Raw genomic sequence first — 57,671 nt, 5'->3', positions numbered from 1 at the left:
TCTCGCCCTTTTTGTTTCGGTCGTAACCGAAGTTGATCACGAATTCCTTGTCGCGTTTGACCTGGGGCGGTTGTGCCAACTGGTCTTGCGGAAGCTTGACGCGTTCGTCGGCTTGCGTTTGTTCGAAGTTCGAGATCACCATGAAAAAGGCAATCAATTGGAACACGATGTCGATCATCGGAGTCATGTCGACTTCGGGAACGGTTGAAGCGGACTTCTTGAATTTCATGGCAAACTCACGTAGGTCGATGAAAACTCGCCCATGTCATTATGAGCGAGAATCAATGAGTCGGATTCAGCAAATTTATTCTTGGGGTGCAGCAGGTGCGGCGGCGGGTGCTGCTCCTGCAGCGGGCTTCTTGTTGACGGTCGAGAACCGGCTCATCAACCCTTCGCTGACCATGCCGACTTCCAGCACCAACCGTTGCACACGGTTCCGCAAGAGGCTGTAGAAAATCATCGCGGGAATTGCGACCGCGAGACCTTCGATCGTTGTGAACAACGCGGTCGAAATACCGCCGGCCAATTCGCTTGGTTTCGGAGACGTTTTGCTGCGTTCGATCGTTTGGAACGACGTGATCATCCCGTAAACGGTTCCCATCAGACCGAGCATCGGAGCGATTGTACCGATCAAAGCGAGATAGCTGAGACGGTGTTCGAGAGCCATGTTCTCTTCTTCACCGACTTCCTGCATCCCTTCGGCGGCTTCTTCGTAACCCCGGTTGAGTTTGCTGAGTCCGGCGGCCAACACGCGGGCGATGAACGAGTCATCGGCTTTAGCGGTTTCGTAGGCGCCTTGGTAGTCTTTTTGGGTCAATCGTTGTTCGAAGTCGTCGATGAAACCTGCGGGCATGAGGTTGTCGCGACGCACTTGCAAGGTGTTCATCATGATGAGAGCCACCATGATGAACGAGAGAATCAGCAGCAGCAAACCAAAGAAACCCGACGCCCGAATCGCGTAGCTGAGGAAGCTTTCCTTCGGAGCAGCGTCTGTATCGGCAGTTTCTTCGCCGCCTTCGTCAGCTGGTTCTTCAGTGGCTTCTTCGTCTTGAGCATAGACGGCAGTCGGCGTCATCACAGTCGCTGTGAACGCACCGCATGCCAATGCTCCGCAAAGCAGCATCGACCAACTCACGCTGAGAGCCGCTCCCGCGTTTGAAATTTTAGACAACAGACCTCGCAACATGGATTTCACTCCGCAACGCAAATTATCGGTAACTTCCAGGTGTTTTCTGGGTGATGCACACGGCCTGCACTCTTGCAGGGCTTTTGATATGTTGAGTTTCCCGATTCTAAACAGCCATGATGGCTCAACGCCAGCACTGAAGTTCGGGATTTCAATCTTTGATTCATTCGCTTTCGGGGTGACAGATTAGCTGTCGGCGTTAGTTGCCGCCAGCGAGTTTCTTGGCCCATTCCGAATTGGCATACAGTGACCCCAACTGAGCCCGTGAGTCGGCAGCACGTTCGGGTTTGCCAACTTCGTTCCACAGACTGGCCAACCGGTATAACGCTTCGGCGTGCAGGTCTTTTTCGGAATTAAAGAGCACGTCGACATGCAGATACGCGATAAGAGCCTCTTTCTTCTTGCCACTTGCTAGAAGTGTATCACCTTTGCGAAGAAATGCTTCGGCTAATGTTTTTGTGTCGTCGGTAGCTGCTTGATCGATGACTTCGGTCAACATTTTGGCTGCTGCATCGGCTTGGTTTTGCCGTTGCAGTGTGGTGGCCAACCCGAGCATCGCTTCGAAGCGTCGGGCCTTTTCGATTTCCGTGGCAGCGTTCGCATCCACGACGGCTTGGAATTGTGCCTGAGCCTGCGGAATTTGATTTTGTTTGAGCAACAATCGCCCTTGTGAGATTTTCGCCGACATTTTGTAGTCTTCCCACGGCGAATTGGCGAGCTTGCTCAGTGTGGCATCCGCTTTGACTCCGTCGCCCTTGGCGATGTACAGATCCGCCAGCCAAGACTGGGTCGGATAGTACCGAAAACTGTTCGGGTGAGCTGTCTGGAACGCTTCGAGCTTCGCGATGGCTTCGTCCAACTTCGACGGATCACCTTTGGCCAATTTCGCCAATGTGCGGGCGATCAGGAATTCGATATCTGTGCGGACGATTTCGTTTTCCGGCTTCACTTCGCCGAGCATTTCTTCGTAGCCGCTGAGTGCTTCGGTCAGTTTGCCCTGGCTTTCGTTTCCACGAATGATCTGCAACCGCAATGGTTCTTCTTCGAAATCCACGCTGGCGATTTCGTTGGCGGGAATCTTGAACTCTTTCTTGAGACTCCCGACACCACTGCTGACCACCAATTCCGTGGCAGACTGCCCAGTGATCGTGCCGGTTTTGCGTTCGTTGCCGCTGCCTTTCAGATAGACTGTATCGGCGGCTTGCACCGAGATCGACCCGACAAGAACGACAAGGCTAGCGAGCAAGGCGAACGTTTTCTGACGACAAAACAAGGACATCGGATGAATCCTGGTTGATTGAACGGAGTGAAAAAACCAATCGTCTGGCGAGTGCGAAAGTTACTCGGCGTCTCCGGTCGGAGGTTTCGGACGTGGTTTGGGTTTGGGTTTCGCTTGAGGCTTCGGTGCTGCACCGGCTTCCGGAGATCGGGTTGGAGCCGGGCGTTTTTTCCTGGGGGCCTGCCCTTCAGACGCTTTGCGAGGGGCTGCAGACTTCTGTGGCGATGCTGCAGTCTTTTGAGGCGTTGCACCGGGTTTTTTCGACGCTGCCGGTCGTTTGCGTGATTTCGTCGGTGCTGGGCCTGCGCTGCCGCCACCGAAGACTGGTTCGGAAGTTCCATACGATGGCCGACGAGCCGGTCGTTTCGACCCCTTCATCAAGAAGAACATCGTTCCGCCGGTTGCAGCCAATGCGACGAGCAGACCAAGAATGATCCAGACCGTGCCTGGACCTTCCGGCGGCGGTGCGACATCGCCGGCTTCTTTATCATCGCCTGCGTCCGCTTGAACGATCGTTTCCGGGACGATTGTGGGAGTTTCGATCCAGGTGGGGTCGGCTTTGGCCTCGGCCACTTTACTGATTGCTTGCGGTTGTGCGTTGGGATTGACGTCTTGTTGAACGTCGCGGTAGAGCGAATTGAACTTCGACATCCACTCGGCATCGACCTGTTCGACATTGACGAACAACGGAAGGTTGCCAAGTTCCGAGGCGGCAATCTCCAATTGGTTTTTCTTCGCATCCGATGAACTTTGTTGATCGGCATATGTCTGGCGACTGATCGCAATTTGGTACAACGCGTTGAGCATCTGCTCGCGAGGTTGCTCAGACTTGGTTTCGATCTGTGTCAGGCTCTGAAGCAATTCCGGTTTCCGACTGACGTCTGCGAGCGGCGAATTGATCGCATCCCGCAGGACTTGCACCTCTTGGACCGCGGCTTGAATCTCCGTCGGTGTGGCGACCTTCGTTAGTTGATCGAGTCGTTGTCGCCCTTTGTCGGTGATGATGTATGGGGTGCCCGGTTCGCTGGTGACCGGCTTGACGAGATCGTCGAATTCGAGTTGATCGATTGCCCCGTCAATGGCCCAAACCGCTCGACCGAGCTGCAAAGCCTTGGAAAGTTCTTCGATTGTGTGCTGTTGTTGTTGCAACTGTCGCAACGTAGCTTCCCCGACGAGTTTCTCCACTTCCGCTTTGCGTTTTTGGATGCGGCGGTATGTTGCGGAGCCTTCGGGGTCGGCGGTGACTAAGCCTTCGATCTTGCGATTGAGTTGTTCGATCTGCTTGGCCCGTTTCTGCTCCGCATCAGCACTGCCCGCGGGAGCGGATTGGAGGGCCTGCAACTCGTTCCCGAGTCCCTGCCACTTCTTGGTGACAGCGATCGCGTCGGTCACGGTTTTGAGTCGCTCCTCGGCCGCTTTGACTTCCTCGGGTGTGGCGTCCCCTGCTTTGATGGTGTCGTATTCGAGTTGCCGTTTCTCGAGGAGTTTGGTCGTGTTCTCGGCGGCATAGATCTTTTGCAATTCCGCATTGAAACCGGCTTTGGTTTCCTCGTTGCTGCGGAGTTGTTGGCCGATGCGTTGGGCAATACCCTGCCAGCCCCAAACTCCCGCTTGCTGATCTCCGCCGATTGCTTTCATCAGATATTGCAGCGTGTCAGGACGACTGCTCGATCCCCAATCCTGCAAGAGTTCAGCGGTCGCAATTTGCACCTCGATCGCGTTCGGCAACTCTTTGATGATCTCTGTGAGTTTTTCGTAGCCTTTTTCAAACTCACCGGCAGCTTGATAGACCTGACCCAACCGCAATTTGATGCCCGTAAGGCCTTGGGGAGGTTTCGAATCTTTCGACGCTTTGTCGAGAATCATTTGGTAGGTTTCGGCGGACCGCTTGAAGTACTCGGTGGCTTTTGCCCCTTCGGCGGTTTCCCCGAGAGCCAAGTAGGTTTCCGCGATCCATTGCAACGCTCCGTAAGAGGTGCCGGCATCGTTACGCTTTTGGTAGAGGGCGTCCAAGAATTGTGAGAATGAAGTCAGGATTTGCTCGAATTTCTCGGGCGGGCCGACTTTCTTCGTGCGGTCGAGTTCTTCTTGAATCTGCCGACCGAGTTGGACGTAAATCTGTGTGACCTCGCTGCCTCCGTCCTCACCGACGACGGCTTCGAGTTTCTTCATGGTGTCTTGAGCTTCGGCGATCTGTTGCGTGCCTACATACGCTCGCAGCAGAAGTTGGTACACAACACTCGCAAAAGCTTTACTTTGAACGCCGACTTTCGGACGGGTTTTGTCTTCAGAAATCTGAATAGCTTTCACCGGCGCGTGTGGATCGCTGGTGACCAGTTGAATCGCTTCTTGGAACTTCTGCTGATTGACGAAGATTTGTCCCCGTGTGACTTTGGCCGCGATCAGGTCAGCAAGTTTCTCCGGGGGTGCCCCTTCCGGTGTCGAAGCTTCAACCTTCTCGATCCCGGTTTTCAGAAAGGTCTGAGCCTTGTTCTGCCAGTCTTCAAGGGTTTTTTCATCGGGGCGTTCGGCTTCGGGTTTTCGGAGTGCTTTCAAATACGCATTCCAAAAGGCCTCACCCGCGCTGATTTGAGCCGTGGCATAATGTTTTGTCGACGAAACTGGCACTGCACCGAACCAGTTAGCGGCTTCGGCCGGCATGTCCCGACGCATGTAAATTCGTCCGACCGTCATGCGGGAGTCGTCTGCCAAACCGCTTTCGGGAAAACGGTCGATGATCGTTTGGCAAACCCGTAAAAGCTGGTCGAGTTCAAAACTGACATCCGGGTCGTTCCCGTCTTCGTCTTTGGGTTGGGAAGCGGCCTCGTTGTAGGCTTTGACATAGGCTGCCATCGCGATTTTGGCAGCGTCTCGGGCCATTTCCGGTTCGGAACGGGCGAAGCGGTTGGCGATGAACTCGGTCATCACACCTGCTTCGAGCGCACGGTCCATTTTGTAGTACACGAACGCCAAGAGATACCGGGCCAAGTTGATCTGCCGAGCGTCGACGGACGAATCCGCCAAGTTCAAACCGAGTTGTAGAAGGCTCGCCGTCTCGTCGAGATGCGCTTCGAGGAGATCTTCTCGTTGTCGAACTTCCGCTTCGGGCAGTTTCTTGGCCTTGGCTTGGTTGATGTCGTCTTCAAACTCGCCAATTTTCTTAATTCGCACTTTGGCCAGGCCGAAGGCTTCATCGAAGGACTTGGGATCGCTGGGGTTAATGTTCAGCGACGCCTTCAAGCGTTGAGCCATGAACTGCGCGACATCTTTATATTGCCCCGTCCAGCGGGTGAGTTCTTGAGCTTCCTTCAAAGCCAATCGCAGTTGCTGTTCGACGACTTTTTCTGGTTGTTCTTCTTGGCGTAGCTTGTTTGCCAGCGACTCGTGCGCGAGGGCTTTTTGATAACGAATTCCGAGCCCGGTCGGGGTTCGCGCCAGAATGCGATTGCTGGTGTCGTTCAGCCATTCGCCGGATTCATCCACGACGAGTTGGTAGTCGGCTCGACTCCGATGATTCAAACAGATCAAGCGGAAATGCCGCACTTGGTCTTGCAGGACTCTCAACGACCGGGAAACGGTGGCTTTGTCTTTGCCGTGCTCGAGTAGTTCGTTGTAAATCCCCAGGGCTTTGCCGATATCGTTTTGCTCTTCGAAGCATTTGCCTTGCCACATCCGTGCGTACAACCCACCGACTTGGCTACGATACGCCTGATGGATTTTCTCGAAGTCGTTCGCCGCTTCGGTCAGTTTTTTCTTGAACTCGTCGGAACCATCGGTGTACGTCTGAGCTTCCTCATAGGTACACATGGCGAGATCGATCTGCGCCTGCATGTAATCGATTTCCGCTTTCTTGCGGGCTTCACGCTGTTCTTTCTCATCGGTGGGGATGAACTTCGGGAAGGCTTCGTAAATCTCTTTGTATTTGTCGTGAGCCGACTGAAAAATCTTCCGCGCAGCCAACACGTCTTCCCGTGCTTCTTGCTGCATTTGGGGCTTTTTGTCTTCGTTGACCGGAGAATTCGCATCCCAAATTTTCACGCGAGCCTTACCGAGAAGAATGTTCCCTCGTTCGGCTTGGGCTTTCCCGACGAGTTCGTGGTCGGGGTTGTCACGGACGAACGTCTCCAATTGCCCGGCTGCTTGGTCGAGGGCAGCTTCTTGGGCTTCCGGGTTCCGCATCGTTTGCGCGTTTTTGAGAAGCGTGATGCCACGTTCGTATGGCAGCCGCTTTTTCATCTCCGCATTGAGGGTGGTGTTTTGTTCCAGCGTATCGAGGTAGTACAATGCTTCGTCAAAGTACCCACGAGCACGCAAGCCATCGAGGAACTCTTGCTGAAGTTCCGCTGCTTCCACTGAAGGTACAGACAAGCCATTCGTTACGCCAAACGGCATCAGAAGGGTGAGAAGTGCCCACAACGATACAGTTTGGCAGCGTCTGAAAGTGATCATGGTTCGATTCCGAAACGCTTCGGTCAATATTCGTCCGACTCAATTTTCGATTGAAGCGGGAATGGTGGGGATTGAGCTGAGGATGAGAGGCCCGGAAGACCTCTCCGATCCTCCCTTCTCAGCATAAGCCGCTCCGCCAGTGTACGCAACAAAGCGCATCGGGAATTGTGACGTTATTCGCCGATCGTGAACGTCCGTTGCACTACTGCGAGAATCGGTTGGCGTTTCGATTTTTGAGAGATGTCGACTTCGAACGGGCGGCCAAGACTGTTCCCTGCCCGGTCTTCGAGGATGGTTTCAACACGGAGTTGATACTCTCCGGCCATCCATGCGGTGTCTGGGGTCAAACGCCACTCCGTCTCCCCATTCAAGACCTGAATCCGCCCAGCGATCGGTCGGCCGTTCGGGGAGATCACTTCCAGAACGCGTGAAGCCAGAGCGTGGTCGAGCGGTTCATCGAATCGAACGGTCAGCGGCGTTTTGCTGTCGCGACGTGGTGTGTTGAGTTCCCAGTCGGCAATCTGCGGTTGTTCCGCATCGGCCTGGCTAACGCGAAAGGACTTTCGGAACGTTTCCTTCATCGGTTTGCCGTCGAGATTTTTCCAGGCGGCGTCGACAACCAACGTGTAATGTCGACCTGCTTCGAGCGCCGGTCCCGAATCTTCGCGTGGCTTCAAACCGCGTTTGATCCGGCCTGGGTCCAACAGCAATGTCAGACGGGTGCCGTCTGGGCTCCACATTTCTTGATCGATTTCCAAGAACGGTAGTTCGACTTCTTGGTGCTTGTCATTGATCAAATGAATGAAGCGATACGAATCGCCTTGGCGCATCGGCGTGGAAAAGTGGAGATAGAACTTCAGCAGGTTTTCGGGAAGTGTGTCGCCCGATGGATAGACGTGCGTCAGTTCCGGCGTTTGCGGTGGTTTCGTCGGCGTGATCTTGAAGTTCTCACGCACCGGTACCAGATCGCCCCGTATGAGCACAGCCCGATAAGTCACTCCGGGATCGAGTGGAAATCGTGGACGGAACAGCAATCGATTGTCTTCGACGGACTGACGCCCGAAGACCGCCAGCGAATCCTCCATGGCATCCGCCACAAAGATTTTCAGCTTCGCCGATTCCAATTGCCCCGTCGTGAGTCCGTCGACCGAAAACACGTTTGTCTTCGGTTCCAAGTTGATTTGGACCGTTTCCGGTTCGGATGCGAGTCCGAGGGCCATATTACCCAGGATTGCACAGACGAGAATAGATAGGGTTCGCATCGATTCAGTACTCCGTGCAACATCAAACTGGTGAGGCCGACAAATCGCGGACTCACCAGTCGTTAGTTTAGATTGTTACGGCAGTTCCATCGATTTGAGATGTTTTTTGCCGTCTTCGGTTTCTTGAATGACAACCGCATGGGATTCACCAAGACGATCGAGTTGCACGATGCCCTTCCAATCTTCGATGGTCTCGTATGACAACCCGGCTGTGCCGTTGATTCGCTCTTCGATGGCGTCAATGTCATCCACACCGGCGGTTTTGATCTTCATGACTCCACGAGCACTGTTGGCCATCAGCACGTAAGTTTCGCCACTTTGCTCGTAGACGAACATATCCAGCGGACGGTTACGGTTTCCCAGTTCCGCGACGGTTTCGCCACGCACTTTTTGACCGGCTTTCAAGTCGCTCAAGGGGAACTTCACAAGCGGCGTGCAGGTGTAAGCAGCGAGCAAGTGTGGTTTGCCATCGATGCTAAAAGGCACGAACGTCCGGACGGGAGAGCGGGTTTCGAATTTGCCGTGGGCTCCGTGGAAGATTTCCACACTGGTGCCCGAGTCCGCTTCGGCGAACGGGAAATACACAGCACGCAGGTTCGAAGCAAACTCTTCGTTCGACAGACCAGCGATGATCACCCGACCATCGAGGAAGGCAAGATCGGTGATCGATTCCTGACGAGGATTGCTACGACGTCGGCCTTCACCGACGACTTTGTCTTCCGGGGCATTCGGAATTTTCACCTGCGAAAATCGAACATCTTGCAAGGCGACGTCACTGATTCTCCCATCAGCACCCACTCGCAACACCGCTGGCATCGCTTGCGGTCCACGTCCGCGGGAGACCGACAGGAACACATTTCCGGTCGCCGGATTGACGGCCATGTCGTTGATCATCACGTTGTCGGCTTTGGTGCCGAGAGCGGCGGCGATTTTTTGATCGATGTTCTCGACATTGACCGGGGCAACTTCGCGACCGGGCGTTTTGGAGTCTTCGGTGTCAATCGCGAAGACCGTTGCCGACTTGGGATCGGCCACAAATAGCACGCCGTCAGGCCCAAATGCCAAGGCACCAGCGGACTTAATTTCCGGGGTCCCGGTTTTCAATCCATGATTAGCCGCGAAGGCTGGGGATAGCAACGCACCGAATAGTCCCAAACTTGCCAGCCAATGAATCTTTCGTCGCATCATGTCCAATACTCCCATGTCCATGAAATAGACTGCCTCGTAGAGTAACGATCTCCACGACATCACAGGTGTGATTATGCACATGAACGGTTCTCAAAAACAAGAATGCCACGATTTCGCCCATGACATGAGCCGAGGTTTTGAACCGCTTGACTGACTCGGAAGTACGCTGACTGATACCAAACAAAAAACCGCCGAGGTTAGTCGGCGGTTGACATGATCGAAATTGGCGGTCGTGTCTATCCGATGAATTCGAGATCCACCGGGTTCGGAATGACTTTCGCCTCGTGAGCTTGTCGAAGCAGTTCGGCGACGGCTTCACGACCGCGTTCGCCGAAATCGATTGTCCAATCGTTGACGTACATGCCGACGAACTTGTCTGCTTTGCTATTGTCCAAGTCGCGACCGTATTGCAACGCGTAATCGAGGGCTTCTTGTCGATTGTCGAGACCGTACTGAATGCTTTGCTTGAGCAGAGCCGTCACCTCTTCCATCGCTTCATGGCCGAGGTCTTTGCGAATCGCATTGGCTCCCAACGGCAGCGGCAACCCGGTGCGTTCGTACCACCATTGGCCCATGTCCACGACCAAATGCAGCCCCTGATCGCCATACGTCAACTGGCCTTCATGAATGATCAGACCCGCGTCGACTTTTTCCTGCTCGACGAGATTGAGAATCTCATCGAACGGATGAACTTCCGCTGTGAAATCGTCACCAAGCAAGAGTTTCAACGTCAGAAACGCAGTCGTCAGCGTTCCAGGGACGGCGATCGTTTTGCCGCGAAGTTGTTCGATCTCCATCGGCTCCCGAGTGACGACCATCGGGCCGTACTTGTCGCCCATACTCGCACCGCACGCACACAGGGCGTATTTGTCTGTCAGGTAGGCATAACCGTGCAAGCTGACCGCAGTGAGTTCCAACTCGGCGTTGAGTGCTCGTCGGTTCAGGGTTTCAATGTCTTGCAGCGTGTGCGTGAACTCGTACCGTCCGGTCTCGATTTTGTCATTCGCCAGCGCATGGAACATGAACGCATCGTCAGGATCCGGGCTGTGCCCTACATGGATTTGGATTTTGGCTTCGGTCGTCGTCATTTCTTCTCAGCCTGGCTCGGGAAAACGAATCTCAAACGGCAAAAGTATGAGGGCGTAAGGAGTGAGGGGGCAGGCGTGGATGCAACACACATCACGCCTGGCTCCTCACCCCTCACATCGGCCGCAGCGGCGGCTTGTCGGATTCTAGGCCAATCCGATACGATAGCCCACCGTTAGGGGCTGGAAACTTGGTTTTCGAACCGAATTGAACTTTGTCGGGTGCGTTGCGACGCACCTTTGTCGATTTGGAAACTCCGGGAATGAGGGGGCGTGGCCATGCACCTCACCCGATCGATTGGGATCGCAGGACGCGTCGATGATTTTGCTCACAGTGCGTGATTTGTCTCGGCAATTCGATCGCGATCCGGTCTTTTCCGGCGTGACGTTCGACGTGCGTCCCGGCGAACGCATCGGCCTGGTCGGTCCAAACGGCACCGGGAAATCAACCTTACTGAACGTACTGTGCGGCATCGATCATTCCGACACCGGCACGATCGAGAAACATCCTGCCGTCGAGATGGCCAGACTCGAACAGGAAGCCCATTTCGAACCGGGACGGACTTTGATCGAAGAAGCCCGCGCGGGTCTGGCTCACCTCTACGATTTGCAAGCCGAATCCATTGAGATCGCCGAGAAAATGGGGTCGGCATCTGGAGCCGAACTGGATCGACTGCACAAACGATACGATTTACTCCAGCACGAACTCGAAAAGCACGATGCCTACCACATCGAGCACCGTGTCGAGGAAGTGTTGACCGGGCTCGGGTTTTCGCCGGATGAGTACGACCGCCCCTTGGTGAGTTTCAGCGGTGGACAACAGAACCGGGCGTTGTTGGCGCGGCTGCTGTTGCGGGCACCGGAGTTGATGTTACTCGACGAACCGACGAACCACCTCGATATCGCCGCCACCGAATGGTTGGAAGGGTGGTTGGCCCGCACGACGGATCGCGGGTTGATTCTCGTCAGCCACGACCGTTTCTTCCTCGATCGCGTGACGAACCGGATTCTCGAACTGCACGGCGGAAAACTGAGTGACTACAAGGGGAACTTCTCCGCGTATTGGACGCAACGCGGCGAACGGCAGAAAGTCGCTCAGCGAACGGCCGAGAAACAGCAAGAATACGTCGCCCGTCAGGAAGACTTCATCCGCCGCAATCAATACGGTCAAAAACACGCCCAGGCCGCTGACCGGAAGAAGAAGTTGGAACGGTTGGAAGCCGTCGAGACGATCGACGATTTCTTCGAACTCCCCATGGGCTTCCCGAAACCAACACGAGCCGGCGATTGGGTGATCGACACGGAGGATGTTTCGCAGGGATTTGACGACAATCCGCCATTGTTCAAAGACTTCACGATTCGAATTCTCCGGGGCAATCGTGTCGGAATTCTCGGCCCGAACGGCAGCGGCAAAACGACCCTGCTGCGAACACTCATTGGCGAGTATCCCGCAAAAACCGGTACCGTCCGGTTTGGGGCGAACGTGCAGATCGCGTATTACGATCAGCAACTCAGCAGTGTCGACCCGAAGAAATCCGCCATCGAAGCGACCCGTCCCGCGAACAAACCGGAGATGACACCTGGCGAACTTCGCGGCATTCTCGCTAGGTTCGGTATCCGCGGTGAACAGGCTCGACAAGACGTTGGTAGCATGAGTGGAGGCGAAAAGAGTAAAGTCGCCCTCGCACGGATTGCCGCTCTCGATGCAAACTTGCTCATCCTCGACGAACCCACCAACCACCTCGATTTGTGGGCGCGTTCGTCACTCGAAGAAACCCTGAAGACCTACGAAGGCACGATCCTGTTCGTCAGTCACGACCGCTACTTCGTCAATCAGGTGGCCGAAAGCGTGATCGTGCTGGAACCCGAAGGCTGGCGGTATCACGAAGGCAACTACTCGGATTACGTCGCCTTCCGTGAAAACCGAGCGGCTGAAATCGCCCGAATCGAAGCGACCAAAGAACCCCCGCCCGAAGCAAAACCAAAAGCGGCCGAGTCGACACCGTCCGAGAAATCTTCGTCCAATAAGAAGCGAAAACGCAAATTCGCTTACCGGAAAGTCTCGGACCTGGAAACCGACATCGCTGAAACCGAAGAACTCATTGAACGTTTGCAAGCGGAACTCAGCGATCCCGAAACACACCGCGATGGCGACCGCGTGAAAGAAACGATGGAAGCCTACGAGGAAGCCACCCAACGGCTCGAAGAACTCTACGAACACTGGGAAGAAGCGGTGGAATTAAACTGATGGCTCCAACTTACGATGCGATCGTCCTGGGCGTGGGCGGGGTAGGAAGTGCGGCATTGTACCAACTCGCAAAACGCGGGTTGCGGGTGCTCGGCATTGACCGCTTCGGGATCGCCCACGACCAAGGCAGTTCTCATGGCGAGACGCGAGTCATCCGGCAGGCATATTTCGAACATCCGAATTACGTCCCATTGTTAAAACATGCTTACCGGTTGTGGGACCAATTGGAGAAAGAAGCCGAGGCAGAGTTGTTTCACCGCGTCGGTCTGATGCTCTGCGGACCGGGCGACGGTGAAGCCATTCCGGGGGCGAAGTTATCTGCGAAACGATACGGCGTGGGACTGGAATCACTTTCGCTCGAGGAAGCCCGCAAACGGTTTCGCGGGTTTCAATTTCCTGACGATTGCGAAGTCATCTTCGAACCCAATGCAGGATATCTGGAAGTCGAAAAGTGTGTGCGGACACACATCGAATTGGCTAAGCAACTTGGTGCGACCCTTCGCACGGGTGAGACCGTTGCCGATTGGCAAGCCGACTCGAACGGTGGTGTCAAAGTGACGGCAACATCGGGGGAATATCACGCCGGTTCGCTGATCATCACCGCTGGTGCCTGGGCGAGCGAATGGTTAAAAGCGGTTGATGTCCCCCTCAACGTGCTGCGAAAAGTCATGCTTTGGTTCGCGGTGCGGACGTCCGAATACGACGAAATGGCTGGGACACCCGTTTTCTACTTTGAACGCCCCGATGGTGCCTTTTTCGGTCCGCCGTGCTTCGATGGGCAAACGCTCCGGATGACGCAACACACCGGCGGAGAACCTGTCGCCGATCCCCTGTCGGTCGATCGCGAACTGCGACCGGCCGACGTGAAACCGATGGTCAAGTTCGTCCGTGAGACCCTGCCGGGGTTGGATGCACTCCCGACGCGTCACGCCGTCTGTCTCTATACGATGTCGCCAGACGGACAGTTTCTCGTCGATCGCCACCCGGACCACGAACGTGTGGTCTTCGCAGCTGGGTTGTCGGGACACGGTTTCAAGTTCACCAGCGTTCTCGGTGCCGCCCTCGCGGACATGGCGATCGACGGCAAAACCGAGTTGCCGATTGACTTCCTCAGCACGCAGCGATTCCACGCGTAATCTCATGCTTTTGCCAGCAGCGTTTCGATACCACCGGTGAGAATCGCGTCGATTTTGGGATCACACCACGCGACACTGACGGCATAGCCCCCCTGTGGATAGGCCTCGGCGGTGGGGATGTACCACGGTCCGCCGTCACCGTAGGCGGCACACGCGACGAAACGGTTAGGAGCGAACTTCTGGGCTCGCAACTGGTATTCGATGAAACTTTCCGAAGGCAAATGCAGCATCGAAATGTCATTGATGTGCAAACCGGAAAGCGTGATCGGAATCTGTTTTTGATACCGACGAATCCATGCGACCGTGTATGACGGACGATTCCGGCTAACAACTCGTTGTGACGAATCCTCGATCTGCTTCATGATCGCAGCTTCATCGAAACGCGGATCAGGGGGTGGCAGAATGTCTTCGGTGACCCACTCCAACGATTCGATCGGCTCTGGTTTCAACGCCGCTTCCGACGCCACCATACCGTCATAGATTCGCTGCGTGAGGACAGGTCGCATCTCCTTCGAACCGTCATTATATTTGCCCGCGCCGATGTTCCCGCCGCACCCGTTGAAATAGAGATGCGTGCAGTTCGGCTCGTCCTTTTGACGACGCTTGCGAGCCAAGCCGCAGAAGTCCGCACTCACGCGGCCGTCGCCGTAGTAACTCATGGGGTGACACGCATAATAGTGGCAAGCCGCGATTTTCTCGGCACCATCGTAAAACGCGACGGTCTTCAGATTGGGATCGATCAAACCTTCCGGCAGTTTCCAATGCTCGGGAACTTTCGACGCACTTCCACGTTGCGAGACGACCGTTCCATTCGGACCTAGAATGCGACGGTTCCCAGCGACCTTCTCGACTTTCGCTTCCCCATGGGCAATGTGCGTCACCTTGCGAGGCTTCTGAAGAGCCTCGGTGATTGCCTTCTGACCGGAGTCCAGGCAGCGACGGAAAAAGTCTAACTCCACAATGTGCGGCAAATCGCCTTGGGCCAGCACAATGCGTTCGGACTCCAGACATGCAAATGGAGCATTGTGCTGATGGACACAGTGTACCGTCACGCGGTCCGGCGTGGTTCCCGCAGCTTCCGCAAGTGCGGCTCGCCACGCGACATGAGCTTCGTTAAGCAGACCGGTCCAATCGACGATACACACCACGATCGGCTTGCCGGCCCCGAGCAGAACGAATCCGATCGCTTCCAGCGGGTCATCGACGGCAACCACCGGTTTGATCCAACCGCCGCACAGCGAGTGCCCCATTGGTGGCGTGACATCGAAACGAAATGGAGCCAAATGAAGGTTTGGCGATTTCACTGCCGACTCAGCGGCCAGATGAGTTTGCGACCCCAACCACCCGGCCGATAACGCCGCCGACGCTGTGCCCAGGAATGTGCGACGATCAAGACGATTCCGCATACGAAACTTCCACTGTTGTTCGCGAGACTCAGCCAACCCGGAGAACACAAGCTGGCGTAACCAAAAACGCATCAACAACATGTTATCCGATTGGGGCGTCACTGTGAAAGCCGCCTCCCGAATTCGGACAAATTTCGTGCGAATCCTCGTTCAAGATGTTCGACCAGTCACAAACGAAGCCCTCCGATCACGTGGGGTGATCGGAGGGCGACTCGTATGCGTCATTCGTCAGATGCCACCAAGTCGGTTTGCACCGGTTGTTGGATTCCAGAAGAACAAATCGTCGGCTCCGGCCTCACTGAAGACATCGTCGACCAGTCGAATCACACGTTCAAAATCGTTGTTGACTGCACGTGGGCGGTAGACGTTGTCGACAATGACTGGCGGGGCATCTTGTCGGATATCGGTCACGGCAGTTCGGTTCTCACCGGTTTCCGGATTCCAAAGGAAGATGTCGTCCAGTCCGTCGCCGTTCAAATCTGCAACAACAAGATTGTCATAGACGCCTCCGTTGAAGGCCGCCTGCGTACCCGGTGCATCGAAGAATCCGTCGAAAGTGGTGGCTTCACCCGGGGTGCCGACTGCAAAGGAAATACGGCGGTTCTTGCCAGTGGTCAGATTGACGAAGAAGATCTCATCCAACCCGCCTTCGACAAATTGACCGACATGCATCGACTCGAAATCGGAATTGATCAGCGTCGCATCGACCACGTTCGTTTCGATGGCGTTTAAGCCGGTGTCGCTTCCGACCGTTTCGGTCGCGAAGTGGGCCAACCGGTTTCGACCGGTGACGGGATTCCAGAAGAACACATCCGCCGGACCGCCGCCATCAAAGTCGCCGACTACGGCTGTGGTGAAGTCGTTCCCGTTGATCGCCGCTGGGGGGATGATATCCGTTTCGAAACCGGCTCCCAAACTGTTGGTGGCAACCGTGGTGTGTAACAGACGGTTTCGCCCAGTGGCCGGGTTCCAGAAGAACAGGTCGTGGCTGCCGTCTTCGTCGAAGTCACCGATCAAAACATCGGTGTAGTCGTTCCCGTTCAAAGCCGCCACCGGGAACGGATTGTCCTGCACGTTGCCGTTTCCGAAAATTAAGCGGTTCGCTCCGGTGGTCGGGTTCCAGAAGAACAGGTCGTCGGCGGAATCAAGGGATGCCGGAACACCGTCGAAGTTTCCGCTGAAGAATTCCGAGAAATCGTTGCCGTTGATCGACGTTGCCGGAATCGGACTCGAACGGAAGACCGCCAGGTTCGATCGCAAATCGTCGTTGAGAATCGTGCCTTCACCCTGGGCGTCGGAAATCGTGACATTACGTCCGCCGGCGTTGATTCCCAGAAGGTTCAATACGAAGGCTTCATCGATTTCGAATTTTTGGTCGCCGTTGATTTCGACAGTGATCGTCTGGGTTTCCCCGGCGACACCTGTGAACTCAAGGATGCCTGAATTGGCTTGGTAGTCACCGTCCAACACTTCGGCGAACTTGTCGCTGGTGGCGAAGTTCACTGTGAGAGGACTGTCGACGTCACCGTCCAGGGTGACCGTGAAAACGAGTTCTTGAACGCCGGCCGTTCGTTCGAAGATGGAGACATCGTTAATCGATACGCTTGCGGTGTCGTCATTGGCGATCGTACCGATGCCGCGGTTGTCGGCCAACACGAGCGACCGACCCGACGCCTGAGCATTGGAAAGTTGTACGAAGAATTGTTCGTCCAATTCGACAACGCCATCGTCAAGAATTTCAACCGCAATCGTCGCCGATGTCTCGCCGGCTGCGATCGTGACCGTTCCAGAAGTCGCGGTGAAATCGGCCTCGCTCGCTGAATCGGTTTGGGTTGCGAAATCGATCGTAATGTCTGCGTCGGCAATACGGTCGAGCGACACCGTAAATTCAAGCAGGCCGGAACCGCTCTCGCTCAGTACTGCGTCCCCGATTGTCAGGTTCGCAGTGTCGTCGTTGAGAATCGTGCCGATGCCCTGGGAGTCGGCAATCGTCACTGCGCGACCGTTGGACTGAGCATTGGACAAGTCGACAAAGAACTGCTCGTCCAATTCGACGAGTTGATCGGAAGTCATGTCGAGAGTCACCGTGGTCGACAATGTTCCTGCCGAGATGACTACGGTTCCACTTTGTGACGGCAAGTCGGTTGAGTCGGCAGTGTCGGTTGCCGTCGCAAAATCGACGGACACGTTCGCATCGGCTAGTTGGTCCAAAGAGACGGTGAATGTGATCGTGCCGTCATCTTCGTTTGCGGAAACATCGTCGATGGAAATCGTGGCGGCATCATCGTTGACGATCGTGCCCACACCGGTGCCATCACCGATAATCACGTCTCGGCCGGCGGCGTTCAAGTTGGAAAGTCGCACCTCGAAAGTTTGATCGAGTTCCACGATTGTGTCGGCAGTGATGTCAACGTCGAAAGTCGCGAACGTATCGCCCGCTGCAATCGTGACGCTGTCGTTGATGGTAGTGAAGTCGTTCGTATCGGCGGTGCCGAAGAATGTCGCATAACGAACTTCGACGTCTTGATCGACAGCACGATCGAGCGACACGGTGAACGTCATCGGTCCGTCGTCTTCGTTTTGCGTAACGTCATCGATCGTGAGACTTGCGGTGTCGTCGTTGAGGATGGTGCCCGTTTGCGTGCCATCGACAACGACAACACTGTTAGCCGGAATACCGCCGCTGAAACCGCTAATCATCCCGAGGGCAACTTCGAACATTTCGTCGGCTTCGACACCCAAGTCGCCGTTCACCTGCACGGTAATGGTTTGCACTTCACCGACGGTACCAGCGAACGTCAACTGACCGTCGTTGTCGATATAATCGCCGTCGGCTGTGGTGGCAGATCCATCGTCGGTGGTGTAATCGATCGTGAAACCACCGTTCACAGCTTGGTCGAGTGTCGCAGTGAATGTGAAGTCGGTCGTGCCGGAATCACCTTCGGTTTGTGTCGCGGAGACCGCTGCGAAAGTCAGCGTTGCGGAGTCGTCATTGATGATCGTGCCGTCCGCAACTCCACCATTCGCAAACTCAAAATCTGATGCATCGAGCCCATTCGTCAAATTGCTAACGGTCTGCAAGAGAACCTGAAAGACTTCGTCGGTTTCGACATTCGTATCGCCACGGACCAACACGCTGATCGTGCGAGCTTCGTTCGCAGTTCCGGTAAACGACAACGAACCACTGCGGGCGATGTAATCTTGATCGGCGACGGTGGCGGTGTCGTCTTGGGTGCTGTAGGAAACGTCGAATCCGCCTGCGATATCAGAATCCAATGTGACGGTGAACGAGAAACTTGTGATGCCGCCGTCTCGCTCGCCACGATTCGCATTGAGGGGAGCGATTGTCAGTGTGGCGGAGTCGTCGTTTTCGATCGTTCCAGTTGCGGTGCCCGTGACAATCGTCGAACCGGCCGACGGGTTAGACAAGATGACATCAAATGTCTCGTTGCCTTCGAGTGCGGTGTCACCTGTTACGAGAATGGTAATAGTCTGGGTGGTTTCGCCATTGCCGAATGTAACCGTGCCTGACGGAAGCACGCCGCCGTCGAAATCGTCCGCGTCGGCCACTCCCGATACGGAATAGTCGACGGTGCTGACTCCTGCGGTGAGATCGGACCTGGTGACGGTGAATGTGTAACTCGTGGTTCCGCTGTCGCCTTCGACAATGCTAGGGGCGTCAGCAGCGATCGAAAGCGATGCGAGTGTTTGCAGTTCGACGGCACCCGCATCGACGCTGGTACCGACCACGCGGCTAAATCCTGGCCCACGCCCATCGGTGGTCAAAACCGTTCCCGCAATAGTTCCATCGTCGGTCGCCAGCGTGGAGTCGCCGGAGTCAATGGCAGCACTGTTCAGAATAAGTAAGTGCGTGGGGATTGGGCCGCCATTGTCGGACAAGTTAATATCAATGACGTCGGCAGCGAGTTCACCGACTGTATTGGGATTCGTGTTGGTCCCGCTGATCCGCGTAGAGGCTGCGTCGCCGAAAACGTTGTTTGTGCTCGCGTCGGTCAGATTCTTGCCGCCCAATTCGCTGGGGACATCGTTGCCGACAGAACCAAAAAGATTCCCGACCACAATCGAGTTGATGAGAGTCGTATCGGTACCGCTGATACCGATCGTGAAAATGGCTCCGCCGACACTTCCACTGCTACTTCCGTCGCTGTCAGACCGGTTGCCAAAAAACGTGCTATTGACGATGACACTGTCACCGCTTTCGACCAGGATGGCGCCCGCGACACCCTCGGCACTGTTCTCTGAGAAAGTCGAGTTGATCACCGTCATGTCGTTGCGGATTCGAATAGCTCCGCCGTGATTGACGAGCGTGGAATTCTGGAAAAATGTACTGTTCAAAATCGTGAGAGGTCCACTACTCCAAATCGCACCACCACCAGCAGTGCCAGTCGAAGTATTGGTCGCCAAATAGAGACCGTCCAAGGTTAGATCACCATTGGTATTTAGGATCGACCCGCCCTCTTGATCGCGTCCCGAAATTAAGCTCATCCCGGAAATCGTGGCGGTTGCTCCTTCAATTCGGAAATGTCGCGATGCGTCTTGGCCGTCGATCGTCAATAAGTCGGCTCCGGGGCCGTTGATGACGACGTCTTGCGTGATAACCAACTCACGCGGCACACCGGTTTGCGCTTCCAGATTGATTTCGACCGCACCGCCGGCGGTCAGCCCCGGGTGGATGTTGATGGTATTGACGTCATCGAACGCGTTCGCCAATTCGATCGCTTCACGAAGCGACAGGTCGTCTAAGGAATAGTTTCCGTCGCGTTCATCGTCGAGAGTCGTAACGACAATCGGTTCGTTGATCGTGATGTTCGGAAATGCGGTCAGCGTGACGTCGTTGCCATCGCCGCCCACGTAACTAATCCGGAAGATCGTATCGTTGCCACCAACGAAAGCCCCCTCTGCCAAGCCGGCGAAGGTTCCAACGATCGGGTCGGCCAGGTCGTTGTTGATCAACGTGAACACGGCTTGGTCAGCAGGCTCGAAACTGGAAAGTTGATCGATCTCAAAAATCGAAGAACCCAAGTCGACCGAACCAGTGACCGAGATGCGGTCGTAGGTTTGGCCGGCAGTTCCACCACGGATATCGAATCGAAGCGTATCGCCAGCATCGAAGGCGAGATCTCCGGTCACCCGAAAATCGTTCGCGGGGTTCCCGACTGTGACGAGACCATTGATCTCGACATTCGTGCCGCTGAGATGAGGAAGTGCAGCAGCGATCATGTTTCGGGTTGTCAGTCCGTTCGTATTTGCGGTGACAGAGATATTGCCACCGGTCGAAATGGATGTTCCGTCGTTGAGTGTGATGTCACTGGTTCCGCTCGTGCCGACACCGGTGATTGTGATGTCGCCGGTATTCGCGGTGACCGTCGCGGAGTCGGCTAGCAAAATGCCGGTGTTTGCGACAAACGAAGTGGCTTGGCCGACCAGAATGATTTGACCAGTGCCCGCAGCGTCGATCATCGAATCCCGGCTCATGTCGATGCCCCGTCCGAGCACTCCACTGCCGCCGATACCGTTGATGTCGATGTTCCCGGTGCCGCTCGTTCTCAACACGGCCCCTTCCAACATATTGACGGCTGCTCCGCCACCACCGGAATTCGGTCCGCGAGCGTCGATATCGATATTCCCGCTGCCGGACGTGGAAATCGTCGAATTGATCACTCCCACCCCATCACCGAGACCGCCCGCTGCGCCGGTAATGTTCGCGACCAGTTGAATGTCGCCGTCTTCCGCTGTGAGACTGGCTCCGTTCAGGAATTCCATCTTCGTCGCGACTGTCAGCGAAATGACACCGGTGCCAGAGACCGTCACGTCAGAAGTGGCGTTGGCCAACGAGAGTGTGCCGGCGATGACCGTGAAGTCTTCATTGGTCGCCAACGTCACGGTGTCGTTGACGCGGACGGCATCATTTCCGCCTTCGCCGTCGATCGTGAAACTGGCACCGAAGCCGTTTTCCAAACCGTCGAGGTCGATGCTGTCGGTTCCGGTTCCGGCATTGATCGTAAATGTGCTCGTCGGGTTGGCGACGGTTAAGGTTTCCCCCGCAGTGGATGCGACCGTTGTGCTGCTCCCGCCGGCATCGGTCACGGTAATCGTTTCATCGGCGTCACTGTAATTCAGAGTGACGTTCGTCGCCGAGTTCGTCATTGTCACCGGTTCGAGTCCGGTGTAACTGATGTCAAAGGCGTCGAGTGAAAGTCCGCCGTCGCTGCTATTGTCGAAGTCGAAAACGGCGTTTGTGACGGCATCACCCGAGATATTGAGCGTATCTCCGGTCGCGGTTGCTTGGCCTTCGCCGTTGAAGTTGATCGTCAAACCTGCCATGCCGATGGCGTCGTAATCGACATTCACAACATCGTCGCCGTCACCACCGTTGATCGTCAGCTCGACGACATCGTTAAACGCTTCGCGGTAAATCTCGGTGGATGAACCGTCGGTGATCACTAGGTCGGTGTTCTCGACAAAGACATTGAACACATCGTCGCCGGCGGTTCCGTCCAAGGTCGTGACGATCGTGCCTGTCGCCAAACCGAAGGCGATGGTGTTAAGCGTGTCCTCGAAACCGGTAAGCCCTTCGGATTGTACGAAGTGTTCGCGAGTGAAATCGACATCTTCGTCGTCTGCAGTACCGAAGATGCGGTCGGCTCCGATGCCGATGGAGTTATCCAAGTTGCCGCCTTGGTCCATCAACCCCGCACCACTGTAAAACTGATCGGTGTGGAAATTGCCAAAATAATGCCCGGCTTCATGGGCAGCGATATTTCCGACTCCGACGCCGATCAATTCAATAATCGAACGTCCTGCATTGATCCCATATTGATTCAGCGAGTTCGGATTTGACGATGCGGCGCTGAGCAAATCGAGCAGGACCAGGGAATCTTCCGCGGTGTCGAAGTTTCCGATATCGAGCGATTGAGCGATACCGATTGTGCTAATGCCCGATTCTGCAATTGTCCCGCCGATCACGATTCGGCTGACGTTCGGTTGTCCGAAGACGTCCGCATGATCACGGCTATTGAGAATTTCGATCCCGAAATCACCGGGCGTGTTTGTCGTGTCAAAGTCGCCGTTATTGCCGAAGATGCCAATGTCGGTTTGGACGTTCTCGATGATGGTGTCCAAAATCGCGTCGATAACGGCATCTTCATCGCTGGAGTTCAAACCCCAATTCGGCAGGAAACTCGACAGTGGCGAAAGGCTTGCAGCGGGATTCGAACCGCCGAACACACGAGTGTCGACGACGGCGCCATCGAAATCGATGTAGAGAATTTGCTTGGTGCCCGTGAAATTGTTTTCGAGCACCGGGCGATAGACGTCGAGATCGAGAGCATAGGAACCAGAGCCATAGGTCAGCCCGATCGTGTATGTCCCGGTCGTTGGGGCGATAACTGCAGCGTTGGTGTTGGTCGAGAGTGGAGAGACCGTCGGGAACACGCTCGAGAGATTGAAGAACGAGCCAATCATCTCCGAACCGTCAGGAGCCCGGATGGAGGTATGAGCAAACCCGGACGCAAATCCGGCCTGAAGAATATCTCCGGCCTCGAGTTCCACGCTGAAGAAGTCTTGATCGCCGGCTGCCAACCCGACCAACAGGGAATAGTTCCCAGTTGACCCACTCCCCGGACCGGTGCCGCCGGTGTTGGCGTCATTAGGCAGGTCGAACGGTGTCGCACTGCCGAAAAAACCGCCAACAGCCAAGTAATAAGCACCGTCAGTGGGAGCAACAAACCGCAATGACGAGTCAATGCCGCTGCTAGCATTAACGAGGAACACGCTCCCATCGTCATTATGGTGCAGGAGATTACCGGAGGCATCGTAGATACCTAAGATCGAATCGAGACCTGCTCCTACGGAGTCGGTATCGACTTCCGCGATGATTTCTTGACCAGCAACCGCATCGACGCGGAAGAAGTCGAAATCACCTTGGGCAGCGAAAGTTCCGTCTCCGATCACCCCGCCGCTAAAGATGACGGCTTGTCCGTTGGTCACTCCGGTGTTAAAGGCGGTCGCGATGGTATCGCCGGGGTCGCTTGAAATCGATCCGGTAGAAAATCCGATGCCCCCTTGCGAACCGGTCAAGCGTGCCGATGGGTCGTCCCCTGGTCCCGTGCCGAAACCGGGAACCGGAGTTGCGGTAGCGGGAGAGTTGTTACTTTCCGCTTCACCGACCGTGACGAGCGACGTGAACGAAGAACCGCCGTCAATGGGATAAAGCACGTGGCTGAGGTCCAGCGGATCGCCATGTTCGATTTCCGAACCGCCACCGAAGATACTGAATTCCGCTTCCGGGCCGCCCATGATGGCGGCCAGCAAAATGCGGTCTTCGAAGACTTCTACCGTTTGAGGCATCCGTCCCAGGTTCGAGCGATCGCCAAACGAACGGCGTGAATTTTGACGAGGACGGTTCACGCGACGAAAGCGAGTTTGGGCGAGCTGCTCAAGCCAATGACGCAAATACACGAAGCCACCTGTGTGCAGAAGTAGAACCTGGTGTGAAGTTTTCTCAACTCATTGAGAAAATAGATAAGCTAGCGATAAAGAGAGAGCGTTCTACCATATACGGACGCGAATACTCTTTGCAAGCAGAATCCTTATGACTTGTGTTTTGAGATCAAACAGTGCAATCGTCACTGCGACAGGCGTCAACCGATGTCGTCTGGAGGGCGTTTTGACCAGGTTTTATCGTTGAAACACGACGTCGAGAAAGTCACGCTGGGAGTGTCTCAGCTTCGAAGTGCATTTTGTGAATTGTTGATTTTTTTCAACATCGCTGCAGCAAATTGATTCACAGATTCGGGAAGTATCGCAGGTTGTGGACAGGCTTGACGGACGAATCCGTTGAGACGGTTTGGGACGATTGGAGTCACGATGTCGACAACACGAGTCCTAGCGATTGGTCGGCTCACCGCAGTACTCTTTGGGACCGTTTGTCTGGGAGGGGCTGTCTGGCTGGCGATCGAGGCCGTTCGCGACAAACAGAAAGTCGAAGCCGCACATACCGCGCGTCCGATGGATGTGGAAATTGATCTTTCGCAGGCGTCCGAACAATCGGTGCCCTACCGGCATAGTTTCTCGCGTGCACACAATGAAATCTTGGTGCTCGATGTTCCTTCGCAGCAGTTGCCGGCCGACTCCGAAGAATTGGAACGAATGCTCAACGGACTCACGGGAATTCTGCAAATCACGAAGGCAAATGGTGACGAAGTCCAAACGGTCCCGCTCACGCCTCAAGATGCCAGCATGTTTGCCGGTCAAATCTGGTTAGCGGGTTTTTCACCAATGCCGCCAGGTGATTATCAGGCTAAGATCGAAATTCAGACCGGTGCCGCTGAACTGGCTGGTATCCCCCATTCGATTTACGCGAAATACTTCCTCTGCGGCATCGAGGAACTCCCCGTCTTTGTGATCGGGGGACTCTCGGCTGCCAGCGGATTGATTGGACTTGTCACGGTTGCGATCGTTGTTCCCCGACTTTGGAAGCAAGGCATCTGGAAGGAGCCAGCAGTCAAATCAGAGCCGAATGAACTCCCAAATTGACGATTAGGGTCATGCTTCAAACAGTTCCTTCACCGCGTGATGTTCTTCCACGCCGGTGAGTCGGAAGTCGAGACCACGACTCCGGAACGTGAGGTGTTCGTGGTTGAGACCGAGGAGATGGAGAATCGTCGCTTGCACATCGTGCACATGGACGGGACGATCGACGGGATGGAAACCCAAGTCATCGGTTTTGCCGATGGTGATTCCCGGTTTGACGCCGCCACCCGCGAACCACATGGTAAACGCTTGCGGATGATGGTCGCGTCCTTGTTTGCGTCCCAGAGCGGCGGACGCTTCCACCATGGGCGTTCGCCCGAACTCGCCGCCCCATACGACGAGCGTGTCTTCGAGTAAGCCACGTTGATCGAGATCTCGAATCAGAGCGGCCGTGGCTTGGTCGGTCTGCTTGGCTTGTCCGCGAACTCCACCTTCCACATTGCTGTGATGATCCCAACCCGCATGGTAAACCTGCACAAATCGCACGCCCCGTTCGACCAACCGCCGAGCCAATAAACAATTGTTAGCGTAGGCCGCTTTCCCATCGGACGGGTTCGCCCCGTAGTCCTTTAGAGTGGTCGACGTTTCGTTCGAGAAGTCCACGAGCCCCGGTGCTTCCGTCTGCATGCGGAAGGCCATTTCATAGGCATTGATGCGAGTGTTGATCTCCGGATCGCCCATGACATCAAACTGCCGGCGATTCAGTTTCCCCACGATATCGAGTGTCTCCCGCTGAGCTCTGCGGTCGTATCCGTTGGGGCTGGCGATGTGCAGAATCGGGTCTCCTTGGCTGCGGAATGGAACTCCCGCATGCACTCCCGGCAAAAATCCGTTGCCCCACAACGCCGCTCCACCACTGAGACTGCCGCCACTCTTGAGCACCACGAACGCAGGCAGGTTTTCGGTCTCGCTGCCAAGTCCATAACTGAGCCACGAACCCATCGCGGGTCGTCCCGGAATTCCGCTGCCGGTGTTAACGAAGAGTTGAGCCGGCGCGTGGTTGAAGAGGTCGGTGTGCACCGACTTCACGAACGCGATGCGATCCACCACCGTCGCCAAATGCGGAAGCGCCTCCGACAGTTCCGCTCCCGACTCTCCGTGTTTCGAGAACCGGAATCGTGGTCCCAACACTGCTGCGTCCGGTTGAATGAACGCGTAGCGTTGCCCTTCGATCACCGACGGCGGAATTGGTTTGCCTTCGAGTTTGGCGAGCTCCGGTTTGTGATCGAACAACTCGAGCTGACTTGGTGCCCCCGCCATGAACAGGAAGATCACACGTTTCGCTCGAGGAGTGAAGTGCGGGGGTTTTTGATCCGTTGGACCGGCGGAAGCGGCTTTCGCCAACAACGACGCCAGCGCGACTTTGCCGACACCCACGCCACAATTCTGGAAGAAATGTCGGCGGGCCAGGATGCGGTGATGTTCTTCGACAACTTTATTCATGACTTTGTAATGACCTCATCCAGATTCATCACCGCCCGCGCGACCATCATCCACGCAGCGGTTTCGGGAGATGCATTCGGGACACCAGCAATCTTGGCAGGATCGAGTTCGCCGCGTTGCAACCGGGTGAGTTGTTGGGCGTAGTAGTCGAGCAACAATTCTTGCTCGGCAACCGTCGGTGGCCGAGTGAGCAACTGTCGAAAGATAAATGTGACAGCATCCCGAGCGGACTGCGAATGCCTCGACGCGGCTTCACTGCCCAGTGCACGCGAGAGTTCGAGAAACATTTCATCGTTAAGCAGCGTGAGTGCCTGGAGCGGTGTGTTGCTGCGATCACGTCGGGCGAGACACGTTTCTCCAGACGGCGCATCGAACACCGAGTTCGCTGCGAACGGTGCCGTTCGCTTGAGGAATGTGTACAGCGAACGTCGATAACGGTCCTCTCCCTGCGACGTTTTCCAAGCGGTATTGCCATAGGCGAGTGCTGTCACGATGGCCGGTTGTGGCGGATACACGCTCGGTCCACCAATCTTCGAGGAGAGTTTTCCACTCGCTTGCAGCATGATGTCACGCACGGTTTCCGCACGCACACGGAACCGTGGCCCACGTGCCAGAAATCGATTTTGCGGGTCGCGTTCGCGGAGGTTCGGAGTGAGTACCGATGCTTGTCGATATGTTGCACTTGTAACTATCAGTCGATGCAACCGCTTGCGGGACCAACCTTCACTGACAAACTCACAAGCCAACCAATCGAGCAATTCCGGATGCGTGGGCGGTTCCGACTGGGTGCCGAAGTCACCGTTGGTTCGCATCAATCCGGCCCCAAAGAACTCTCGCCAATCGCGATTGACCATGACCCGCGCAACCAACGGGTTTTCATCACTGACCAACCAACTTGCAAACGCCAACCGATCGGTCGGTTGCTCGTGATCGTCCAACCCAAAGACCGCCGGAACACCAGGTGTGACCAATTCCCGGGGGGAAAGATATTCGCCGCGATGATGCCGATGGGTTTCGCGGGGATTGTCTGCGGGACGTTCCTGCATGACGAGGGTCGTGGGCAATTCGGGAAGTTGCTTTCGCAATGCATTGATGGGCTTGCGAGCTTCAGCCAAGAGTGGTGTCTCACGTAGAAACTGCTGTCGAAGTCGCGCACGATCCTCGTCAGACCAAGATTCCGAATCGCTCGCTAAGATGGTCTCAATTTCCACGGGCAGCGTTTTGGCTCGCAAGCCGTCTCGGTCCGTCGTGGCGGAAATTCGAAACCGTCCGAGACTCGCTGCGAAATGCCGCTCGAAGAGCATTTCGATATCGAGCGTTCCCTGCGGTTGCAGTGGGTTTTCGAGGACCAACACAAGCTGATGCGACTGCCCTTCCCCACCTGATGTGGACCACCCCGTCGAGCCTTCGCCGTCGATCACGTTCATGGCATCCGCCGAACCACTGCCAACGCTGATTTTGCCATAGCTGTGAGATGCGGAAGCAAACGAAATCTTCTGACCGTCTTTTCGTGCGGAGAGTTCGCTCAGGAAGAAATCTCCTTGTCGCCCTTCGTAATACGCACGCCCAGGCCCGCCAGCAGGAAGCCGATCGTCCGGCAGCACTTCCAACCGAATTGCGGTAATCGGCTGATCGAAGTTGTCGAGCGGGAACGTTAGTTGGAACACATCGCGTTTGGTTATGTCCCCCGTGGACAACACGGAACCGTCCTCGAGTTGCTCGAGTTTCGGCAAATTCGTCTTCAGGGAATCGGCTTCGAGCACAGTCCAATCAACCGCGGTTTGGCGTTGTTCTTCGATCCACTTCGACAGTTGCTGTTTTAGGTTTCGCACGCGACTTGCGGCTGGTTCCTCCTCACCTTCCGCAAGCGGAAACTGCTCGGGCAGCTTCGCTTCCAACGCTGCGATTTGTGCTTGGATTTGCCGTTGTTCTTCGACAATTTTCGGAATGGGCACACTGAGGTCGGGTTCGTCGGCATTATTCAGTAATGCCATGAAACGGTAGTAATCGGTGTGTGTGATCGGGTCGTACTTGTGAGTGTGACATTGAGCACAACCGATGGTGAGCCCCATCCAAACCGTACCCGTTGTCGCCACACGATCGACCATCGCATAGAACCGAAACTCCAACGGGTCGATACCGCCTTCTTCGTTAAGCATCGTCTGACGATGGAATCCGGTGGCGATTCGTTGGTCGTCTGTGGCATTGGGAAGCATATCGCCGGCGAGTTGTTCGATCGTAAATTGATCGAACGGCATGTCGTCATTCAGCGCCTTGATGACCCAGTCGCGATATGGCCAAACCGAACGCGGACGGTCTTTTTCGTAGCCGTTCGTGTCGGCGTAACGTGCCAAATCCAACCACGGACGCGCCCAGTGTTCGCCATAGTGCGGGGAGTCGAGCAACTGGTCGACGAGTCGCGTGTAAGCGTGAGGATCGTCGTCCTTCACGAAGGCATCTGCTTCTTCGGGCGTTGGTGGAAGACCAATCAAGTCAAGGTACACCCGCCGAACGATTGTGTAGCGATCCGCTTCGGCAGACGGTGAAAACCCGTTAGCCAACATACGATCGAGCACGAAACGATCGACGGAATTCCTCGGCCAGTGCTGCCAATCTGGTGCGGTAATCTCTGGAACTGCGGGACGGGATGGCGGAGAGAACGCCCAGTGTCGCTCGTATTTGGCTCCGGAGGCGACCCAATTCCGCAGGATTGTTCGCTCTTCAACGGTCAATGATTTCCCGGAATCGGCCGGGGGCATTCGCAGGAACTCATCGTCCGACTCGATGCGGGTGACAAGTTCACTCGAATCCGGTTCATGAGGAGCGATCGCACCGGACTCGATCGCTTGCTCACGAACGTCTAACCGCAAGTCGGCTTCCCGAGAATCCGCATCGGGACCGTGACACGCAAAGCATTTCGCCGCCAGTATCGGACGCACGTCCGTGTTGAACGATGGCGGACGCGCGGCATGGGCGGCAAATGTCGGGATTGCGAGAAACCAAATAACGGCAAAGTGAGCGCGGATGTCAGTCATGTCCTTATTATGGCATTAACAGCATCCGCGGCAAACCGAACGTCACTCCGCGAATTGTTCGTATTGCTTCGTCATCTCCGCCTGAGCTGGTGCTTCGCCCTTGGTCACGCGGAAGCGGAACCGCAGCGTTTTCGTTTCGCCATCTTTCAGTTGAAACTTCGGAAACGGCCCGAAACGACCATAGTCCCGGTACGCCGACCAAATGGCCCCTTTCGGATTCGACGGATGGTTCATGTGCTGAACGGTCCAAGGTTGATCGTCGATGCGGAAGGTGCAGGCGACCCAGGGCAGATCGTGGTCTTTCTTCGGATCGATTTCTTCTTCGTGAAACGTGTATTTCGCGGAACCGTTTTCGGCGACTTTCTGCGAGGGGCGAAACTGCACACCGGCGTGTTCCGGGTCGCCGTCGAGCAACGCATCACCATCGACAGCCGTCAGTTCGCTGACGAAATCGATCACTGCGTACGCGTCTGAAGTGCCGATGACGCGGTATGTCCGTTTTTCTTCGATGATTGGTTTGCCGGTGACACCGATCCAGTCGATCTTGCTCGTGATGGTGCCGCCGTTCTTGTCGCCTTCCGTGGTCAGGAACTCGCGATGTTTCAACTCCGTGTTACGAACGTGCCAAAGGTCATGTTGTTTTCCGCCGTGAGAAATGCGGTTCCAGCCAATGAAGATGCCTCGGTGATGCGGGAATTTTCCGCCAGGACCTTTGGTGAGAGTTTCTTTTCCACCAGGAGCCATCACATGGGCGAACACCTTCGCGGTGTCAAAGGTGAGTTCGGGAGTCGACTTGTCACGCTCGAACATATAACGCACGAGAGGACCGCTTGGACCGATGATGTCGGCGTGTTTTCCTTCGGTGACTTTGACTTCATAAACTTCCGCCGCCCATGTGCAGGTCGCCGCACATAAGATGGCCAATGAACTCACAAGGCATGAACGTAATGGGTCTCGCACTAGAAAACTCCGCGGAATATTGGAATCGCGTCGACACAGCTCCAATCGGTGAAGCCATGAGTGAACCGTTTTTATAAGCTAAAGTCGTTGACTTGGCTTCGTAACGGTTTCTGTCTCGTGAAGTTCGGAAAACAGAGATCGTTTTTTACTCTTCACAAAGACCAAAGACCGTAAAACGGACTAAAGACGGTAATCGGTCATGCGGAAATATTCCAGTCGATACCGCAGACGGCTCAACAGCGGTGAGAAAGACGTGAAGTTCAAAGGGCAAGTTATGTCGGGACCAATGAGTAGGTTTTCAACGACCCGTCGGCATGGGCAATGACGGCGGTTTGTTGGTTTTGTGTGAGGTCCATCCCTCGAGCGGCCGATTTGAGTTCGAGCGTGTGAAACGGTTGATCCGCACCTGGCTTCCAGTACCAAATCGCGCCTTTGCCAGTCCGGTTCGCACCAGCACCGATCACGAAACCAGCACGGTGGAAACGTCCGCTCCATGCGATTCCTTGGAAGTTCTTAGCGACCTTCATCGGTTCGAGCTCGTCTGTTTGCAGATTGAGACTGACGAGAATCGGGTCTTGTATCCCGGCGAACGCGTTTTTGACATTCGTAATACCGGTGCATAAGAGTTGTTCGCCGGCGGGGTCGAACTGTAAATCTCTCGGGCCACCCATGTCTGCCGCAAAGGTTTTGTCGTAGCCCGTCATGACTTTGATCGGGACGGTTTTCTTCTCTTTCTGTTGATCGATATCCCAAATTTTTACGTTGCCGAGCAAATCCTGCGAAGCCAATTCCTGGCGATCGGGGTGAAACACCACCGCATACGGATACCGTTCATGCCCGGCAAATTCCGCGATTGGTGTGCCGTCGGCCTGCCAGAGTTTGATCAGTAAATCATTTCCACAAGTCACAAAATGAGAGCCATCAGGACTGAACCGCACCCAGCGACACGCTCCACGATGAGCTTGCAGCGTTCGCGTCGGTTCTGTCGTGTTCTGGGAGGTGTTCCACCAACACAGCCGACCCCGCCAATCGGCCCCGACGACGGTTTTGCGATCGGGGGAGATATCGATGCACCGCACCCAACTCTGCGGCCCTTGCAGTTTCGTATGCTCGCCGGTTCGCAAGTTCCAACGGTGCACGAAAAAATCTTCCGCACCGGCGAACGCAAATCGTGCATCGGCATCGACTCGGCAAGTCGTCAACGGGCGATCGTGTTTGAACGACAACACTTCATGAGTTTGTTCCGGACGCACACTTCGTTCGGCAACAGCGGGTGGTGTTTGCGCGATGGCGGGGTTGCTCGTCATGATTCAACGATCCCAGATCGAGACAGAGTGAAACTTGCTTACGCCAACAGTTCTTTGATCGGTGCGGCAGCCGGATCTCCGATTGGAATGGACCGCCCTGGTACGTCGTGATCGGCGAAGGTGTCGATTCCAAGCGCGGAGAAATACGTGTGGAACAGATGCCCCGCGTCCACTTCCCGATCAGCAACCGCGGTGCCTTCGTCGTTGGTTTTTCCGATGACGGCACCAGGGACGATCCCGCACCCGCCAAGTGCCACCGACCACGCGGTGCCCCAGTGGTCTCGACCGTAACGCACGTTGATTTTCGGTGTCCGGCCAAATTCGGAATACACCATGACCAATGTATGCTCCAACATTCCACGGTCCGCCAAATCGGCCAGCAACGTTGCGAATGGACGGTCGAATTCGCCGAGTTGTTCGAGGTGGAAATTAAAGTTCTCGGCATGCGTATCGTACCCGTGATGGGAAACCTTCACGCAGGTAACACCTTCTTCGAGCAACGTGCGTGCAAGCACACAATTCCGTGCGAACTCATGCCGACCGTAGCGATCGAGGTCCTGTGGTGTCGGTTCGGCGACGAAGACATCGCGTCGTTTGACCATGCGTTGGGCTTGTTCGAACGAGGCGTTGTAAGTTTCGACATGGGCTTTCCGACGTCCGCTGGCGAAACGCTCGTTCATGGCCAACCGAAGTTGTTGTCGACGCTGTTCGGCGGAGGTGTCGATGCCTTTCGGCAGATTGAGATTGGCGGGTGCTTCGGCTCCGGACAGTTTGAGTTGTGTATATTTTGCTCCCAGAAACGCCGCTGCCGATTGGTCGTTCAAACCGCGAGTGGAAATCGTGATGAACTTCGGAAGTCGAGAATCATCCGGGCCGAGGTACTTCGCCGCGACGGAACCGACATACGGGTAGTCACCGGCTCGTCGTCCCTTTTCCATGAACATCCGACCTTGGCCGTGATCGTTGATTTTGATGTTCACGCTGCGAACGATCGACAGATGATGCATCTGTTGGGCGGTTTCCGGGAGCAATTCGGAAATGTGCACGCCGGGCACTGAGGTCGGAATCGCCCCGAACGGACCGCCGTGTCGCGTACCGGGTTTCGGGTCCCACGATTCCAACTGACTCACTCCCCCTTGCAAAAAGACTTGCAGAACTTGTTTGTGTCGCCTTTGGATTTGCTCACCCGCGATCGTCGGCACCGCATGTCCGACCCCGGCGACAGTCCCGGCTAATGCAGAACCGGCCAAGAAACTTCGACGAGAAAACGCGTGATCGAGCGGTTGGCATCCGGTGTCGCGTCGCATGGAAGGCTCCGGTAGGCAGGAGGATTGGGGTGGAAGGTCAGTGATTGAGGCGAAATTCGGCGGAGGTGATGGTGGCCCAAACTAGTTCTTGAATCGCCGCCAAACGATCGTCGTCACGATCTTCGAGCGTTTGAGCGACCCATTGACTTTCATCATCGGCGGGGTATCGCGAGTAGACACTGAGGAATAACTCGTCGGCTATCGCGGAAACATCCGAAGTTTTCATGAGGCGATCGACCAAGGTGCCAGTGCGTGGTGTGAGCCAATTCTGCGATGTAGCCGCATTCATCAGAAACAATGCCTGTTCGGCAGTGGCATCGAATCCCGCTGTAGCCGATTTCGGGGCGAAGGTCTGGACAACGACTCCCGCTTGAGACCCCAATATCTTCCGCAGTTCTGTCGCCGGATTCGACTTCTTCTTTTCGGCCTCTTGAACCGCTTTGGGTTTCTGTGTCGCGACTAAACCGACGGCTTCCAAAGTCGACCAAGCGAGTTGCTCAGGGGAAAGCGGTTCGAGTTCCGCGACCGCAAACGGTCCGATGCTGTCCATCGGCACGTTCTCCGGCAACCGACTGGAACGTTGATAGGTTTCCGATAGCGCGATCTCACGCAGCATGAATCGAATATTGTAGCCGCTGGCGTGCAAGTGATCTGAAAGTAAGTCGAGCAGTTCCGGATTCGTCGGCGGGTTTTCACTGTGAAACATATCGAGCGGTTCGACCAACCCGCGACCGATCATCATCGCCCACAGTCGGTTGGCAAAATTCTGCCGAAATGCCGTGTTCTCGGGTGCGGTGATTGCCTGCTTAAGTTGTAATCGCCGACTGAACTTCGGTACGCCGCCCGCAGTTTTACTGGGCTTTACTGTGTAGGGGTCTTTTTCGGGAGCCGGTTCGGTGATCGGCTCGAGATCGAGCACTCGGGGTCCCGTTTCGCCTTTTTCGTCGGTGAAGACCGAGGCAAACGTTGTGTTCCCTTCGGCTTTCTCGGCAATGATGTTCTGCTTCGCTTTCTTGTCATTGAAGACGTAAGAGCGATTCACGAATGCGGAGAGTCCGTAGTAATGGCGTTGCAAGTAATCGGGGACGATGGGATGGTCATGACATTGGGCACATTGCATGTCCCGTCCGAGCAGCAGTCGTCCCAGATCGCGTGTGACGAGATCGGTCTCCAACTTCCGCACCAGCAGAAATTTCGCAGCCGGTCGTGTGGCCTTTTTGGTACCATCGGCGGACAAGATCGTCCCGATAAGTTCATCGAGTGGCGTGTTCTTCGAGAATTGCTCGTGCAACCAATTTCGCCATTCCGCATCGGGAATATAACTGCCCTTACGACGCTCGATCAGCATGACGTCGAAAGTATCGACGAGATGCCAAGTGTGCCGCGGGTCGGCTAGCAAGCGGTCGACCAGATCACGTCGACGCGTCGGTGATGAACTTTCGAGGAACTCGCGTGCCTCGTCGACACTGGGAATCACACCGACGAAATCCAGATAGATTCGCCGCAAGAATTCCGCATCCGAGCACCGTTCTCCTGGGACTGGTGGATCTGGAGTCAGGCCGCTGACACGATCGATCTCGGTATGGAGAGGTCTTTGGGCAGTTGCGGGGGGCGCCGCATGCAACGCGGTCCCCATCCCCAAGAGCAAAACGGACAGCAACAACGGCTTGGAATTCATCCGGAAATCCCAGCGTGAGAGTCAGAGAGATGTCGATCACCGCTCACAATAACGGATCAACACTCTGTTATGTTACCAACTCACACATCCGAGTTTCTAGATTGATCCCCCCAAGAATCCGAAAACTTATCGTTTTTCTTCGATGGATTGAAGTTGCTCGCGAAGTCGTTGAATCTCTTGTCGAAGGTCTTGAATTTGTTCCATCGCTTCGCGAAGTTCTCCGTTTCCATGACTTCGACGTTGCCGTTCGAGGTCGCGTTCGATTTCTTCCGCATGTTCGGTTACGCGGTCGGCGATTTCGTTTAGCCCTGCATGACGAAGGTGTTCAACGGCGGCTCGCATATGGTCGAGACGTTCTTCCGGCGGTTTTTGTCGCTCGTGATCGATGGCAACATGCGAACGACGAAGATTGTTCCCCAATTCTTCACTAGTCCGTTTGATTTCCTGCTGAAGTTCTTCCGCGACCTCGTCGAAGCCCCGTTGAACCGCCTCACGATGCTCCGCCAGTAACCGCTCCAGTCTGATTCGTAGTTTCTGGATTTCGCGTCGTTGGGCTTCGGTGGAAGGGGCTCTGGCTTCTTCCGCGTCTTGACGAACCCGTTCGGCATGCTCGTGTTGACGGATCGCGATGGCATGGTGTCGTTCCATTCGCTCGCGTCTCTCTGCGGCATGGAGGACAAAAAAAAGCCCGGCCATAATGGTGATCATCCCGCAAACCAGTATTCTACGTGACATCGATTTGCTCCTTGGTTCTCAGGTAACTTGCGGAACCGCAAGTGTTCAGATCACTTCACCGGTCGGAAGAAGTCCGCGATGACCTCCCCATCCGTCGCCACTCGTCCTGTCTCATATATGGTGAGGCACCGCGAGGAGGTTGTCTAGTACTTCTCCACTGTCGAGCAATCAAACTTCATAAAGATAACGGTGCTAGAAATCCGTCGTTGCGAGCCTCGATATCACGCAACGTGACACAACTCGCTGCGGAAATTTCTCATCTTTTTGCGGCTATTGCCGTTCGGTATCGCTAGAAACCTCTGCTTGTCGTGGGATTCGCTCCTGACGATTGTGTTCCGCTTACACGTTCACACTGACATTGCTGTCATCAATATTACCCAGCTGATCCAGCAATGGTTGCACGACATCACGAAGAAATGACGTCACTTGTTCCGGGGCCCGGCCAATGTATCGCGTTGGATCAAGTGCATCGTCGAATTGAACCTTCGCGAACGCTGGATCGTTCTGCAGGCGTTCGAGCAAATCGTTCACGCCGTCCCCTTCTTTGATGCGGCTGGCGGCTTCGTGAGAATGAACACGGATGCGTTCGTGGAGATCTTGTCGATCACCACCGGCTTGAACACCGGCCATCATGATTTCTTCCGTTGCCATGAATGGCAGTTCTTCGGCCAGATGTCGAGAAATCACCGAAGGATACGCCTTCAAGCCTCGGGCGATATCGGTGTAGAGAATCAGGACGGCATCAATCGCCAAGAACGCCTGCGGCAACGAAAGCCGTCGGTTGGCACTGTCGTCGAGTGTGCGTTCCATCCATTGGGTGGCCATGGTTTGTTCGGCGTTGGGGCCGAGACTCATCGCGAACCGAGATAAAGCACACATCCGCTCCGCTCGCATCGGATTGCGTTTGTACGCCATCGCGGAGGAGCCGATTTGCTTGGTCTCAAATGGTTCTTCCAATTCTCGACGACTTTGCAGTAAGCGTAAGTCAGAACCGGCTTTATGAGCCGACTGCCCGATTCCGCTGAGCGAGTTCAGAACCTGAGCATCGATTTTGCGGGAGTAAGTTTGGCCGGTGACTGGGTAGGTCTCTTCGAACCCCATTCGTGCGGCGACCATTTTGTCGAGTTGCTCGACTTTTGCGTGATCGCCGTTGAAAAGTTGCAAGAAACTTGCCTGTGTCCCGGTGGTGCCTTTGACACCACGGAACCGGAGACGATCCAGACGGTGTTCGATCTCTTCCAGATCGAGAATCAAATCGTAACACCAAAGGGTTGCCCGTTTTCCAACCGTTGTCGGTTGCGCAGGTTGAAGGTGCGTGAACCCAAGACACGACAAAGACTTATGACGATCGGCGAAGTCCGCCAGAGCCGCGATGACAGACCCCAGGCGTCCACGAATCAGCTGAAGACTTTCACGAATCTGCAGGAGCTCCGTGTTGTCTGTCACGAAGCAACTCGTTGCACCTAAGTGGATGATACCTCCCGCGTTGGGGCATTTTTCCTTGTAGGTTTCGACGTGGGCCATCACATCGTGACGGCGTTCGCGTTCGTGGTGGGCGGCCCGTTCGAAGTCAATGTCATCCACTGCAGCGGATAATTCCTCGACTTGTGCTGGCGAAATATCCAAGCCGAGTTCGCGTTCACAGTCGGCAAGCGCGACCCATAAGCGTCGCCAAGTGGAGTGTTTGCGTTGAGCGCTCCAGATTTCGCTCATCTGCCGCGATGCGTAACGCGAAATCAGCGGATTTTGATATTGGGTATGCCGAGATTGATCCGCCGCCATCGTGTGTGGCCTTTCATCGAACGCAAATGGACGTCAAAGTGGATAGAAACAGGTCCGAGCATAACCAAATCCGAATGCAGAAAAAAGTTGCCCGAAGGACTGGCAAATTGACGGACGGGTTATTAAACTGCGAAACTTTCCGGTTCCCCACGAACTATTGGCTCGAAATTGCAATAAACTATGCCGAATTCAACGAACGCTAAGAAAGCTCTTCGACAAAGCCAAAAGCGTCAGGCTCGTAATCGTTCCCAACGCAGCGAGCTCCGTACGTATGTGAAGAAAGTCCGCCAAGCTGCGGCTGGCGATGATCAGCAAGCCGCCGAAGATGCCTTCCGGGCTGCTGCGAAAAAGTTGGATCAATCGGCCGCTAAACGGCTGATCCATCCGAACGCTGCTGCTCGTACCAAGAGCCGTTTGTCTAAGCTGCTGAAGAAGAGCAAAGAAGCAGCGGCCAGCTAGAATAATTGCGAATCGCGGTACAATCCGCACGGTTCTGGCGAAGAGAATCAAGGCTGACGTCGATAGATTGAAAGACGTCAGCTTATTTTTTTGCCGGAGAATCGCAGATGAGTTTGTCGCCGATCGGGCTCGTCGGTCCCGCGTTGCTTGCCGGGCAGGTTGCCGGTAGTGCCGCGATTTCTCTGGGACACGGCTTCGGTCAACTCTTGCAAGCTGCCGCCGGCACCACAACGGATAGCGAATCAACCGCTTCCACCACCGCAAACACAACAAGTTTGCTGCCAGCTACGCGTTCGTTGTCGCAGAACTTTCTTCGTGGCGATGTGAAAAACTTCGCTTCCCAACTCCGAGAGCGGCTCGCGTCGCTGTTTGGTCCTGGCGAAGATTTTCAACTGCGAATCGATGCCAATGGCGACACGGAGTTCAACGGCACAAATATGTCGCAATCCGTTTGGGAACAGGCATTTGGGAATGATGGCTCTCTGCAGAACCTGGTGGCCGATCTCTCTGATCGCTTGAGTCAACTTGGTACCGGGACTTCGCTGACGTTGACTCCCGGCCGGACTCAAATTCACGGCAATCAGGTTTAACGAGAAATCCACGGATTTCGAATTCCTTGGCCTGAGCGACCGAACAGGCTCCACCCGAGCAACCCGAGCAACCGATAAAGTCGATAACACCGATCCAATATCAGGATTGTTTCACGGTGAACGGCTTTGGGAGAAGCGAGGGCCTCTATGCATTCGACATCGCTCACAAAGATGGTCTGTCTGTTGACATTCATCTCATTCGCCGGAGCCGTACAGGCTGAGGAACCTCTCATGCCGATCACGGACGCAGGCAACGCCAGCGTTTCGTTCCCGGCCGAGTTCGAAACGGAAACACCCGTTGCCGAACCTGGGTTGGAAGACTGGGGTGCACACCCGCCAGAAGAAGTCTTCGAAACGCCACATCACGACGCGATGCACGAATCGCATCATGAGACCCACCACCAACATCACCATCACCACCACTTACCGCACGAGCACGAGGAAGAACGGGGGCGGTTTGTGGTGACGCCGTTCTATCGAGAATTCGATAGCGATCTCTGGGACAACACCTTCAAAGGCATGAGCGGGTTCCATGTCGGAACCACGTTCTGGAAGCCTTGGCACGAACTGGGAGGGTTGCACGTTCGCAAGGGATTCATCACCGAATTCACCTTCGGCACGATGGACGGCGAAGACAACGTGAACTTGAACGGTGCGGCACTCAGCCCATTCGAGACGAGCGTCTTCAACTATCGTGTGGAAGATGCCCAACTTTACGCGGGCACGATTGGGTTGGCGTTGGAAGCGACGAAGTATTTCGAGTCGACCGATACACGTTGGGACGTCGGCATGGCTCCGACGCTCAATATCGGGAACTTGAATGCGGATATTCAGGCCAACACGCCTCGGCCCGGTGACAGTCAGTATATGCTGCGAGCTGTCCCCAGCGACAACGGCACGCTCGTCAACTTTGACATGCGGTTTTGGACGGGGATTGCCTTGCCGAACGATATGCGAGCCGGTGTGATGGGCTTCATTGGCTACGGCGAAACCGATGCCGTCTTTGGTCGTAGCGAGCAATTCACATCGTACGGCGGCGGGTTGTATCTCGACATTCCGACCCGCTTCGTGCCCCACGAATTCCCCGCACCCGCCGGTACCTTCCAATGGCTGGAAGTCCTCTGCGGCGAGCATTGAAAACCGGAGTTCGCGAGACGCTTGGGGATATCGGGCCGTTCGAAACGGGCTGTGTCTGGCATCGAGTGACCGACCACTCTTCTAGGGAAAATTGATCTAGGGGGTCGGCGACCAAATCTGTCGCGGTTTGGTATTCAGCCAGAAGCGGTTGAGCAACAATTCGAGTTCTTCTTGGCCCTGGTAGGTCTCTGTCCAACGCTGTCCAGTCATGCGGTCCGCTTCGCTCTGCACGGTTATGCGGATACCCGACTTGTCGGAAAGGTTTTCCGCAATTGTGTTTGCGACAGCAAGACGAAATCGGGCTTGTGGGTAAATCGGTGTCTCGAGTGTTTGCAGCGACCACTTTCCCAGGTTGATCGTTTGCCAAGGTTGAAACCCGAGATCGTCGTCGCTCGATTCTCTAGTGACTGGAATATTCTCCGGGACCGAGTTACGCACGTCTTCGCGGACTTCCACATAGATTTGCTCCGCCCGTCCGGTGTAGACGGCCCAGCTTGGCCACTCATCGAACCAACCCCCGGTTGCCAAAATCGGCAGCACGATGATCACACCCATCACGACTGACACGCCGATAGCGAGCGTTTTTCGCTCTTTCGGAAGTGTGGGAATCCAGCGGTCCTCCGGGGTTGTCGGGAACAGCATCAAATTCTGTCGAATGAAATAGAGGTTCCATAGCAGCACGCCCCATTCGTGCTGAAGACCAAGCGGTCCCACAATCGCGATCAGCAAGCCATGCATGAGCCAACTCGCCCATAGACCGATACGGCGATGCGGCCAAAACAAGAGCAGGATCGCGACCAACAGTTCGCCAACTGGGAACATGAGTGCCGTCGTCAACCGCAATGTCTCCGGCCAGTCGGCCAGTTTCGTGCCTGACCAATCGGCAATAACACCCAGAAACAAATTCGCATGTCCGTGCAGAAAGCTGTGGTCGAATTTAGAGATCGCCGACCAAAAATAGATGCTCAACGTGAGTAACCGGCACCATCGCAGACCGTTGGCGTTGGGAAGGGTGATCAGCACGAAAGCGATGAGAAGAAACTGCCAGGCCCACGGTTGGAGTCGGTGTTGATCGAGCAAAATCAAACCGGTCAGACAGACTGCGAATGTCGACATGACCATTCTGCCGACTCGAAACGGTGGCTGAGTGAAGTAGCCGATCACGAGCGGAACCGCGACGCCTGTGAGTAAAATCCAGTCGACCCAACTCGGAACGCGAATCAAAAACTCGAAGAATGGAATCTGTGGAAAGACGGTCTGCGGGGTCCAGAGTTTCCAAGTGACCACCAGCAACGCGGCGGCGGAGCAGGTCATCCAACGACTGACTCGGCGAACAGTGAGAATCTCGGCGGTTTCAGCGGTGTCATTCATGACTGAAACGCTATCACCAACCCCAGGACAACGGCAAGACCGCCCAACACCGCAAACGTGATTTTCACCCAACTCCACGGCCGTTCGCCCTGCACTTCGCCGGTGCAGGCATTGATGGCGACTTGGTACGTTTTCTCGCGGTACTTGTAGGCCAACAACCACACCGGCAACAGCAGGTGTTTGTAGGTGATCGCATCAAACCGCGTGTGAAGTTTATCGATGCGTTGGTGATCGCCGCCGATACGACTGTTTGTCTCCTGCCGGATGGCGGCTTCCATCTGTTTTTTGGCCAGTTCGAAACCCGGCGAAAGTTCCACATCGTAGGTTCGTGCCAACAAACCCGCGAGCATCGGTTGATTGAACGGCACTAACTGGTCCATCGGCCACGGTTCGAGTGCTTCGAGGATCTGCCGAGGCAACCCGCCCGACGCACAAATAATGCAATCATCGAAGAAGCGTTGGAACTTGCCGGAGACGTACGTCCAATCCGTGCGGGTTACAGTACGTTTGTCGTCGCCATCTCCAACTTCGACCGTGTAATCGTCGCCACGTCGACCTTCGTAGCGGTTAAACGTCAGCGCATCGAACGTCCAGAACGGCAAATAGACGCCCGAGAACTCACCCTTCACGCCTCGTCGTCGGAACTCGTTTGGCGCAAACCACAGCGATGCCACCCAGGCTTTCAGATTCCCGTTCGCCTGTCTTTTCTCGACTTGAAACGGCAGCACGCCGTCCACCGGGACGCGATCGACGGCATCGTGCACATTCTCGCGTTGAATGGGGCTGGCGCAATAGGCACAGTCCTGACTGGTCAGGGTGCCGATAAAAACGACCGTCCCACCGCAGGAATCACAACGAATTTCATGAGTCTCATCGCTGACGAGACCCACGGCAGTTGTGCGTCGTTCGGCCAACCGTTCGAGCATGGCGTGGAAATCTTGCTCCTCGACCGTCTTTTCCGGGTCGAGTTCAATTTCCTTCGTGAACCCGCAAAACGGACATTGCAACTGCCCAACGCCGATGTGAAATTCCAAGTCCGCCCCGCATTGATCACACGGAAAAATGCGAGCTTTGCCTGCGTCGGTCAACTGGCCGGGACGCGGTGGCGGTTGAGTGGTCGGCAACGATTCGTCGTAGTTTTGCTCATTCATGGCAAATGTGGAGATGTCGATTTCGAGGATCAAAGATACAAAATTGAGAAGGGCAAGTTCTCGTCTGTTAGCCCTTGCGATCCGCGATCCTCCATCTTCGATCTTTGGACTGAAGTGTGGAGTGAACGGGTCGTTGCAAGTCGACATTGCCTTGTGTGGCAGCTTTGATAATCCATTACGACTCTTCTAAACTCTCGGTATGAACGCAAAACAGCCCCCGTCAGATCCTTGGTATAAGGACGGACTTCAATTTTCCTGCACCGGCTGCGGCGATTGCTGCACAGGTGAACCTGGTGTCGTGTGGGTTACAGACGACGAACTGCAACAAATTGCGGATTACCGCGAGCAAACCATCGGCGAAATCCGCTTGTTCCATACTCGGCTGCATGGCGGTCGGGTGTCGCTGTCGGAATTTGCGAACGGCGATTGTACGTTCTTCGATGGTGCCACGCGACGCTGCCAGATTTATCCCGTTCGTCCCATGCAATGCCGGACTTGGCCGTTCTGGAAGAGCAACGTCGAATCGAAGAAGTCTTGGAAAAAAGTTTGCGAGGCGTGTCCCGGTGCGGGCACGGGCGAGTTCGTCAGTTTGGAGGAAATTGAAAACCGGCTCGCGCTCGACGATGATTAGCCGTGCCCAAAGAACAACCGCCTTTGAACTTTTCCCGCTTGCAGAAATTCCGTTTTCACCCCCGAACACTGACCGATTCGCATGACGTTGCTTTACGGATTTGAATCTTCCGCACCGTATCGCGGCGGTTTTGTGGCGATCGGTAACTTCGATGGTGTGCATCGCGGGCATCAGCGGATGATCTCGACGCTCACCGGGCGTGCGAAAGCCGCAGACGTGCCTGCTGTGGTACTGACCTTCGATCCTCACCCGATCGAACTCCTGCGTCCCGGGCAAGTTCCGCCACGACTGAGCACTATCCGCCGCAAAGCCGAGTTGCTGATGCATTACGGCGTGGATGTCGTGATCGCGTACCCGACCGATCAGCGATTGTTGTCGCTCTCGCCGGATGATTTCTTCTCGCAGATCGTGGAAACCGAACTCGATGCTCGGGGGATGGTCGAGGGGCCCAATTTCTTCTTTGGACGCGACCGTCAAGGGGACGTCGAGAAGTTACGAGACCTATGCGAGGCGTCCGGTCGAAGTTTGGACATTGTCGAACCAGTGCTCGCAGGTGATGCGATGGTCTCGTCGAGTCGGATTCGTGGGTTGTTAGCTGATGGCGACGTGGCGGCGGCGGTGGAATTGTTAGGCCACCCCTATCGCATGGAGGGCCGTGTCGTGAAAGGCGCAGGTCGCGGACGAACACTCGGTTGGCCGACCGCGAATTTAGCGGAAATCGAAACCTTGTTCCCCGCTGACGGCGTTTACGCAGGGCTGGCGACCATCGATTCCAAAGCATATCCGGCCGCCATTCACTTGGGTTCGAACCCCACGTTTCAGGAAAACACTCGGAAATTCGAGGTCCATCTGATTGGGTTCCAAGGCGACTTGTACGAGCGCAGTCTGGCGGTGGATATGCTCGGTCGAGTCCGTGGAACTCGGACATTCGCCGACGGCGACGCACTCCGGGAGCAGTTGGAGAAGGACATCGCGCAGACGAAGAGCATGGCGGAACCTTATTTGTCGCGTTAGGATGCACGCTGGTTTGCGGTCAGTATCGTGGATAGAAGGTTATTGAAGATGAGTGTGAATTGGGAACCGTTGCGAGACATCATCGATCAGCACCAGCGGTTTCTGATCTCCAGTCATGTTCGCCCGGACGCCGACGCACTGGGATCGGAACTCGCATTGGCGGCGATCCTCGAAGACCAAGATAAGTCCGTGCGGATCGTCAATCCGTCGGCCACGCCCTCTCATCTTGAGTTTCTCGATCCCATGGGCAAGGTCAACAAGATTGGTCGCGACTTCACGGTCGATCAAATTCTCGATACCGAAGTGCATATCGTCGTCGACACGAGCGCTTGGGTGCAGTTGGTCGACGTCGGCAAAGCACTCCGACAATCGTCGGCGAAACGGGTTGTCATTGATCACCACATGAGTTCGGACGATCTCGAAGCGGTCGAGTTCAAAGATACCTCCGCGGAGGCCACGGGAGCGATGATTTTCCGGATGGCTGAAGCCCTTGGATACCGTGTTCCGCCTTCGATGGCTGTGCCGCTGTTTTGCGCGATCGCCACCGATACGGGGTGGTTTCGATTCTCGTCGACTTCGAGCGACACCATGCGAATCATCAGCCGGTTAATTGACTTAGGTGCGGAGCCGCATTTAATATACCAACAGTTATATGAGCAGAATTCGATCGGTAAAGTGCGGTTGGCGGCACGTGTTCTCTCTCGCGTGCAGCTGGAGTGCGGCGGTCGGTTGGCTTGGATTCAGGTGAAGCAGGATGACTTCGAAGCGACGGAGTCCACACCGGTCGACACCGAAGATCTGGTCAACGAGACCTTAAAAATCGCCGGTACGCAAGCCGCGTTTATCGCCATCGAACAACTCAACAAAACGATCAAATTCAGCCTACGAAGCCAACGCGATTTGAATGTCGCCGCCCTTGCCGAACCCTTCGGCGGTGGTGGTCACAAGCAAGCCGCCGGTGCCGTGTTGCCAGGGCCGCTCGATGAAGCGGTCTCAACCATGCGGTCGGCATTCCTCAAAGCGATGGAATGTGATTCGTAAGCGGATTTGTTCCCGAACCCGCACAGACCTGAATTATCAACCCCGAAGTGTATTGTGAGGATGGAAGATGGCGGATCGAGGATGGCAAATTCCAACTCCTCACATGACCGCTATCCTCCATCATCTATCCTCCATCCTCAAAATGAGTGGCCAAGCCGTTCCAGTCTTTGAGTGACCCGGGACCGCTTAGCCGACCACAAGCCTCAAACTCCCCCCTGAGACAGACAGCCCTAAACCTCACCGTCCAGGATGGTTGATCCAATGACTGAACCAACTTCCGAGAATCCGACGACGAGTGCCCAAGTCGAAACCGAATCGCAAGGTACTGTCGATCCGTTATCCAACGATGAACCGCGACGGTTTTTCATGAAGGCGGTGATCGCCATCGGTGCCGGTGCGGTAGCCGTGATGACACCGCTCGTCGCTGGTGTGCTGTTCTTCCTCGATCCGCTCTTGCGACGCGCAAAAGGCGGCGGTAACGACGAGTTCATCAAGCTCGAAACCACCGTTGACGCCCTTCCCGCCGACGGCACGCCGCAACGCGTGACCGTGTTCGCCGACCGCGTCGATGCCTGGAACAAGTTCCTGCATCAGCAAGTTGGTTCGGTTTACGTTCGCAAGATCGGCGACCAAGTCATTGTCTTCAATGCGACGTGTCCGCACCTCGGTTGTGGCGTGGATTACCGCCCCACGACGCAGGATTTCTTCTGCCCGTGTCACACGAGCGCATTCGATCTGGAAGGCCAGAAGAAAAACGACATTCCCCCACGAGCGATGGACATCCTTGAGGCGGAGATTCGCAACGAAAACGAAATCTGGGTGCACTACCAAGACTTCCGAGCGGCTACTGCAGAAAAGATTCCGGTATGACAAACAAGAACCTTCTCGGACGGTTGGCCGACTGGTTGGATCATCGTGTCGGCACGCGTCATTTGGTGCATGAAGCTCTTTACGAACGCATTCCCGGTGGTTCCCGCTGGCGGTATGTCTGGGGCAGCACGCTGGTTTATACCTTCACCGTGCAGTTCATCACCGGCATCTTCTTGTGGACCGCCTATAGCCCGAGTGCCAGCACCGCTTGGGAAAGCGTGTACTACATCAATAACGAGATGTTTCTCGGTTGGCTCGTGCGTGGCATGCACCATTTCGCGGCCCAAGCGATGGTCGTGTTGATGGCTCTGCACCTGATGCAAATCATCATCGATGGTGCCTACAAAGCCCCGCGGGAAATCAACTTCTGGCTGGGTTTGGTTCTGATGCTGCTTGTCTTCGGGTTTTCGTTGACGGGGTATCTGCTGCCTTGGGATCAGAAAGGCTATTACGCCACGCAAGTCTCAACGAAAATCGCCGGGGCAACGCCGGTGATTGGGAACGAAGTCCAAACGGTCGTTCAAGGCGGACCGAAATACGGACACCAAACCTTGACCCGTTTCTTCGCGTTGCACGTCGGTGTTTTGCCGGTGTTGCTGATTGCGTTTCTGGGTCTGCACTTGTATGTCTTCCGACGACATGGCATTACCCCGGCGGACCCCGAACATGCTCCGACGACGACATTCTGGCCCGATCAAGTCCTTAAAGATGCGGTCGCGTGTCTCGCGGTGTTGGCGACGGTCGTGTTCTTCGCCGTCTATTTCGGTGCGGAACTTAGTGCGCCGGCGAATCCATCCGAACCGTACTCGGCCGCCCGCCCGGAGTGGTATTACCTGTTCCTGTTCCGCTTCTTGCGATACGAGTGGGTCGAGCATCTCGGCTTGGCATTCGGGGCGATTTACTTCCCCGGGTTCTTGTTCACGATTCTGATTGCAATGCCCTTGATCGCCCACATCAAAGGCGGTCACATGTTCAATAAGGTCTACATGTGGCTGGTCGTCATCGGCATCGTGTTCCTGACTGGCCTAGCACTCTATGAAGACAAGAACGACGTCGAGCACCAACTTGCGTTGCAAGATGCCCACATCGACGGCGAACGTATTCAAGAACTAGCCGCCTTGCCACGGAAGATTCCGGTCGAAGGGGCAGTCTCGCTGTTGGCGAATGATCCGTTCACCCAAGGGCCGAAGGTTTTTGCGAAACAATGTGCAGCATGTCACCGTTGGGACGGACATGACGGTCGGCGACGCTTTGTGTTGTCGACAGTCAAGTTGGATGGTGAAGCGAAACAGATTCTCACCGAACCGACCGCAACCGATCTCGGTCAATTCGGCAGTCGAGAGTGGATGACCGAAATCCTGCTCAATTATGACAAGGTCTTTGCGCCGCTCAAAAATGCGGAATGGTATCAGCAAGCCAAAGCCGACGACGATTTGGATTCCGTGATTGACCCCGCCAACTCTGAAATGGCCGAGTTCGTGAAAGACAACCACGAATACCTCAGCGGGAATGAAGAAGATCTGAAAGCCATTGTCGAATATTTTGCCAAAGCATCGGGGCGGAAAGATCTCGAGCCAATCGACGAAAAACTGGCGACACGGGGTGAAGCGATCGTCACTGGCGAAGAGGGTGAGTTGTCGTCGGGATGTTTTGATTGTCATCACCAAACGCTCGACGAAGCCGACTCCTACGGCTACCCCACTTTGTACAAGTATGGTTCGGCGGATTGGTTGAAGGACTTCATCACCAACCCCGGCGGTGGCAATCACTACGGCGACGCCAACCAAATGCCCGCGTACACCGCGGATCGGCTTTCACCGCACGACTTGAACATGCTCTCTCGCTGGATGATCGGCGACTATGCCGAAACGGAAATCGAACTTCCCCGTGTCATGAAACCAGCCGACGTCGAAATCGACGAACCAACGGAAGACAAGGCCGCGGACGGAGAATAGAGGATCATGGATGGCGACGTAGTCGCTAGGAACACATACGTTTCGTAAATGTCGGAAACGATCGGGTGGCATGCCCACCGCTCGGGGTGGGCATGGGCCGTTGAGGTTCGAATGTCGAATCATGTCCACGCTAAGCCGTGGACATGCCACCCCGGACGGCTTGGTTCTGCAGATTGTTGTGATCCGATGTTGTCAAAATAACGTTTGAAAATACGAGACGATGTACGGTTGAGGGGAGCGTTCCGTTCCACCGTGCTTTTCAGGAGCGATGAAATCCAAATCACGGGGAGTGATGTATGTTCGATTTAGTGTTTGGTCTCTTCCCAATCATCTTCCTCGTTGTGTTCGTTTTCATCATTTATACGTCGTTCCGCACGTTCTCCACGACGGGGCAAATTTTTCGGCTCGCCCAACAGCGGATGAAACAAGAGTTGGAAGCGAACCAACCTAAGCGGCCGCAGAATTGCGACTACTGTGGCTCGTCGATCCAACCCGACGAAACCGAGTGCCATGATTGCGGTGCCGACGTGGCCGCTCAACAGGACAGTCGAGGATAGTCATGCAGGTAGCCGTCACCGGTGCGACGGGGTTTATTGGCCAATACATCGTGCGTCGACTCGTTGACGCCGGGCATACCTGTCGATGTTGGTATCGCGGATCCAGTGACCGCAGCGGTTTGGAGTCGGTTGCTGATTCCATCGAGTGGATCGAAGGCGAACTGGCGGGCGGTGCGGAAGTCGAGTTCGTCACCGGCTGCGATGCAGTCGTGCACTCGGCGTTGTATCACCCCGGCGGCGGATTCATGGGGGGCGAAGGCGACCTGATCGACTTCACGACGAAGAACATCATTGGCAGCTTACAACTTATCCAAGTCGCTCGCGACGCCGATGTGAAACGGTTTGTGTTCGTCTCGACGTGTGCCGTCCATGATCAAATTCTCGACGATCGCCCCCTCGACGAAAAGCATCCGTTGTGGGCAAAGAGTCATTACGGAGCCCATAAAGCCGCCATCGAGAAATTCGTGCACAGTTTCGGACTCGGTGAAGGATTCCCGATTTGTGCGGTCCGACCGACCGGTGTCTACGGGGTGATGCAAGACGCGACCCGCAGCAAATGGTTTCCGCTTGTTCGTCGCATCGTCAATCACGAAGACGTTCGTTGCGAACGTGGCGGCAAGGAAGTGCACGCCGGCGATGTCGCGAAGGCGATTGACGTTCTGCTGAATGCCGACGAAGACAAAATCATCGGCGAAGCCTTCAGCTGTTACGATCGCTACGTCTCGGAATTCGACGTGGCCACGATTGCCAAGGAAGTCTCTGGCAGTTCCAGTGAAATCCAGGGCGAAGCGAAGTCACCGAAGCATCAAATTGTCACCAAGAAAATCCGGGCCCTCGGCATGGAATTCGGCGGTGACGCGTTGTTACGGAAGACGATCGAGCAACTCGTGACAGCGGCCCGGCAGACCTGAGTTTGCGACGGCCTGGCAACACTCTTATTGCGGTTTCTTGTGGGCGGATTCCTTCGCGACAGGTTTCTCCTCCGACGAGTTACTCGGGTCGAAGTGGTTTCCCAAGATGGAAGCCATGTTTTCCTCACCCTTGGCAATTCGACAACAAGCTTCCCATGTGTCTGTTGGCAAGAGTTCTTGCAGCGGTTGATCGACACGCGGGATGTGCTTGAACGCCGCGAGCAACTTCTTGTCCCACACCTTGTGGTACTTCAGCAAGTCGTCGGGATAGACATACTTCCGTCGTGAACCTTCATCCTTCCCTTTGAACGGTTCGGTAATATTGAGATAACCATAGTCGTCTGTCAGTTCTTCGCCGGGGTGAATATCTCGGACTGCCAACTCGAAGTCGTAGGCGGTGGAGAGGCAGTTGGAGCGAAAACTGTGATTGACGAATCGGCCGTTATCCCAACAGAGCACGAACTTGCCGGCATTGTTACGGAAGCAGTATTTACTCAGGATCTGCTGATAAATTTCGTCAAACTCCATGAGTTCCAGACCGGTGAACTCCCGGTCGAGTTTGTCGAGCACCCAGGTAATCGTGCCCTTCGGAATAAAATCGATCGCCACAACGCCATAGCCAATTTCATTATTGATAAAACGCAACTCGGTGGCCGGGTGGATCATGGTACGCTCACAGGAAGTAAAGACGCCGAATCCTAGTAGGAAGCGGCTAAAATTTCGCACGCGATTTTTACCGATCTCGGAAAAAATATTCTAGAGCGCCTGGCCTTCATCGTTGTTGTTTCGTTGGTACGAATCCGGTCGGATCGTATCAGCCGTTCTTGAACCGTTGACGCCCTTCACCAGGTGTGGCACCATGCGTTTTGCTTCTCAGATTCTGTGACGCGTGGAAGGAACGGTCATGAGTGCTCTCACCGGACTAGGTCGATGTTTCAGGGCGATTTTTTGTGGACTGCTTGCCACCGTCCTTGGAACTCAAGTCGGAACTGCCGCCGAACCGGAACTCGGTCCGTTGGCCGGTCATGACAGCATCGCATACGCGGTCGCGTTTACACCCGATGGACAATGGATCGCAACGACCGGGTTTGATAATACGCTAAAACTTTGGGATGCCAACACACATGAAGCCGTCCGCACGATGGAGGGCCACTCTGGAATTGTGTTGTGTGTGGCGACCTCACCAGATGGTACGCAACTCGCATCGGGTTCGGGAGACCGGTTCATCAAGCTGTGGGATGTGCCGAAACGCTCCGCAACTTACTCGCACGACGTCACTGGCGGCGGAGTTCTCGCGATTGACCGGAACGGGGACGGCAAACGTCTCGTGACCGGTGGCCAAGACAAAGTCGTGCGAATTTGGGAAGTCGCAGACGATGGCACGTTGAAGCAGCTGCAGGAACTAACGGGCCATACCGCCGCCATCACACAGGTCGCATTTCGAAACGATTCCCAACAAGTCGCCTCTGCCGATGCGAACGGAATCATTCGCGTAGTCAATGCCAATGATGGTCACTTACAAAGTGTGCTTGGTGCTCATGCCGCGAGCATCGTCGGATTGGAATTTGCTCCGAATAATTCCTGTTTGATGAGTGCAGCGACCGACGGTCGCGTGAAACGATGGCCAAATCAATTTCCTGAACATCGCGAGTTCACTGGTCATGAGGCTGCCGTTCAGGCCATTGCAATCAACCCGAATGGCGACCGCATTGCATCGGCAGCCGATGACAAAACCGTGCGAATTTGGAACCAAGGTGATGGCCAGCAACTTCAGGTGTTGCAAGGTCATAACGATAAAGTCACTGCCGTCGCCTATAGCAGCAACAGTGCTCAAGTACTGACTGGTTCGGCGGACAAGGTCACACGGTTGTTCGATCCGAATAATGGCCGGTTGATCAAGGAATACCCGGCTCAAACGGCAGCGATTACTTCGGTCAGTATGCATCCGAATCGACAAGAAATTGCCTCCGCGGACGCCAGTGGGATCGTCAAGATTTTCAAGACTGAGGATGCGAGCGAAATCCGCGAGTTGACGGGGCATCAAGGCAGTGTGACGGGAGTGATCTACGCACCGAACAGCCAAACGATCGTTACCGGTGGAATCGACAAAACGGTTCGCGTATGGAACGCGGTTGACGGGAAAGAACAACGCAAAATCGACGTGGGAACTCCCGTGCACGCGGTTGCGATCTCGGTCGATAGCGGGAAAATCGCAGCGGCCGGTGAGGACGGAGAGATTCGGATTTTTAATCTCGGTGACGGAAAACTCGTGCAGACTTTCCCCGGCTTCGGCAAACCCGTGCACTCCGTGCAATTCAGTCGGGACAACCAACGACTCGTCTCCACCGACGACGACCGAGCCACCGTTTGGGAGTTGAAGTCCGGCGATGCCTTGCAGCATTTCGTGCATCATTCAAAAGCGATTACCGATGCCGTCTTTGCGAACGATCACCGCACCGTCATCACCAGCGGAGCCGACAACGCACTGCACAAGGACACGATCTGCGTGAACTTCGTACAACAAGCCGACGAGGAACGCATCAATTCGTTTTCGATTTCCGCGAACAGTGCCTACCACTTCACCACCGGCCCGAAAAGCGGCGTTGTCATGTGGAACGCTGGCAACGGCAGCGAGATTCGTCGGTTCGAGGGTTTCGAAGGCGAAGCGACGAACGCGGTGATGAGTCCGAACAACCAACAAGTCGCCGCGAGCACGGGCAAACAATTGTATCTGTGGAATGCGAACAGCCGCCAGATGCAGTTTCGCAACGAAACGCCGGCCGACATCACTTCTCTGGAATATAGTCCCGACAGTCAAAAACTGCTCGCGGGGGCGGCGGACCAGAAGATTTTCAGCTTCGATCCATCGCCGATCAACCCGCAACCCGCCGAACCGCCGTCACGGGAACCGGCTCAGATCATGTCCGAACATACGAAAACCGTCACCGATCTCGTCTTCCAACCCGACAACCAAACCGCTTGGACCTCCGGACTGGATGGGACCCTCAAAGCGTGGTCGGTTGCAGCGACTGGGCAAGTTGCCGACTTACGCGGACACTCCGATAGCATCTACGGACTCGCGTTTTCACCGGACGGCAAACTGCTGGCGTCCGCCTCGGCCGATAAGACCGTGCGACTGTGGGATCTCGAAAAGAAGAGCCAGATCAAAACTCTGTCGACGCAAGACGATGCCGTCTACGCGGTTGCGTTCGGTCCCGATGGAACTCATTTGTTGACTGGTGGAGCCGACAAAACCGTGCGGCTGCTGAATGTCGAAACCGGAGCGGAAGTACGGCGTTATAATGGACCGCGACATGCCATCTACGCAATTGCATTTCGCGATGACGGTCGGCAAATCGCCGCGGGTGGTGTCGGCTTGGGGACCGATCGTCCGGTGTTCTTATGGGACATCGACAACCCCGCCCCACTGCAGGAATGCAAAGGACACAAGGACGACATCTACTCCGTGCAGTTCAACAAGTCCGGCACACGACTGATCACCACCGGTTACGCCGGCGGGCTACACATCTGGTTGCCGGGAAATCCCACGCCCGTCTATTCGCAGGATTTCCCGCGTGTGACGTACCTCAGCCGGTTGTCTCCCGACGGCTCACACCTCGTGATGCCCGCCGACGACGGCAAAGCCTATTTCGTCGCGATTCCTGAAGACCAACGGTAACAAAACCTGTTTTGATCGAATCACGACTCGGGTGGCAGGCCATGACCAACGGAAAGGACGGGAAGGTCGTGGTTTCCACGTTCGCCACGCCCATCGCTTCGCTCTGGGACGTGCCACACAAGTCGAAGATCGACGGTGACGAAACTCGGCTTGATTGGATTGGGAAAGATTCCTAGTATCCGGCGATTTTCCAGATGGCCGCTTGGGGGGACTCCGGCGGTGTGATGCCAAATCGAGCGAGTTTTCGAGTCAGCAGGAGGCTGCCGTGATTGAATTGACCGAATGGATCCAATCGTTTGCCGTTCAACAAAAACCTTGGTTGATTCTCGGCAAAGGCCCGACGTTCTCCGAATTCCAGAACGTCGATGCGTCCGCATACCACACGCTTTCGTTGAACCACGTCGTCCGGCAAACACGGGTTGACGTGGCTCATATGATCGATGCCGACGTCGCCGAAGACTGTGCCGAAGAACTTTATAAAAACTGCCAATATCTGATCATGCCTTGGCATCCGCATGTCAAGAATGATCCCACCTCGAAGACACTGGCTGACTTCGTCGCCGAGATTCCGGTCTTGAAGAAACTCGACGAAGAAAATCGCCTCGTCTGGTACAACCTTTCCTCTGCGAAACCGAAGGGCAACTCGCCAACAATTCAAGCGAAGTTCTTCAGTGCGGAAGCGGCGTTGAACATTCTTGGTCAAGCCGGTGCGAAGAAAGTTCGCTCGCTGGGCGTCGACGGTGGTCGCGGTTACAGCGGTGCGTTTAGCGATCTCGAAACCAAAACGATGCTCGCCAACGGACATGGCAGCTTCGACAACCAAACCGCCGAGATCAATGCCATCTCGAAGAAGTGGGGCATCGATTACGCTCCGCTGTCCGAGCCGATGCGAGTGTTCGTCGGCACCGACGAATCGCAGATGGTCGCCACGCGAGTTCTGGAGTTCTCGATCCGCAAGTTCGCTACGCGACCGGTGACGGTTCACCCGATGCTCAACTTGCCGATCCCGAAACCAAAGCATCACAAAAACCGAGGCCGCACAGGTTTCTCGTTCGCTCGCTTCGTGATTCCGGAACTGTGTGGCTATCGCGGTCGCGGACTTTACACCGATGCCGACATGCAAGTCTTCACGGACCTTGCCGAACTGTGGGACATCCCGTTCAACGAACAACGCATTCTGTGCACCAATCAGCCGGAAACGCCGAAAGCTTGGCAGAAGCCGGGTCAGCATTTCCATCCCGGTCGCCAAATGAGCGTGATGCTGCTCGACTGCGAACGCTTGGATTGGAAGATCGACGAGATCATCAAGGGCATGGATGACGAGAAGTACACTTATCAAGACTTGCTATTCGAGATGTGCATCGTTCCCGAAGACGAAATCGCCGACCGGATTCCGCCGGAATGGAACTGCTTGGAATGGTGGGAGAAAGACGTCAGCAAACTGACGCACTACACCGTCGTGCCGACGCAACCGTGGAAGAACGACGAGAATCCGCTGCGACACGTTTGGGAAGAAGATTACCGCGCTGCCGTCGCTGCGGGTGCGGTCGATGCGAAGGAAGTTCTGTCCGGCATTCGCGAAGGATACTTGAAAGAATCCTTGAAAGACGCCTTCAGCCAAGAAGCTTGGGAAGCCGCCGAAGCCGCAATGCCGGAACCAGTGGAAGCACCTGTTGCTCAAGCCGGACCGCCGGCACCGATTGGGTTGGGTCGGATGAAGCAACTCGTCGGCAAAGCCATTCGCAACCCGGGTAAAGCGATCAACCGGATTCTTGGTCGTCGGGCTGCGTAGTCAGCGGGTGTGGAATTTGATGCCGCCGGGATCACGTTCTCGGCGGCCCGCCCGCCGCATTTGAACGGCGGGTTTTGTTTGCGCTCTGTGTCAGAGAGTTCATGTCATGACGAACCCCAACTCCAGTCGACTACGCCGTGCCGCTTCTCGGCTCAAGGCCGCAACCCAACAACACGGACTTGCCGCTGTGCCGCGGGGCGTTCGATTTGTGACCCGTCGTGTTTCCGCGAGCGTCAGACATCGCCTGGGCATGGAAACTCATGCCACGCTTCGACGTACTCTCACTACGTCGGAGAAAACCGAACTACAACGACGTGCCGACCTACTGCGGGACGCACCGACGATTCAACTTATTCAGATCGGTGAGACCACCAACAAATCGGCGATCAAACGCACCGATCGTTCCTTGAAGCAATTGATCTATCCTTGGCTCGACATTCAAACCGACGGAAATCCCGATCAATTGTTGTGGTCGTGTAATACGGATTTCGTGGGCTTCGTCGATGTCGGCGATGAAATCTCACCCGATGCATTGATCGAATTTGCGGAAGCCATCGCCGCAGAACCGACCTGCGATTTGATCTACGGCGACGAAAATCGCATCAGCAAAGGCAACCGCGAACATAGCCCGTGGCACAAACCGAGTTGGTCACCGGAGCTTCTTCTTTCGCAAAATTACCTGAGTCGTTTGACGCTCCTGCGAACTTCGGTGGTACGGAAAATCGGGGGGCTGCGGTCGGACGCGGGGGATGCTTGGGAGTACGATCTTCTGCTTCGGGTCAGTGAAGAAGCCCGTTCTGTCATCCGAGTACCGGAGATTGTCTATCACCGTCACGATATTCACGGCAGCGGTGATCCGCTCCAATGTTCCAAGTCAACGAGTCGCGATTCTCGGTTGGTCGCGGAGTCCGCGTTACAACGACGTGACATGATCGGCACGGTCGAACCAACCGCGACTCCGAACGTTCATGCTCTGCATGTACGCCCCCAGCGGCCTGACCGCGTATCCATTGTGATTCCCACACGCGACCGAGCGGGCTTGCTGAAAGCGTGTGTCGAAAGCGTGCTGGCCGAGACCGCTTACCCGAACCTCGAAGTCATCATTGCCGATAACGATAGCTGCGAAACGGAAACGCTCGAACTGTTCGAATCTTGGTCGAGCGACAGCCGCATCCGTGTTGTGCCAGTGCCGGGGGAGTTCAACTTCTCACGAGTCGTCAATGCCGGAGTCGCAGCGAGTGACAGTCCGTATCTTGTGCTGCTCAACAACGACATGACGATCATTGAGTCTCACTGGTTGGATGTGATCGTGGCTTGGTTGGAACAACCGGAAGTTGGCATCGTCGGGGCGAAGTTGAACTTCCCGAACGATACGATTCAACATGCGGGCATCATCATGCGAGGTGACGGTCCGGGGCCAAAACCGGCGTTTCATCATCTCAAGTTTCAACCGCACGATGCCGCCGGTCCGTTCGGAATGTTACAGACGACACGCAATTATTCCGCCGTCACCGGGGCCTGTTTAGCGGTCACACGCCGCGTGTGGGACGAAGTCGACGGGTTCGACGAGCGTCTAGCGGTTGCATACAACGATGTCGATTTCTGTCTCTCCGTGCGGGAGGCGGGTTATCGCGTCGTCTACAGTCCGCAGGTCGAACTCTATCATCACGAATCGGCGTCCCGGGGCACCGACAAGTCCGACAATCCCCGTTGGCAACGGGAACAGCAAACGATGCTCAGTAAGTGGGGCGAGAAACTCGGACACGATCCGTTCTATAATCCGAACCTCACATTGACGAACAATCAATGTGGCGTGCGAGATTTGGCGAAAGAGCCACGTACCGACCGTAGCCAACGCCGAGCGGCGTGACGGACAGGGGTTTCATCCCGACAACATAGAGTCCGGTTATGTCGATCACATAAAACCTGACGACAGTGGTCTTTCTTTGCTGGTTGAAAGAGACGTTCTAGTTCACCGTGATCAATCGGTTATGTCGATTTGAACTCTGGCAGGACTCGAAACGGATGCTCTTTCAATAGGGAAAGATTCTCATGACCAAACCGCATTACCTCATTGTTGTTGTAGTGCTCTCGATAATCAGCCGGACAGAGGTCGTGACAGCGGGCGACTTGGAATTCACCTCTTTGATGCCAAAATGTGCAGATTCGGGGTGTTCGAATGGATGCAGCCTCGTCGAACCGTGTCGTGAGTCAAAACTTGAATGCAAGTTCGACATTCCGGGGTGGATTCCCGAAATGCACGGAACGACCACCGTTCGCGGCCGAACAGCCGACGTCAATGTGAGTACCCGCGAAATCTTCGAAAGCATTTCGGATTTCGACTTCATCTTTTCGGGGCAACTTGAAGTCAGTTATGAGCGATGGGGCTTTCTGGCGAACGGGTTCTACTACAATCTGGGCGTCGATGAGAAAATTCTCCCGCGAATCGATCTCACTGCTGGTTTTTCCCAGGCGATCGTCGACTTCGCTGCCACTTACGACGTCTCTGAAGATTTGGGTCTGACGGATTGGAACTCGGCTTGGGAAGCCGACGTGTTACTCGGCGGGCGATACAACTTGCTCGATGCCGATGAAATTTCCATCACCGGCCCTCGTGGTCGTGGTGTGACGGCATCCGGTTCCCAGCACTGGGTGGATCCGATCATCGGCGGTCGTTTTCGGGCACCAGTCACGGAGGACGTGTGCCTGAAATTTCGCGGAGACGTTGGTGGATTTGGGATTGGATCGTCTTCGCAGCTGACTTGGAACATCGAAGCGCTCGGGGAATTTCAATGCTCGGAACACTGTCGATTGAGCCTTGGCTACCGTCTCCTCGATATTGACCAGGAACAAGGCAGCGGCAACGACCGGTTTGCCTACGACATGCAACTCCGAGGACCAATCGCTCAACTCGGTTTCAACTATTGAGCTTAAGCCGTTGACCTCGAATACATTGTGGAAGCAAGCACTGGCATCTCGACGCCAGTGCTTGTTCGACGCACGATTCCGGTCACTAAACTCGCACTGGCAAAGCCAGTGGCACCCGAACGTGATTACCCGTTCGACTTGTCGACCGCATCGATTAACCAAGCGGTTGGCCAAGTTCCGCGAAATTCGGGATTCACCCAGATGATGTTGGAGTGATACTTCCGGGTTTGCAGGTTCTTGATGCGAAAGCCGAGTGTTCTTCCACGCGATGCCATCCGACTTTGTTCCACCCCACCACAAAACTCAGCGACGCAACCCGGATAGGCTTCCGCAACTGCGGCGTTGACTTTCTTCCGAATATCGACGCGGTTTTCCCGTTGCTTTTTCTTTCGTCGGTTCTTGCGCGGCATATCAGGCTCCCATTGTGCATACAATGGACACAGACACCAGGCAAATTGTTCAGGTCATTTCCGGCTCTTGCCTCTAGGTAGTAGCGACTGTCTTGCGTTTCAAGTTGTGTTTGGTGTTTTGTTCCACATTTTTC

The 57,671-nt window shown here is 55.3% G+C and carries 39 protein-coding genes (1 of these 39 running past the window's edge); 18 read left to right on the top strand and 21 right to left on the bottom strand.

The features are described from left to right. The 7 genes from AC5DDB_RS27760 to AC5DDB_RS27730 all read right to left on the bottom strand — a co-directional run. Positions 1–229 carry the 5' portion of an ExbD/TolR family protein gene (locus AC5DDB_RS27760; protein ID WP_491743030.1) on the bottom strand. Its footprint begins 245 nt before the window's first position, so 229 of the gene's 474 nt are visible here — the first part of the coding sequence; its start codon is at positions 227–229; the stop codon falls past the left edge of the window. Between the two features lie 75 nt (positions 230–304). Next, on the bottom strand, positions 305–1,171 hold the full coding sequence (locus AC5DDB_RS27755; RefSeq protein ID WP_491743029.1) for a MotA/TolQ/ExbB proton channel family protein: 867 nt from the start codon (positions 1,169–1,171) through the stop codon (positions 305–307). 214 nt (positions 1,172–1,385) lie between these two features. Next, positions 1,386–2,465 (bottom strand): tetratricopeptide repeat protein, encoded by a 1,080-nt coding sequence (locus tag AC5DDB_RS27750; RefSeq protein ID WP_491743028.1) that lies wholly within the window; start codon positions 2,463–2,465, stop codon positions 1,386–1,388. Positions 2,466–2,525: 60 nt separating this feature from the next. Continuing rightward, complete coding sequence (locus AC5DDB_RS27745; RefSeq protein WP_491743027.1) at positions 2,526–6,914, bottom strand: hypothetical protein; 4,389 nt, start codon at positions 6,912–6,914, stop codon at positions 2,526–2,528. A 173-nt stretch (positions 6,915–7,087) separates the two neighbouring features. Next, entirely contained in the window at positions 7,088–8,176 is a 1,089-nt protein-coding gene (locus tag AC5DDB_RS27740; protein WP_491743026.1) for an Ig-like domain-containing protein, read from the bottom strand. Positions 8,177–8,251: 75 nt separating this feature from the next. Continuing rightward, complete coding sequence (locus tag AC5DDB_RS27735; RefSeq protein WP_491743025.1) at positions 8,252–9,364, bottom strand: hypothetical protein; 1,113 nt, start codon at positions 9,362–9,364, stop codon at positions 8,252–8,254. Between the two features lie 236 nt (positions 9,365–9,600). Next, complete coding sequence (locus AC5DDB_RS27730; protein ID WP_491743024.1) at positions 9,601–10,452, bottom strand: menaquinone biosynthesis family protein; 852 nt, start codon at positions 10,450–10,452, stop codon at positions 9,601–9,603. Between the two features lie 316 nt (positions 10,453–10,768). On the opposite strand from AC5DDB_RS27730, the gene AC5DDB_RS27725 reads away from it, so the two are divergent. Continuing rightward, entirely contained in the window at positions 10,769–12,697 is a 1,929-nt protein-coding gene (locus tag AC5DDB_RS27725; RefSeq protein ID WP_491743023.1) for an ABC-F family ATP-binding cassette domain-containing protein, read from the top strand. After that, on the top strand, positions 12,697–13,833 hold the full coding sequence (gene solA, locus AC5DDB_RS27720) for an N-methyl-L-tryptophan oxidase (RefSeq protein ID WP_491743022.1): 1,137 nt from the start codon (positions 12,697–12,699) through the stop codon (positions 13,831–13,833). Before AC5DDB_RS27725 ends, solA begins: the two co-directional genes overlap by 1 nt. 2 nt (positions 13,834–13,835) lie before the next feature. Here solA and AC5DDB_RS27715 read toward each other — a convergent pair whose 3' ends face one another. Together AC5DDB_RS27715 and AC5DDB_RS27710 are read right to left on the bottom strand one after the other, a co-directional pair. Then, on the bottom strand, positions 13,836–15,311 hold the full coding sequence (locus AC5DDB_RS27715) for a hypothetical protein (protein ID WP_491743021.1): 1,476 nt from the start codon (positions 15,309–15,311) through the stop codon (positions 13,836–13,838). A gap of 156 nt (positions 15,312–15,467) precedes the next feature. Next, entirely contained in the window at positions 15,468–23,609 is an 8,142-nt protein-coding gene (locus AC5DDB_RS27710; RefSeq protein WP_491743020.1) for a beta strand repeat-containing protein, read from the bottom strand. A gap of 519 nt (positions 23,610–24,128) precedes the next feature. Here AC5DDB_RS27710 and AC5DDB_RS27705 point away from each other — a divergent pair. Further along, positions 24,129–24,797, top strand: coding sequence for a hypothetical protein (locus AC5DDB_RS27705; RefSeq protein ID WP_491743019.1), 669 nt, complete (start codon positions 24,129–24,131; stop codon positions 24,795–24,797). A gap of 9 nt (positions 24,798–24,806) precedes the next feature. Here the strand turns inward: AC5DDB_RS27705 and AC5DDB_RS27700 are convergent, their stop codons facing one another. The 8 genes from AC5DDB_RS27700 to purB form a co-directional block, all read right to left on the bottom strand. After that, positions 24,807–26,237 (bottom strand): DUF1501 domain-containing protein, encoded by a 1,431-nt coding sequence (locus tag AC5DDB_RS27700; RefSeq protein WP_491743018.1) that lies wholly within the window; start codon positions 26,235–26,237, stop codon positions 24,807–24,809. Continuing rightward, the gene (locus tag AC5DDB_RS27695; RefSeq protein ID WP_491743017.1) at positions 26,234–29,272 is read right to left on the bottom strand and encodes a PSD1 and planctomycete cytochrome C domain-containing protein; all 3,039 of its coding nucleotides are present in this window, start codon (positions 29,270–29,272) and stop codon (positions 26,234–26,236) included. The genes AC5DDB_RS27700 and AC5DDB_RS27695 overlap by 4 nt, the downstream gene beginning before the upstream one ends. A 42-nt stretch (positions 29,273–29,314) precedes the next feature. Next, on the bottom strand, positions 29,315–30,205 hold the full coding sequence (locus AC5DDB_RS27690) for a DUF6807 family protein (protein ID WP_491743016.1): 891 nt from the start codon (positions 30,203–30,205) through the stop codon (positions 29,315–29,317). 299 nt (positions 30,206–30,504) lie between these two features. Continuing rightward, entirely contained in the window at positions 30,505–31,539 is a 1,035-nt protein-coding gene (locus AC5DDB_RS27685; protein WP_491743015.1) for a WD40 repeat domain-containing protein, read from the bottom strand. A 38-nt stretch (positions 31,540–31,577) separates the two neighbouring features. Next, positions 31,578–32,846 carry a DUF1501 domain-containing protein gene (locus AC5DDB_RS27680; protein ID WP_491743014.1) on the bottom strand — a complete coding sequence of 423 codons (1,269 nt, stop codon included), beginning with the start codon at positions 32,844–32,846 and terminating at the stop codon, positions 31,578–31,580. Positions 32,847–32,883: 37 nt separating this feature from the next. After that, the gene (locus tag AC5DDB_RS27675) at positions 32,884–34,524 is read right to left on the bottom strand and encodes a DUF1553 domain-containing protein (protein WP_491743013.1); all 1,641 of its coding nucleotides are present in this window, start codon (positions 34,522–34,524) and stop codon (positions 32,884–32,886) included. Positions 34,525–34,650: 126 nt separating this feature from the next. After that, on the bottom strand, positions 34,651–35,259 hold the full coding sequence (locus AC5DDB_RS27670) for a hypothetical protein (protein WP_491743012.1): 609 nt from the start codon (positions 35,257–35,259) through the stop codon (positions 34,651–34,653). A 339-nt stretch (positions 35,260–35,598) separates the two neighbouring features. Continuing rightward, on the bottom strand, positions 35,599–37,041 hold the full coding sequence (gene purB, locus AC5DDB_RS27665) for an adenylosuccinate lyase (RefSeq protein ID WP_491743011.1): 1,443 nt from the start codon (positions 37,039–37,041) through the stop codon (positions 35,599–35,601). Between the two features lie 180 nt (positions 37,042–37,221). Between purB and rpsT the strand changes: the two genes are divergently transcribed. The 3 genes from rpsT to AC5DDB_RS27650 all read left to right on the top strand — a co-directional run bounded on the left by rpsT (position 37,222) and on the right by AC5DDB_RS27650 (position 39,227). Further along, positions 37,222–37,500 carry a 30S ribosomal protein S20 gene (gene rpsT, locus AC5DDB_RS27660; RefSeq protein ID WP_491743010.1) on the top strand — a complete coding sequence of 93 codons (279 nt, stop codon included), beginning with the start codon at positions 37,222–37,224 and terminating at the stop codon, positions 37,498–37,500. Between the two features lie 107 nt (positions 37,501–37,607). Next, complete coding sequence (locus AC5DDB_RS27655) at positions 37,608–38,090, top strand: hypothetical protein (RefSeq protein WP_491743009.1); 483 nt, start codon at positions 37,608–37,610, stop codon at positions 38,088–38,090. 231 nt (positions 38,091–38,321) lie between these two features. Next, entirely contained in the window at positions 38,322–39,227 is a 906-nt protein-coding gene (locus tag AC5DDB_RS27650; RefSeq protein ID WP_491743008.1) for a hypothetical protein, read from the top strand. A gap of 96 nt (positions 39,228–39,323) precedes the next feature. Here AC5DDB_RS27650 and AC5DDB_RS27645 read toward each other — a convergent pair whose 3' ends face one another. After that, positions 39,324–40,598, bottom strand: a complete 1,275-nt coding sequence (locus tag AC5DDB_RS27645; RefSeq protein ID WP_491743007.1) for a MauE/DoxX family redox-associated membrane protein — start codon at positions 40,596–40,598, stop codon at positions 39,324–39,326. After that, positions 40,595–41,749, bottom strand: coding sequence for a TFIIB-type zinc ribbon-containing protein (locus AC5DDB_RS27640; protein ID WP_491743006.1), 1,155 nt, complete (start codon positions 41,747–41,749; stop codon positions 40,595–40,597). The genes AC5DDB_RS27645 and AC5DDB_RS27640 overlap by 4 nt, the downstream gene beginning before the upstream one ends. Positions 41,750–41,948: 199 nt before the next feature. On the opposite strand from AC5DDB_RS27640, the gene AC5DDB_RS27635 reads away from it, so the two are divergent. The 7 genes from AC5DDB_RS27635 (at position 41,949) to AC5DDB_RS27605 (ending at position 48,728) form a co-directional block, all read left to right on the top strand. Next, positions 41,949–42,380: a YkgJ family cysteine cluster protein gene (locus tag AC5DDB_RS27635; protein ID WP_491743005.1), complete on the top strand. Its 432-nt coding sequence runs from the start codon at positions 41,949–41,951 to the stop codon at positions 42,378–42,380. 81 nt (positions 42,381–42,461) lie between these two features. Next, positions 42,462–43,394 carry a bifunctional riboflavin kinase/FAD synthetase gene (locus AC5DDB_RS27630; RefSeq protein WP_491743004.1) on the top strand — a complete coding sequence of 311 codons (933 nt, stop codon included), beginning with the start codon at positions 42,462–42,464 and terminating at the stop codon, positions 43,392–43,394. Between the two features lie 48 nt (positions 43,395–43,442). Beyond that, the gene (locus AC5DDB_RS27625) at positions 43,443–44,435 is read left to right on the top strand and encodes a DHH family phosphoesterase (RefSeq protein WP_491743003.1); all 993 of its coding nucleotides are present in this window, start codon (positions 43,443–43,445) and stop codon (positions 44,433–44,435) included. A 261-nt stretch (positions 44,436–44,696) separates the two neighbouring features. Continuing rightward, positions 44,697–45,305 carry a QcrA and Rieske domain-containing protein gene (locus AC5DDB_RS27620; RefSeq protein ID WP_491743002.1) on the top strand — a complete coding sequence of 203 codons (609 nt, stop codon included), beginning with the start codon at positions 44,697–44,699 and terminating at the stop codon, positions 45,303–45,305. Continuing rightward, a complete protein-coding gene (locus tag AC5DDB_RS27615) occupies positions 45,302–47,260 on the top strand; it encodes a cytochrome b N-terminal domain-containing protein (RefSeq protein WP_491743001.1) in 1,959 nt (652 codons plus the stop codon). Before AC5DDB_RS27620 ends, AC5DDB_RS27615 begins: the two co-directional genes overlap by 4 nt. 296 nt (positions 47,261–47,556) lie before the next feature. Then, positions 47,557–47,817 (top strand): hypothetical protein, encoded by a 261-nt coding sequence (locus AC5DDB_RS27610; protein ID WP_491743000.1) that lies wholly within the window; start codon positions 47,557–47,559, stop codon positions 47,815–47,817. A 2-nt stretch (positions 47,818–47,819) separates the two neighbouring features. Then, positions 47,820–48,728, top strand: coding sequence for an NAD-dependent epimerase/dehydratase family protein (locus AC5DDB_RS27605; protein ID WP_491742999.1), 909 nt, complete (start codon positions 47,820–47,822; stop codon positions 48,726–48,728). Positions 48,729–48,752: 24 nt separating this feature from the next. On the opposite strand, the gene AC5DDB_RS27600 is transcribed toward AC5DDB_RS27605, so the two are convergent. Continuing rightward, on the bottom strand, positions 48,753–49,394 hold the full coding sequence (locus AC5DDB_RS27600; protein WP_491742998.1) for an SET domain-containing protein: 642 nt from the start codon (positions 49,392–49,394) through the stop codon (positions 48,753–48,755). Between the two features lie 238 nt (positions 49,395–49,632). Here AC5DDB_RS27600 and AC5DDB_RS27595 point away from each other — a divergent pair, with 238 nt between their 5' ends. The 5 genes from AC5DDB_RS27595 (at position 49,633) to AC5DDB_RS27575 (ending at position 57,127) form a co-directional block, all read left to right on the top strand. Then, positions 49,633–52,407 (top strand): WD40 repeat domain-containing protein, encoded by a 2,775-nt coding sequence (locus tag AC5DDB_RS27595; protein ID WP_491742997.1) that lies wholly within the window; start codon positions 49,633–49,635, stop codon positions 52,405–52,407. Positions 52,408–52,448: 41 nt separating this feature from the next. Further along, positions 52,449–52,583 carry a hypothetical protein gene (locus tag AC5DDB_RS27590; protein ID WP_491742996.1) on the top strand — a complete coding sequence of 45 codons (135 nt, stop codon included), beginning with the start codon at positions 52,449–52,451 and terminating at the stop codon, positions 52,581–52,583. A gap of 89 nt (positions 52,584–52,672) precedes the next feature. Then, complete coding sequence (locus tag AC5DDB_RS27585; protein ID WP_491742995.1) at positions 52,673–54,199, top strand: glycosyltransferase; 1,527 nt, start codon at positions 52,673–52,675, stop codon at positions 54,197–54,199. A 106-nt stretch (positions 54,200–54,305) separates the two neighbouring features. Further along, positions 54,306–56,069, top strand: coding sequence for a glycosyltransferase family 2 protein (locus tag AC5DDB_RS27580; RefSeq protein ID WP_491742994.1), 1,764 nt, complete (start codon positions 54,306–54,308; stop codon positions 56,067–56,069). 386 nt (positions 56,070–56,455) lie between these two features. Then, the gene (locus tag AC5DDB_RS27575; RefSeq protein ID WP_491742993.1) at positions 56,456–57,127 is read left to right on the top strand and encodes a hypothetical protein; all 672 of its coding nucleotides are present in this window, start codon (positions 56,456–56,458) and stop codon (positions 57,125–57,127) included. 125 nt (positions 57,128–57,252) lie between these two features. Here the strand turns inward: AC5DDB_RS27575 and AC5DDB_RS27570 are convergent, their stop codons facing one another. Next, positions 57,253–57,537, bottom strand: coding sequence for a hypothetical protein (locus AC5DDB_RS27570; protein ID WP_491742992.1), 285 nt, complete (start codon positions 57,535–57,537; stop codon positions 57,253–57,255). Positions 57,538–57,671: the final 134 nt, after the last annotated feature.

It is taken from the genome of Thalassoroseus sp., from assembly GCF_984380535.1.
Note: the sequence above shows the minus strand (reverse complement) of the source record. Positions and strands in the feature narration are given on the sequence as shown.

Excerpts from the sequence above, each read along its gene's own strand:
- AC5DDB_RS27705 (WP_491743019.1), top strand. The coding sequence starts at position 24,129 with ATGTCGACAACACGAGTCCTAGCGATTGGTCGGCTCACCGCAGTACTC.
- AC5DDB_RS27730 (WP_491743024.1), bottom strand. The coding sequence starts at position 10,452 with ATGACGACGACCGAAGCCAAAATCCAAATCCATGTAGGGCACAGCCCG.
- AC5DDB_RS27580 (WP_491742994.1), top strand. The coding sequence starts at position 54,306 with ATGACGAACCCCAACTCCAGTCGACTACGCCGTGCCGCTTCTCGGCTC.
- AC5DDB_RS27605 (WP_491742999.1), top strand. The coding sequence starts at position 47,820 with ATGCAGGTAGCCGTCACCGGTGCGACGGGGTTTATTGGCCAATACATC.
- AC5DDB_RS27625 (WP_491743003.1), top strand. The coding sequence starts at position 43,443 with ATGAGTGTGAATTGGGAACCGTTGCGAGACATCATCGATCAGCACCAG.
- AC5DDB_RS27750 (WP_491743028.1), bottom strand. The coding sequence starts at position 2,465 with ATGTCCTTGTTTTGTCGTCAGAAAACGTTCGCCTTGCTCGCTAGCCTT.
- AC5DDB_RS27645 (WP_491743007.1), bottom strand. The coding sequence starts at position 40,598 with ATGAATGACACCGCTGAAACCGCCGAGATTCTCACTGTTCGCCGAGTC.
- AC5DDB_RS27740 (WP_491743026.1), bottom strand. The coding sequence starts at position 8,176 with ATGCGAACCCTATCTATTCTCGTCTGTGCAATCCTGGGTAATATGGCC.
- AC5DDB_RS27590 (WP_491742996.1), top strand. The coding sequence starts at position 52,449 with ATGACCAACGGAAAGGACGGGAAGGTCGTGGTTTCCACGTTCGCCACG.
- AC5DDB_RS27620 (WP_491743002.1), top strand. The coding sequence starts at position 44,697 with ATGACTGAACCAACTTCCGAGAATCCGACGACGAGTGCCCAAGTCGAA.
- AC5DDB_RS27635 (WP_491743005.1), top strand. The coding sequence starts at position 41,949 with ATGAACGCAAAACAGCCCCCGTCAGATCCTTGGTATAAGGACGGACTT.
- AC5DDB_RS27745 (WP_491743027.1), bottom strand. The coding sequence starts at position 6,914 with ATGATCACTTTCAGACGCTGCCAAACTGTATCGTTGTGGGCACTTCTC.
- AC5DDB_RS27685 (WP_491743015.1), bottom strand. The coding sequence starts at position 31,539 with ATGACGAGCAACCCCGCCATCGCGCAAACACCACCCGCTGTTGCCGAA.
- rpsT (WP_491743010.1), top strand. The coding sequence starts at position 37,222 with ATGCCGAATTCAACGAACGCTAAGAAAGCTCTTCGACAAAGCCAAAAG.
- AC5DDB_RS27610 (WP_491743000.1), top strand. The coding sequence starts at position 47,557 with ATGTTCGATTTAGTGTTTGGTCTCTTCCCAATCATCTTCCTCGTTGTG.
- AC5DDB_RS27715 (WP_491743021.1), bottom strand. The coding sequence starts at position 15,311 with ATGCGTTTTTGGTTACGCCAGCTTGTGTTCTCCGGGTTGGCTGAGTCT.
- AC5DDB_RS27680 (WP_491743014.1), bottom strand. The coding sequence starts at position 32,846 with ATGCGACGCGACACCGGATGCCAACCGCTCGATCACGCGTTTTCTCGT.
- AC5DDB_RS27670 (WP_491743012.1), bottom strand. The coding sequence starts at position 35,259 with ATGTCACGTAGAATACTGGTTTGCGGGATGATCACCATTATGGCCGGG.
- AC5DDB_RS27710 (WP_491743020.1), bottom strand. The coding sequence starts at position 23,609 with ATGCCTCAAACGGTAGAAGTCTTCGAAGACCGCATTTTGCTGGCCGCC.
- AC5DDB_RS27675 (WP_491743013.1), bottom strand. The coding sequence starts at position 34,524 with ATGAATTCCAAGCCGTTGTTGCTGTCCGTTTTGCTCTTGGGGATGGGG.
- AC5DDB_RS27575 (WP_491742993.1), top strand. The coding sequence starts at position 56,456 with ATGCACGGAACGACCACCGTTCGCGGCCGAACAGCCGACGTCAATGTG.
- AC5DDB_RS27615 (WP_491743001.1), top strand. The coding sequence starts at position 45,302 with ATGACAAACAAGAACCTTCTCGGACGGTTGGCCGACTGGTTGGATCAT.
- AC5DDB_RS27630 (WP_491743004.1), top strand. The coding sequence starts at position 42,462 with ATGACGTTGCTTTACGGATTTGAATCTTCCGCACCGTATCGCGGCGGT.
- AC5DDB_RS27725 (WP_491743023.1), top strand. The coding sequence starts at position 10,769 with ATGATTTTGCTCACAGTGCGTGATTTGTCTCGGCAATTCGATCGCGAT.
- AC5DDB_RS27640 (WP_491743006.1), bottom strand. The coding sequence starts at position 41,749 with ATGAATGAGCAAAACTACGACGAATCGTTGCCGACCACTCAACCGCCA.
- AC5DDB_RS27695 (WP_491743017.1), bottom strand. The coding sequence starts at position 29,272 with ATGACTGACATCCGCGCTCACTTTGCCGTTATTTGGTTTCTCGCAATC.
- AC5DDB_RS27650 (WP_491743008.1), top strand. The coding sequence starts at position 38,322 with ATGCCGATCACGGACGCAGGCAACGCCAGCGTTTCGTTCCCGGCCGAG.
- AC5DDB_RS27655 (WP_491743009.1), top strand. The coding sequence starts at position 37,608 with ATGAGTTTGTCGCCGATCGGGCTCGTCGGTCCCGCGTTGCTTGCCGGG.
- AC5DDB_RS27735 (WP_491743025.1), bottom strand. The coding sequence starts at position 9,364 with ATGATGCGACGAAAGATTCATTGGCTGGCAAGTTTGGGACTATTCGGT.
- AC5DDB_RS27595 (WP_491742997.1), top strand. The coding sequence starts at position 49,633 with ATGAGTGCTCTCACCGGACTAGGTCGATGTTTCAGGGCGATTTTTTGT.
- solA (WP_491743022.1), top strand. The coding sequence starts at position 12,697 with ATGGCTCCAACTTACGATGCGATCGTCCTGGGCGTGGGCGGGGTAGGA.
- AC5DDB_RS27600 (WP_491742998.1), bottom strand. The coding sequence starts at position 49,394 with ATGATCCACCCGGCCACCGAGTTGCGTTTTATCAATAATGAAATTGGC.
- AC5DDB_RS27570 (WP_491742992.1), bottom strand. The coding sequence starts at position 57,537 with ATGCCGCGCAAGAACCGACGAAAGAAAAAGCAACGGGAAAACCGCGTC.
- AC5DDB_RS27700 (WP_491743018.1), bottom strand. The coding sequence starts at position 26,237 with ATGAATAAAGTTGTCGAAGAACATCACCGCATCCTGGCCCGCCGACAT.
- purB (WP_491743011.1), bottom strand. The coding sequence starts at position 37,041 with ATGGCGGCGGATCAATCTCGGCATACCCAATATCAAAATCCGCTGATT.